Annotated in this window: 50 protein-coding genes and 2 riboswitches (1 of these 52 running past the window's edge); of the genes, 34 read left to right on the plus strand and 16 right to left on the minus strand. The window is 49.0% G+C overall.

The window, feature by feature from the left end; genetic code table 11:
• Nucleotides 1-242 precede the first annotated feature (242 nt).
• From HPY27_RS24695 to HPY27_RS24720, 6 genes are all read left to right on the plus strand, one after another.
• Entirely contained in the window at nt 243-917 is a 675-nt protein-coding gene (locus HPY27_RS24695; protein WP_017247146.1) for a response regulator transcription factor, read from the plus strand.
• Nucleotides 914-2209, plus strand: a complete 1296-nt coding sequence (locus HPY27_RS24700; RefSeq protein WP_174226226.1) for a sensor histidine kinase — start codon at nt 914-916, stop codon at nt 2207-2209. Before HPY27_RS24695 ends, HPY27_RS24700 begins: the two co-directional genes overlap by 4 nt.
• Nucleotides 2210-2348: 139 nt before the next feature.
• Complete coding sequence (locus HPY27_RS24705) at nt 2349-2636, plus strand: HesB/YadR/YfhF family protein (RefSeq protein WP_017247148.1); 288 nt, start codon at nt 2349-2351, stop codon at nt 2634-2636.
• 676 nt (nt 2637-3312) lie between these two features.
• Nucleotides 3313-4278, plus strand: a complete 966-nt coding sequence (locus HPY27_RS24710; RefSeq protein WP_174226227.1) for a peptidyl-prolyl cis-trans isomerase — start codon at nt 3313-3315, stop codon at nt 4276-4278.
• A gap of 40 nt (nt 4279-4318) precedes the next feature.
• Nucleotides 4319-5053 (plus strand): N-acetylmuramoyl-L-alanine amidase family protein, encoded by a 735-nt coding sequence (locus tag HPY27_RS24715; protein ID WP_017247150.1) that lies wholly within the window; start codon nt 4319-4321, stop codon nt 5051-5053.
• Between the two features lie 264 nt (nt 5054-5317).
• Nucleotides 5318-6226 carry a hypothetical protein gene (locus HPY27_RS24720; protein WP_174226228.1) on the plus strand — a complete coding sequence of 303 codons (909 nt, stop codon included), beginning with the start codon at nt 5318-5320 and terminating at the stop codon, nt 6224-6226.
• A gap of 73 nt (nt 6227-6299) precedes the next feature.
• On the opposite strand, the gene menC is transcribed toward HPY27_RS24720, so the two are convergent.
• From menC to HPY27_RS24740, 4 genes are all read right to left on the minus strand, one after another.
• Nucleotides 6300-7448, minus strand: coding sequence for an o-succinylbenzoate synthase (gene menC / locus HPY27_RS24725; RefSeq protein ID WP_017247152.1), 1149 nt, complete (start codon nt 7446-7448; stop codon nt 6300-6302).
• Nucleotides 7449-7468: 20 nt separating this feature from the next.
• A complete protein-coding gene (locus HPY27_RS24730) occupies nt 7469-8608 on the minus strand; it encodes a M20 peptidase aminoacylase family protein (RefSeq protein WP_174226229.1) in 1140 nt (379 codons plus the stop codon).
• A 95-nt stretch (nt 8609-8703) separates the two neighbouring features.
• On the minus strand, nt 8704-10113 hold the full coding sequence (locus tag HPY27_RS24735; protein WP_174226230.1) for a YfcC family protein: 1410 nt from the start codon (nt 10111-10113) through the stop codon (nt 8704-8706).
• A gap of 179 nt (nt 10114-10292) precedes the next feature.
• Nucleotides 10293-12317 carry a sigma 54-interacting transcriptional regulator gene (locus tag HPY27_RS24740; protein WP_174226231.1) on the minus strand — a complete coding sequence of 675 codons (2025 nt, stop codon included), beginning with the start codon at nt 12315-12317 and terminating at the stop codon, nt 10293-10295.
• 182 nt (nt 12318-12499) lie between these two features.
• On the opposite strand from HPY27_RS24740, the gene HPY27_RS24745 reads away from it, so the two are divergent.
• Both HPY27_RS24745 and HPY27_RS24750 read left to right on the plus strand, forming a co-directional pair.
• Complete coding sequence (locus HPY27_RS24745; RefSeq protein WP_174226232.1) at nt 12500-13171, plus strand: LytTR family DNA-binding domain-containing protein; 672 nt, start codon at nt 12500-12502, stop codon at nt 13169-13171.
• A 140-nt stretch (nt 13172-13311) separates the two neighbouring features.
• On the plus strand, nt 13312-14823 hold the full coding sequence (locus tag HPY27_RS24750) for a succinyl-CoA:acetate CoA-transferase ScpC (RefSeq protein ID WP_017247156.1): 1512 nt from the start codon (nt 13312-13314) through the stop codon (nt 14821-14823).
• 96 nt (nt 14824-14919) lie between these two features.
• On the opposite strand, the gene HPY27_RS24755 is transcribed toward HPY27_RS24750, so the two are convergent.
• Nucleotides 14920-16086 carry an MFS transporter gene (locus HPY27_RS24755; protein ID WP_174226233.1) on the minus strand — a complete coding sequence of 389 codons (1167 nt, stop codon included), beginning with the start codon at nt 16084-16086 and terminating at the stop codon, nt 14920-14922.
• Between the two features lie 157 nt (nt 16087-16243).
• Between HPY27_RS24755 and HPY27_RS24760 the strand changes: the two genes are divergently transcribed.
• On the plus strand, nt 16244-16684 hold the full coding sequence (locus HPY27_RS24760; RefSeq protein WP_069851918.1) for an Lrp/AsnC family transcriptional regulator: 441 nt from the start codon (nt 16244-16246) through the stop codon (nt 16682-16684).
• A 78-nt stretch (nt 16685-16762) separates the two neighbouring features.
• Here HPY27_RS24760 and HPY27_RS24765 read toward each other — a convergent pair whose 3' ends face one another.
• From HPY27_RS24765 to HPY27_RS24800, 8 genes are all read right to left on the minus strand, one after another.
• Nucleotides 16763-17794, minus strand: coding sequence for a cytochrome d ubiquinol oxidase subunit II (locus tag HPY27_RS24765; RefSeq protein WP_174226234.1), 1032 nt, complete (start codon nt 17792-17794; stop codon nt 16763-16765).
• Nucleotides 17791-19125, minus strand: a complete 1335-nt coding sequence (locus tag HPY27_RS24770) for a cytochrome ubiquinol oxidase subunit I (RefSeq protein WP_217438093.1) — start codon at nt 19123-19125, stop codon at nt 17791-17793. Before HPY27_RS24770 ends, HPY27_RS24765 begins: the two co-directional genes overlap by 4 nt.
• A gap of 156 nt (nt 19126-19281) precedes the next feature.
• Nucleotides 19282-19908 (minus strand): FMN-dependent NADH-azoreductase, encoded by a 627-nt coding sequence (locus HPY27_RS24775; RefSeq protein ID WP_174226236.1) that lies wholly within the window; start codon nt 19906-19908, stop codon nt 19282-19284.
• Between the two features lie 58 nt (nt 19909-19966).
• Nucleotides 19967-20593, minus strand: a complete 627-nt coding sequence (locus HPY27_RS24780; RefSeq protein ID WP_173624138.1) for an FMN-dependent NADH-azoreductase — start codon at nt 20591-20593, stop codon at nt 19967-19969.
• 205 nt (nt 20594-20798) lie between these two features.
• Nucleotides 20799-21572 (minus strand): pirin family protein, encoded by a 774-nt coding sequence (locus HPY27_RS24785; RefSeq protein ID WP_017247162.1) that lies wholly within the window; start codon nt 21570-21572, stop codon nt 20799-20801.
• A 54-nt stretch (nt 21573-21626) separates the two neighbouring features.
• A complete protein-coding gene (locus tag HPY27_RS24790; protein WP_017247163.1) occupies nt 21627-22013 on the minus strand; it encodes a DoxX family protein in 387 nt (128 codons plus the stop codon).
• 75 nt (nt 22014-22088) lie between these two features.
• Nucleotides 22089-22715 (minus strand): FMN-dependent NADH-azoreductase, encoded by a 627-nt coding sequence (locus tag HPY27_RS24795; RefSeq protein WP_017247164.1) that lies wholly within the window; start codon nt 22713-22715, stop codon nt 22089-22091.
• Between the two features lie 135 nt (nt 22716-22850).
• The gene (locus tag HPY27_RS24800) at nt 22851-23297 is read right to left on the minus strand and encodes a MarR family winged helix-turn-helix transcriptional regulator (RefSeq protein ID WP_017247165.1); all 447 of its coding nucleotides are present in this window, start codon (nt 23295-23297) and stop codon (nt 22851-22853) included.
• A 187-nt stretch (nt 23298-23484) separates the two neighbouring features.
• On the opposite strand from HPY27_RS24800, the gene HPY27_RS24805 reads away from it, so the two are divergent.
• The 8 genes from HPY27_RS24805 to HPY27_RS24840 all read left to right on the plus strand — a co-directional run bounded on the left by HPY27_RS24805 (nt 23485) and on the right by HPY27_RS24840 (nt 33606).
• The gene (locus HPY27_RS24805) at nt 23485-24585 is read left to right on the plus strand and encodes a carbohydrate kinase (RefSeq protein ID WP_017247166.1); all 1101 of its coding nucleotides are present in this window, start codon (nt 23485-23487) and stop codon (nt 24583-24585) included.
• Between the two features lie 3 nt (nt 24586-24588).
• On the plus strand, nt 24589-25515 hold the full coding sequence (locus HPY27_RS24810; RefSeq protein WP_017247167.1) for a pseudouridine-5'-phosphate glycosidase: 927 nt from the start codon (nt 24589-24591) through the stop codon (nt 25513-25515).
• A gap of 698 nt (nt 25516-26213) precedes the next feature.
• Entirely contained in the window at nt 26214-28634 is a 2421-nt protein-coding gene (locus HPY27_RS24815) for a heavy metal translocating P-type ATPase (RefSeq protein WP_174226237.1), read from the plus strand.
• 64 nt (nt 28635-28698) lie between these two features.
• Nucleotides 28699-28899 (plus strand): cation transporter, encoded by a 201-nt coding sequence (locus tag HPY27_RS24820; RefSeq protein ID WP_017247169.1) that lies wholly within the window; start codon nt 28699-28701, stop codon nt 28897-28899.
• A 756-nt stretch (nt 28900-29655) separates the two neighbouring features.
• Nucleotides 29656-29802: riboswitch (cyclic di-AMP (ydaO/yuaA leader) on the plus strand.
• A 394-nt stretch (nt 29803-30196) separates the two neighbouring features.
• On the plus strand, nt 30197-31423 hold the full coding sequence (locus tag HPY27_RS24825; protein WP_017247170.1) for a quaternary amine ABC transporter ATP-binding protein: 1227 nt from the start codon (nt 30197-30199) through the stop codon (nt 31421-31423).
• Nucleotides 31407-32246, plus strand: coding sequence for an ABC transporter permease (locus tag HPY27_RS24830; protein WP_174226238.1), 840 nt, complete (start codon nt 31407-31409; stop codon nt 32244-32246). Before HPY27_RS24825 ends, HPY27_RS24830 begins: the two co-directional genes overlap by 17 nt.
• Complete coding sequence (locus HPY27_RS24835; protein ID WP_174226239.1) at nt 32243-33178, plus strand: glycine betaine ABC transporter substrate-binding protein; 936 nt, start codon at nt 32243-32245, stop codon at nt 33176-33178. The genes HPY27_RS24830 and HPY27_RS24835 overlap by 4 nt, the downstream gene beginning before the upstream one ends.
• 17 nt (nt 33179-33195) lie before the next feature.
• On the plus strand, nt 33196-33606 hold the full coding sequence (locus HPY27_RS24840; RefSeq protein ID WP_069851935.1) for a hypothetical protein: 411 nt from the start codon (nt 33196-33198) through the stop codon (nt 33604-33606).
• Between the two features lie 56 nt (nt 33607-33662).
• Here HPY27_RS24840 and HPY27_RS24845 read toward each other — a convergent pair whose 3' ends face one another.
• Nucleotides 33663-34031: a Na-translocating system protein MpsC family protein gene (locus HPY27_RS24845; RefSeq protein WP_017247174.1), complete on the minus strand. Its 369-nt coding sequence runs from the start codon at nt 34029-34031 to the stop codon at nt 33663-33665.
• A 167-nt stretch (nt 34032-34198) separates the two neighbouring features.
• On the opposite strand from HPY27_RS24845, the gene kdpB (HPY27_RS24850) reads away from it, so the two are divergent.
• The 15 genes from kdpB (HPY27_RS24850) to HPY27_RS24920 all read left to right on the plus strand — a co-directional run bounded on the left by kdpB (HPY27_RS24850) (nt 34199) and on the right by HPY27_RS24920 (nt 55251).
• Entirely contained in the window at nt 34199-36199 is a 2001-nt protein-coding gene (gene kdpB / locus HPY27_RS24850) for a potassium-transporting ATPase subunit KdpB (RefSeq protein WP_174226240.1), read from the plus strand.
• A gap of 37 nt (nt 36200-36236) precedes the next feature.
• Nucleotides 36237-37562: a methyl-accepting chemotaxis protein gene (locus tag HPY27_RS24855; RefSeq protein ID WP_174226241.1), complete on the plus strand. Its 1326-nt coding sequence runs from the start codon at nt 36237-36239 to the stop codon at nt 37560-37562.
• Nucleotides 37563-37571: 9 nt separating this feature from the next.
• A complete protein-coding gene (locus HPY27_RS24860) occupies nt 37572-39509 on the plus strand; it encodes a putative bifunctional diguanylate cyclase/phosphodiesterase (protein WP_174226242.1) in 1938 nt (645 codons plus the stop codon).
• A 161-nt stretch (nt 39510-39670) separates the two neighbouring features.
• Nucleotides 39671-39817, plus strand: a riboswitch (cyclic di-AMP (ydaO/yuaA leader).
• Between the two features lie 559 nt (nt 39818-40376).
• Complete coding sequence (kdpF, locus tag HPY27_RS30680; RefSeq protein WP_111914364.1) at nt 40377-40454, plus strand: K(+)-transporting ATPase subunit F; 78 nt, start codon at nt 40377-40379, stop codon at nt 40452-40454.
• A gap of 58 nt (nt 40455-40512) precedes the next feature.
• Entirely contained in the window at nt 40513-42186 is a 1674-nt protein-coding gene (gene kdpA, locus HPY27_RS24870; RefSeq protein ID WP_174226243.1) for a potassium-transporting ATPase subunit KdpA, read from the plus strand.
• 210 nt (nt 42187-42396) lie between these two features.
• Entirely contained in the window at nt 42397-44436 is a 2040-nt protein-coding gene (gene kdpB / locus HPY27_RS24875) for a potassium-transporting ATPase subunit KdpB (RefSeq protein ID WP_017247181.1), read from the plus strand.
• 35 nt (nt 44437-44471) lie between these two features.
• Complete coding sequence (gene kdpC / locus HPY27_RS24880) at nt 44472-45035, plus strand: potassium-transporting ATPase subunit KdpC (RefSeq protein WP_017247182.1); 564 nt, start codon at nt 44472-44474, stop codon at nt 45033-45035.
• Nucleotides 45036-45056: 21 nt separating this feature from the next.
• Nucleotides 45057-47387, plus strand: coding sequence for a universal stress protein (locus tag HPY27_RS24885; protein WP_069851949.1), 2331 nt, complete (start codon nt 45057-45059; stop codon nt 47385-47387).
• A 12-nt stretch (nt 47388-47399) separates the two neighbouring features.
• Entirely contained in the window at nt 47400-48125 is a 726-nt protein-coding gene (locus tag HPY27_RS24890; RefSeq protein ID WP_174226296.1) for a hypothetical protein, read from the plus strand.
• A gap of 50 nt (nt 48126-48175) precedes the next feature.
• Nucleotides 48176-49030: an arginase family protein gene (locus tag HPY27_RS24895; RefSeq protein WP_173624145.1), complete on the plus strand. Its 855-nt coding sequence runs from the start codon at nt 48176-48178 to the stop codon at nt 49028-49030.
• Between the two features lie 157 nt (nt 49031-49187).
• On the plus strand, nt 49188-50519 hold the full coding sequence (locus HPY27_RS24900; protein WP_174226244.1) for a DUF4179 domain-containing protein: 1332 nt from the start codon (nt 49188-49190) through the stop codon (nt 50517-50519).
• Nucleotides 50520-50642: 123 nt separating this feature from the next.
• Nucleotides 50643-51209 carry an RNA polymerase sigma factor gene (locus HPY27_RS24905; RefSeq protein ID WP_174226245.1) on the plus strand — a complete coding sequence of 189 codons (567 nt, stop codon included), beginning with the start codon at nt 50643-50645 and terminating at the stop codon, nt 51207-51209.
• Nucleotides 51190-52848 carry a DUF4179 domain-containing protein gene (locus HPY27_RS24910; protein WP_174226246.1) on the plus strand — a complete coding sequence of 553 codons (1659 nt, stop codon included), beginning with the start codon at nt 51190-51192 and terminating at the stop codon, nt 52846-52848. The genes HPY27_RS24905 and HPY27_RS24910 overlap by 20 nt, the downstream gene beginning before the upstream one ends.
• A 191-nt stretch (nt 52849-53039) precedes the next feature.
• Nucleotides 53040-53606, plus strand: coding sequence for an RNA polymerase sigma factor (locus HPY27_RS24915; RefSeq protein ID WP_174226247.1), 567 nt, complete (start codon nt 53040-53042; stop codon nt 53604-53606).
• Nucleotides 53587-55251 carry a DUF4179 domain-containing protein gene (locus tag HPY27_RS24920; RefSeq protein ID WP_174226248.1) on the plus strand — a complete coding sequence of 555 codons (1665 nt, stop codon included), beginning with the start codon at nt 53587-53589 and terminating at the stop codon, nt 55249-55251. Before HPY27_RS24915 ends, HPY27_RS24920 begins: the two co-directional genes overlap by 20 nt.
• Before the next feature lie 59 nt (nt 55252-55310).
• Here HPY27_RS24920 and HPY27_RS24925 read toward each other — a convergent pair whose 3' ends face one another.
• A complete protein-coding gene (locus HPY27_RS24925; protein ID WP_174226249.1) occupies nt 55311-55940 on the minus strand; it encodes an HXXEE domain-containing protein in 630 nt (209 codons plus the stop codon).
• Nucleotides 55941-55959: 19 nt separating this feature from the next.
• On the minus strand, nt 55960-56550 hold the full coding sequence (locus tag HPY27_RS24930) for a TetR/AcrR family transcriptional regulator (RefSeq protein WP_017247192.1): 591 nt from the start codon (nt 56548-56550) through the stop codon (nt 55960-55962).
• A gap of 166 nt (nt 56551-56716) precedes the next feature.
• Between HPY27_RS24930 and ytaF the strand changes: the two genes are divergently transcribed.
• Entirely contained in the window at nt 56717-57409 is a 693-nt protein-coding gene (ytaF, locus tag HPY27_RS24935; protein ID WP_017247193.1) for a sporulation membrane protein YtaF, read from the plus strand.
• A 108-nt stretch (nt 57410-57517) separates the two neighbouring features.
• Nucleotides 57518-57671, plus strand: the 5' portion of a protein-coding gene (locus tag HPY27_RS24940) for a calcium-translocating P-type ATPase, SERCA-type (RefSeq protein WP_017247194.1). The gene runs 2651 nt beyond the window's last position; only the first 154 of its 2805 coding nucleotides appear in the window; it begins with the start codon at nt 57518-57520; its stop codon lies off the right edge, out of view.

Here is a 57671-nt window from a genome sequence, read left to right on the forward strand (position 1 = left end):
GTATTCAGTTTTGAAGGAATGAGACGAAAAGCTGTATTCCCGATTACTTGTAAAAAGTAATGGAGAATGCAGCTTTTTTTGTATTTCCGCCAACACCTACAAATCTGATTCAAAAAAATACGTGCTCTAATAAAAGGAGCGTGTGCACAGCCGAGAGTGACGAGTGTGGTCATTATTGTGATTCCAGTCGATTATGCTATGCTGAATGACATACAGCTTTTTCAAATGAAAGAGGGATCAATATGCTTATTCTTGCAGTGGAGGATGAAAAAGCGCTGCTTCAGACAATTGCAGGAGTCCTGACCGATGAGGGTTATCAGGTGGATACGGCAGAGCGCGGAGATGACGGCTTGTTATTGGCGGAACGCGGCATCTACGATTTGTTGGTCCTGGACATTATGATGCCAGGAATGGATGGCCTTTCACTGGTAAGAACGTTGCGTACAAAAGGGATAATGACGCCGGTTTTATTTTTAACGGCAAAAGATAGCGTAGAGTCGAGAGTCGAGGGATTAGATGCCGGAGCCGACGATTATTTGGTCAAGCCTTTTGCGGCCGAAGAACTGACGGCGAGAGTGAGAGCCCTCTTGCGCCGACAAGGGAAACAGAACACAGAAGGCGATCTGGCATACGGTCCTCTATCTCTGAAGATAAATGAATATGACGGTTTTGTTGATGATGAGCCGATGAAGCTAACAACGAAGGAGTACGAGCTGCTTAAGTACTTTCTGCAAAATCGGGAGCAAATATTGACGCGCCAACAAATTTTTGACCGCGTATGGGGAATTGATTCAGAAGCGAATTACGGAGTGGTCGATTTGTATGTCCACTACCTGCGCAAGAAGCTGGGTGCTTACGAAGGCTTCATCCGAACAATCCGCAATGTGGGCTACATTTTGAAAAAGGAAGACAAATGATGTTTCGAAAAACGAGGATTCGGCTCGTAACGTTGAACGTAGTAGTGGTGCTGCTCTTGTTGAATGGGCTGGGGAGTGCGGTCTACTACACGATGAAGTATCGTCTCTATTCGCAGGTGGACCGAGAAATGACCAAAGTTAGTCAAAGGCTGGCAGTTGATTCTTTGCCTCGTCTCCATCGGATTGAAGACGACCCTTTCCCATTCAACCGTCAGGAGAGGAAAAAGTTTAACGATCTGGATCGCCGGTATGTTTTACTCGTCTGGGATAGCTTTGGTCGTGTCATTGGGACCGCATTTGGTGACAGGCTGGAGCCAGAGGAATACGCAGAATTCCAGCATAACGGAAAAGCAGACGGGATCGAAACGAAAACTGTGAATGGACAAGTCTATCGCGTGCAGACAGTTACCGTGCCGAAAAAGGTCATTGTAGGCAATCGGATACAGACCGCGTACCAGTTTCAACTGATTTACAATCTGGCACCTGAGCAAAACATGCTGGACAGCTTGTTGTACGTTGTCATCATCGGCGACATTATCAGTATTGTCATTGCGATCGTGGCTGGGTGGTTTTTGGCGAGAAGGGCACTCATCCCGATCCAAGTTTCGTGGGAAAAACAACAGCAGTTTATTGCCGATGCTTCTCATGAGCTGAGGACGCCCCTCACGGCCATCATGGTCAATTTGGAGAGGCTTTTCAGACATCCGGATCATACGATCGAGCAGGAAAGCGAAAAAATTATGATTGGGATGCAAGAGGCCAAGCGCTTGAGCAAGCTCGTCTCTGATTTGCTTACACTAGCTCGCAGTGATTCTAACGAGCTGCAGATCATGAATCAATCGCTGCGCTTAGACGAAGTCGCGATGAAATGCACCCAGGTTTTTGCACAACTTGCCATCGCACGGGAAATTCGTCTCGAAACAGACATTCAGCAACCCATTGAGATGGTGGGGGACCAAGAGCGTCTTCATCAGCTCATGGTCATCTTGCTGGACAATGCCTTGAAGTACACGAACGAAGACGGCCGGATTTATGTCTCTTGCAAAAAGGAAGGCGGTCGCGTTTCGATTCTCGTAAAAGACAGTGGGATCGGGATCGCCAAAGAGGATATTCCGTATTTGTTTGATCGCTTCTATCGGGTGGATAAAATGCGCTCTCGAGCGACAGAAGGAACAGGCTTGGGACTATCCATTGCCAAATGGATCGTGGATGCGCACCACGGAAAGATTCAGGTCAGCAGTGAGGTAGGTATCGGAACGAGTTTTTTGGTTACACTTCCAATAAAGCCTTAAACAGATGGATAGAACCGTTTTCCCGTCGAAGGGAATCGGTTCTTTTTTCAAATAGTGGAGCAATTCCATTTAACATACATTTATGTTTCAAATATATCTAAATTGAGGTAAACTAGAGGTAGAGAGGAGTGGCGTACTAATGAACATGACGATCACTAAAGCAGCGGTAGCATGGTTTCGGGAAGAATGGGGATGCATAGAAGGAGACAGCATTCGTTTTTTTGTCCGGTATGGAGGCGTTAGTACGGTTCAGGATTCATTCTCGATGGGGATTGCCAAAGAGTTGCCGAATGAAATCGGCATTTCGACAGTAGAGGATGGCATCACATTTTATATGGAAAAAGATGAGCTGTGGTATATGAATGGAAGAGGGTTGATTGTCGATTATCGGCCAGAGACAGACGAAGTAGATTTTAAGCTGGATTGAGCAAAGAAAATGGTAGAACATACTCCGTAGGCCAGCCAGTAGCGGAGATGGGGCATATAAAAGACATGGAGAGGAGAACATGAAACGACCAACAGACTCGCATGAAAGGTAAGGTAACAGAGATCGCCTTAATGCTTAGCTGATTAAAAGCCTCTATGGAGTAGATAACTGGACGCCTGGAGAAGCTCAACAGCCTGTAGTTTCAAGGCTTTACAAAAAACGCTATTAGGAATCAGGTTACTGCTTCGAAAATTTAGAATGGCTCACAAAAAGGGGCTGTCTCATAAGGCGATTTTTCGGCTTAGAGACGCCCCTTTTGCATTTCAAAAACGTTGATATATCCATGTTTTCTGATTTTTAAATTTCAGCCGATGTGCCCTTTTGGGACAACCCCTTCTTATTTGGCTGGCCAACCATTGTTCACTCCGCCAAAGTATCGTTGTCCTCTTGGATGACGGGCTTGTGGTGTGAAAGGACTATCGGTGTTGAAAACAATCGACGAAATCATTTCCTAAGACCTATGAAAAAAATCGGAAAAATAGCACTAATACATGTAGATATATTCTTCTATTGGAAATATATTCAATAAAATAGAATTATATTCCAAAGTATCTAGTAAATTCTGGATGAATATCTACTTTGCCTCATCTGTTTTACGAGAGGATGGCTTGAACACATGAAAAGACGAAGAACATGGCTTTATTTATTTGTACCGATTGGTTTCCTGGGAGTCATTTCTCTGTATGCGGCTTTGATGTACCAGCCCCTTCTTTTTGTTTTCGGCGATCAAATTTTCCGCAGAGACGATTGGGAAAGAATAAAGCCCAAGTATTTCCAAGGGGTAGCGTACTCAGCGGACGAGGAGGTAAGACTGCTGGAACAACTGAGCTTGGAAGAATTGATCCTTGATATTGGAAAACAGATGGGGGTGAAGACGGATGAGCGTCTGATTGAAGAACAATTAAAACAATTGGGTAGCACGAAAGCGGAGCGTGAAGAAACGTTGCGCCAGATGAACATGAAGGAAGAGGACAGCATTCAAAACATAAGACGGGCGATGATTGGTTTTGAAGTAAAAAAGATCGTGACTCGGGATGTAGTGGTGACACAAGAAGAAGTAGAAAGATTTTACCGGGAACAAATCGAGTCTTTTCGCATTCCCGAACTGCGCACCATTTATTATGTACGGGCTAAAAATGGCGACAAGCTCTTGTTGGACAAGCTGAAAGCCGCATCAGCGGAACGTTTTCAGTCCCTGCTGAAGCAATATGGCGAAGATCCCGAGGGGCGTGCCGGATTGCATGAACTGGTCGCTCAGTCCCAAATGTCCGAGAATTATAACGAGATGATTGCGAAGGCCGTGTTTCACTCTCCCGTAATGCGGATTGTTGGCCCTTTTGAGAGCCAGCAGTGGACCTATTGGTTTTTCCCTGCTGAAGTCATGCCGCCAAGAACACAGACCCTCCCGGAAGTAAGCCAAAAGATACAGCAAATCATTTATCTAGAGAAAGAATCCGTGGTGTACCGCAAGTGGCTCGAGTCACAGAAGAAATCTAACAATTACCTGTTTTTGCCTGAGAATTTGCAAAGGAATAAATTTTTGGCGTTTTGGAGTGACTTACGCCTTCTTTTCAATTCGTAAGTCGTTTCGAATAAATAAAAATGATAAAGGAGAAATTACCATGAAAGTAGGAAAACTGTTGTTGACTGCACTCATTTGCTGTAGCTTGACGGGGATGACCGCTCCCGCATTTGCGGAGAATGAAATTGCCGACGAGCCTATGTGGGACAGCGCGCCCGCACCAAAAAATTACAGCCCGGAAAAGAAGAAAGCAGCCGAAGAGATGGTTATTAACCAAAAATCTTTCACTCTTGCCGCAAATCCAATCATCGTGATCGACCCTGGACACGGTGGAAATGATCCAGGAGCATTGGGCAACGGTTTGAAAGAAAAAGACCTGACTTTGGACATAGGCCTTCGATCCAAAAATTACATCGTTGCCAACTATCCGGCTACGGTTTACATGACGCGAAGCTCTGATACAACGGTTGCTCTGTCTACCCGAGCCTCTTATGCCAATTCCAAGAATGCCAATTTTTTTGTCTCCATGCATATCAATGCCGCATCCCTTTCCTCGGCCAATGGAGTAGAAACTTACAATTACCCCGGATCAACAACCAGCTTGCGATTGGCAACGGAAACGTACAACCAATTAAAAAATTCGTTTTCAAATGACAGGGGAGTCAAAGCAGCAGAGTTTTACGTATTAAAATACACAAACATGCCGGCATCTTTAGGAGAGACCGGATTTATTACGAATGCGAGTGACGCATCCCAGCTTGCGCAAAGTTCCTTCCGTCAAACGCTTGCCACCCAATACGCTACCGGGATGCACCGTTACTGGTGGGGATTCTAAACAAATGATTGCAGCCAACCATGCCTTGAAACGGGATCCAGCCGTTTAAGGCACAAACTATTTGAATTACGAAGAGGGGCTGTCTCATAAGTCGATTTTTCGGCTTAGAGACGCCCCTTTTGCATTTCTCTCATCTGGAACAGCCATTTGGATCGGCCGCATTCGATAAAAAGAAGTTATGGGATATTTTTCAATTTATACTTAACAAACAAAAATGTTTGTTATATTATGAATACATACCAAATCGAAAAAGGAGGAAGTTATATGCGTTTACTTGATTCTTACTTGGAGCTTGGCATTACGGGAATGGCACGTGCAGCTGTAGCGGGATGGTTCGATGGTCATTATGGGGCAGCCTTATTGGCAGGGTACTTCATGGATCGTGAGCACGATCTCCCTGAACATGTAAAAGAGGGCATTGAGCGGACATGTGAGTCCTTCCGCAAGCAAAAACCTGAATGGTTTGTTCCACTAGATCAAGACGAGCAAGCTGATCCCTCCTTGTTACAGCACGTCATCGATGGCCTCCAGCAAAATGTGAAGCAGCTGCGGACCTCAGGTCATGGACTAGCACTAGGTGTGTTGGCATTAAAAGCATTGCGCGAACGCCCTGATATGATCACTCCGACTGTGGTGAACGGCCTGGTCAAGATTCTCCAAGCGACGACAGCAGACAGGATAGACCGTTATTGGGGCATCGAGAATTACCATGGCATGACGATTGATGATGTCAGAGACGAAGTTACGCCTTACCATACAACGGCAGAGATGGCAGAGCGGGCGTTTGAGGAGCTACATTTGGTTATACCGCCGCGTGATATTAACGGGGTACGCTATCATTTGGCGAGCGAGGTCGTCCATAACATCACACATGCTCATGCGTTAACAGATCTGGAGCGATTCGGTTATGAGGATATTGTGAAGCCTGGTATCGTAAACCATCGTCTTCAAATCTATTTGAATCGCCATGTTCCTCCGTTTGTTTTGGAGGAAGAGGTGAAGGAGCCAGCGTTCGAGGAAATTTTTTCACCGCTATACTGGGATAGACTATACAGCGATCCTCATGCATTGAAGCTTCCGTATGCTGCGTTGGATCTGCTAAAGCGGTTTCCGCCAGAGAAGAGAGCTCTTGCCGAACGAAATTTGTGCAAGCTTTTGACGATTACGGATTAATACAATCACCTAAATAAAAAGAACAGGGAGGCCAATAGGCACTCTCTGTTCTTTTTCATCTCGAATGAGTCGTCTACCAGGTAGGAATGACAGTCGTAGTAGACTCCCGATTTGCATAGTAGCTTTTATGCTCGATCAGGGCATTGCGAATGGAAGACTCATTGATGTCGAAACCGATTCCTGGAGTTTTCGGTACAGCCAGCATACCAGGTGCTGCAAAATCGATGACAGGTGTCACGATATCTTCAGCAAAGTAGCGATGGGAAGGGGAGGTGTCGCCAGCAATCGTGAAGTTGCTAAGCGAAGCCATCGCGATGTTATGGGCGCGGCCAATCCCTGCCTCCAACATTCCTCCGCACCATACTGGTACGCCGCGTGTCTCACACAGGTCATGAATCTTTTTGGCATCGGTTAGACCGCCCACGCGACCGATCTTGATGTTGATAATCCGGCAACTGCCGAGCTCGAGTGCTTTGCGGGCATCTTCCACTGTATGGATACTTTCGTCGAGGCAGATCGGCGTTTTTAGTTCCCTTTGCAAGGTCGCATGGTCAATGATGTCGTCATGAGCCAATGGCTGTTCAATCATGATCAAACCGAAGCCATCCAAAGCCTTCAGCATCTCCATGTCTGCCAGCGTATATGCAGAGTTTGCGTCCGCCATCAGTGGAACATCTGGTCCAAATGTGTTGCGGATGGCACGCATTGGCTCGACATCAAAGCCCGGTTTGATTTTCACTTTGATCTTTTTGTAGCCGTCACGGATGAAGCCTTCTACGCGTTGCAGCAGTTTTTCGATGGTTGGCTCGATTCCGATACTCACACCGACGTCAATCGTCGTACGAGTTCCGCCCAATGCTTGGGAGAGGGAGAGGCCGTTCATTTTGGCGTACAAATCCCAGACGGCACCTTCCAAAGCGGCTTTGGCCATGTGGTTACGGCGCATCCAGGAGAAGAGGCGGGATACGTCATCAGGATGCTCGATACCCCGTGAAAATAGCTGCGGGATCAAATACTTTTCGAGCATGTACCAGACCGTATCGACATCTTCCTCGTTGTAGACAGGGACGTCCATCGCGACGCTTTCGCCTAACCCGACATGGGCACCGCTGTATGCACGCACCAGAATGCATTCCTTGTGGGTTTCGACCCCCATGCTCGTCTCAAAAGGGGAATTCAACGGAATTTTGATTCGTTGCAGGTCCACGCGTTCGATTTTCATGTTCATCTCTCCTTAACCGTTCATTTGGATTGTCGCTCAAACGTATTCAGTACCGTTCTTGCCAAAATCTCGATGCCGTCTAGCAGTGCTTCTTTTTCAAAAGTCATCTGCGGATGATGAAGTCCTGGTGTCAGGCCACAGCCCAATCCAAGCATGGTCGCCCGAAGCTGTGGCCGTTCTTTCGTGTAGTAGTGGAAGTCTTCCGCGCCCGGTGTCTGAATTGGCGGTTCGAGCTTCTCTGCTCCCAAGGTTTGGGTAATGGCATCCGCCATGATCAGTCTCGCTTCTTCGTTCACTTCCGCTGCATAGACGCGTTCGGTGATCTCATAAGACAGCTCAACTTCATAGAGACGGGAAACGTGTTGCAAAATGTGCTCGACACGTGCAAATAGGGCGTGAATGACTTCATTCGTCTGTGCCCGCAGGTCCAAGTGGAACTGCGCCGAGCCTGGAATGATATTGCTGCTTTTGCTGCCAGCGGAAAGCTGCGTCATTTTGACGGAATAAGGAACGAGCGGATCGAGGTGAATGCCTTTTAACTGCTCAACAATCGCTGCGGCTACCTCGATAGCGTTGACTCCGAGATGAGGCCGTGCGCCATGAGCATCGGCACCCTTGATTTGCCCGAATATCGTACCAGCCGCCCCGTGCAAGATGGCAGAAGCAGCTGTGCCTCGAGGGATTTCCTGAATGGGACGAAGGTGGACACCGTACAGAAAATCAATATCATCCACTACTTGCTTGTTCACCATCGCTAGTGCGCCATTTCCGCTTTCTTCTGCTGGTTGGAAAATGAGCTTCAGGCGCCCTGGGAGCTGGACGTCCATTTCTTGCAATACCATCAGGACGCCTAATGCCATGGTCATATGCGCATCGTGTCCGCAGGAATGGTTCGCGGTAAAGACGCCGATTACTTCTTGCCAGAGTGCGTCCATGTCTGCTCGCACGCCTACAGTGAATTTTCCCGGCGTCAGATCGCCCCATTCGCCAACAACTCCCGTCACGTCGTCAAAGGTAGTGACGCGGCAATGGTGTTTTTTCAAGAAGTCAGCGATAAACGAGGTGGTCTGTACTTCCTCCCAGCTTATCTCTGGATGCTGGTGTAAATGCTCGTATAGAGAAAAAATGGCGGGCTGCAATTGTTTGATCGTTGTGCGCATGGTTCCTCCATCGGTTTTTTCGTGTGTAGTCGATAAGTGAAGCGAAGGCTACGCCAATCTACTTGACGCAGCCAGTTTTGTGAAAAGCTCATTGGTTACGAAACGCCGATTGTCACTGCTACAATGAGCGCGATCGAGGCGATTACGGCCCAGCCGAGAAGAAGCTTCCAAATGAATTTGACCCATTTCTCATACGGAATGCCTGCAACAGCCAGATAGCCCATCAACGCAGAAGAAGTCGGGATAATGGAGTTGGTTACCGCATCACCATATTGGAAGGCAAGAACCGCTATCTGACGTTGGATGCCGAGCAGATCCGCAATCGGCACCATGATCGGCATGGTTGTCGCTGCCTGTCCACTACCAGAAGAGATAAAGAGATTGAGAAAGGCTTGAATCACAAACATAGCCAGGACGTTAACGGCATCTGGCAAATGACCAATTGCCGAAGTCAGACTGTTAATCATCGTATCGATAATTTTTCCGTCTTCCAAGACGACAGTGATCGCGCGAGCAAAACCGACGATCAGTGCGCCAAACGTAACGGCTCTCGCACCAGCGACGAAGGAATCAAACAGCGTATTGACCGACAATCCTCCGACGAGACCAGCAACCAGGCCCATGATCAGGAAGGAAGCAGTAAGCTCTGTCAGAAACCATTCGTACTTGAATACACCGTATACGTTGAATGCGAGACCACAGACCATTACGAGGAACACGAGCTTGTGGCGTGCATTCAGATCTGGGATGTCTACTGTTGCCTGTTCTTGACTAGCGTGATTCTCTACGCCATAAAGCACACTCTTGGTCGGGTCTGCTTTGACACGATACGCATAGCGCATGACGTACCAGATGGCAAAAGCGAGAACGAAGACATACACAACAGCACGGAAGGTAAGACCAGAGAAGAGCGGCAATTGTGCGAGCGACTGTGCCACCCCAACCGTAAATGGATTGATCATCCCGCCCATGAAGCCGGCAGCAGCCCCCATGGTGATCATGGCTGTACCTGTTACGGCATCGAAGCCCATTGCACGAGCCAGCGCGATACCGATTGGAACGAAGATGATGCTTTCTTCTGCCATTCCCATGGTGAAGCCACCGATGGAGAAGAGGAACATGGAAGCGGGAATGAGCAGCTTTTCCCGACCCTCCAAGTGTCGGACACCTTTATTGATCCCGGCTTCAATCGCACCCGTTTGGCGGATGATTCCGAATACACCGCTTACAATAAAGATGTAGAAAATGATTTGCGCGCCTTTTTGCATCCCTTCTGGAATCGCTTTGAACATGTCAAAGAACGAGACCGGATTACTTTCTACAGGATGGTAGCTGCCGTTGACGACGACGGTTTTGCCTGAGGCAACGTCTTTGACGCGTTCGAACTCACCAGCCGGGAGTACGTAAGATGCTAGGGCTGCCAAAATGATAATGATAAAGAGGATGGCATACGTATGCGGCACAGAAAAACGTTTCTTTGCAGGTTTCAATGGATGTGTAGACATGAGGTCACCTCGCTTTTTTTTGCTTATGACAAGCAAGGGTCGTGCCAAGTGTCGAAATTTCCCGAATATAAGCGTTTTCAGTGGATTTTCATAGGCAAGGGAAGGGAATATAATGCGCTTTAGGAATGTTTATTAGGTTTTATTCAGCCTAATACATCCTATTATTCATTGGGCGGAAGCTAAATCCGCCCGTGTTTTCGCAACAATTCGATACCCGCGGGGGTGATGGAGGTTCCTTGTCGGGTTGTTCCTGAACGTACCAAACCTTGTTGCTCCAGCAGTTTCAACTTGTGACGCAGTGCGCTCTCTGTCCAGCCTACGGATTGTAGCTCAGGGGAGTGCGCCAATTGATAACGCCCGACTGGTTTGTTGGATACGTAATAATGATGCAAGCAATACAAAATATCCAAGTCGCGGTTGTCGTCCAATTTAGGGATAGAAGCCGTCTGGTGCTTTTGAAATAGGCTATCCGTCAATCGTTTAGGGAGGTCCTGAATGCCGATGACAGGATGCTCGCTTACCGTAATGGCATAGTCGACGACATTTTTCAGTTCGCGAATGTTCCCCCGCCAGTCATGGCGATAGAATAGCTCCATTACTTCTGGCGACCAGGTTTTACGAATGCCTTGCTGCTCCAGATGCTCATCGATGAGAAGGGGAATATCGCTGATTCGCTCGCGCAAAGCGGGAATCTGGATCGGCAGGACAGCCAAACGATAGAACAAATCCTCGCGAAAGCTTCCCTGGGAAACAGCGTCTTCCAAATCACGATTGGTAGCAGCGATGATGCGGCAATCCACAGAAAGAATTCCCGTGCCGCCTACACGGATGACCTGCTTTTCTTGCAGCACGCGAAGTAGCTTGACCTGAATGGCCCCAGAGATGTCCCCCACCTCATCGAGAAAAATCGTCCCACCGTCCGCTTGCTCAAACAGGCCGGGCTTTCCGCCTTTTCGTGCTCCTGTAAAGGCACCGTCTTCGTAGCCGAACAGCTCGCTCTCCAGCAGGTTTTCCGGCAAGGAGGCACAGTTGATTGCGACAAAGGGGCCGTTTTTGCGGAGGGAGTGCTGATGAATGGCATGGGCGAACAGCTCTTTTCCCGTCCCGTTTTCGCCTGTTAGCAGGATGGTTTGATTGTTTTTTGCCATCTTTTTGCCGAGCTCGATGACTTGGAGCAGCGGTTGGCTTTGTCCTTTGATATCGGAAAAGGAGTAGGTCGCTGTATGACCGCGCAACGTAAGCGTGGTGCGCAAGCGTTGGATTTCGGTCACGTCTTTTAATGTACAAACGAAGCCTAAATGCTCATGCCTGCGGCGGATGCTTTGACTGCTGACGATAAATTGTTTGTGTTCAATGGTTACGAGGGCATCCTCCTGATCTTCCTGCTCAAAAAAGGGCTGTAGCAAGCTGTGCTCCTTCAACACCGTGTACGGTTGTCCAACAATAGAGGATGCATGTGGACAAAACAACTCAACGGCGACGTCGTTAATAAACGTGATCAAACCTTGTTCGTTGCAAGCGATCACGGGATCTTTGACTGCCTGAAAGGTAGATTGCAGCTGGCTGTTGAGCTTCTGTACTTCTGCGTAGGAGGTGCCGAGCATTTTCGCGAGCTCAGACATTTCTACGATGAAGGCAGACAAGTACTCGCGCTCCCATTCACTGGGTACGCCTACCTTGCGACCGGTATCTATCAGGTCGTGAATGCTGATTTTGCGAAACCCGAGATCGATCACCTCTACATGAGGTGGAAGAGGTACGTCAGGAACGCTCATAATGATGGCGTATTGAAATTCGAGTTCATCAAATGTACAGCCTGGGTGAAAGGGAACGTAATTCAAATGATCGACGTTCGCCTCTAATAAGTTTTGGATGACCTCTTGTGCGGAAACTGGTGAATTGTTCATGACAGGGACGGTCGTCCCCGGAGGAATCTGCATCAGCGCTTTCATTTTGCGCAACTCGAAAAAACGGTTTAAAACCGTGATGGGTACGGAGTCAGCAACAGCTTGACGGGCAACTGTGTACAGCTCTGGGGATTTGGTTGTGATAAAGACATGATCGACTCCGCTTAAATCGGGAATGTGCTCATGGCTGGCATAGCCGATGACTTTGCAATACGGCTCGAAATAAGCCCGCAGTTCGTTTAACAAAAATTCGAGAGTGTCCGTTCCTTTTGCAATCAAGACAATGGTGTGGTCCATGCTGCACCGCCTTTGCTCAAACAATCGTGAATGTTTTGTAATCTCATGATAGCACAATGCCTGGCTGTAATCGGATGGATTCGCTTGTATAGAGAGGAAAGACAAGGATTGATTTGCGGGCAGGGAAATGTGTTTTAATAGAAGGTAGAGAAGATCAAAAAGCAATAACAGGAGGAATCAGCATGGGGGACAGAGTGGTTCCAGAGGTGCTGCAAATGATTGGGGAAGTCGTGCCAGACGGGGTATCGATTGCGATCTCGGACGGCTCACAATACTTGTACTATCAACCGAGTTCCAATATTGACTTGAAAATTACGCCGGGGGATCTCGTTCCCATAGGCTCGGCTACACATCAAGCACTCATGGAAATGGGAAAAGTAGGGCATCAGGTGGAGAGTCGTATTTTTGGCGTACCGTACTACGGACTCTCGCTTCCATTAGTACGAAATGGTCAGGTCATGGGCTGTATTACCGCCATCTATCCACCTCAAAACGTTCCGCTAACAAATCCGGAGCCGCGTCTATCGTTTTTGGTCGGAAAAGGGGAGGACGGCTGGCTGCCCATTCCGTTAACGGAGATCGTCTATATCAGCTCTCATGAAGGAAAAACGCTTTTGCATACGGCTAGTGGAACATATACGAACAAATACAACATGGCTGAACTGGAGTATATGCTCCCGCAAGAGCGATTTGTGCGCTGTCATCGGTCGTATTTCGTCAATATGGAATCGATCGGCTTTATTCACCCGCATTTTCATTCGACGTTTTTATTAGAGATGAAGGACAAGCAAAAGACGAGAGTTCCTGTAAGTCAGTCGTACGCCAGCTCGTTTCGGCAATTGCTCGGCTTCTGAAATATCTGATAAATGAGAACGGTTCGCTGTCGTTTTTTCTTGATAGGCCGTAAATATTCTGTTTTGTTGAAAATCGAGTGCCCGCTCAGAATCCCTGTGCTAGTGTAAAGGCAATAAAGATGGCATAGGGGGTCACAATGATGTGGGAGCGCTTACGCGATAAACGACTGGCAGATAAAATCGTGACGGCTGAGGTAGCAGCAGGATGGATTGAGGATGGCATGACGATCGGGTTAAGTGGTTTCACGCGTGCTGGTGATGCCAAGGTCGTGCCGCTCGCATTGGCTGAGCTGGCGAAAAAAGAGAACAAGCCTTTTGGCGTAAACGTATATACGGGAGCTTCACTCGGCTCCGATGTAGATGCAGTGATGGCGGAAGCGGGGATCATCAACAAGCGATTGCCTTTTCAAGCAGATCCGGTCATGCGGAAAAAAATCAACGATGGCAGCATGATGTTCGTTGATCAGCATCTGTCGCATACAGCAGAAGCGATTCGCCAGGGAGCGATAGACGCAATCGATTACGCAATTGTGGAAGCGGTTGCAATTACAGAAGAGGGCATGATCATCCCGGCTACGTCCGTGGGGAACTCCAATATTTTCGTGGAAAATGCCAAGCATGTCATCATTGAGCTGAATATGGCTCAATCGGTGGAGTTGGAAGGCATCCATGATATTTATACACCAGCGAAACAAGGAGAGCGTGAACCGATTCCACTCACGTCCGTGGATCAGCGAATGGGTACAGCAGGGATTCCCGTCGACCCGGATAAAGTAAAAGGGATTGTCCTGACGAATCAGTTGGATTCCCCCTCGACGATTGTGGAACCGGACGAAGAAACGGCGCAGATTGCGGCACATCTGATCGAGTTTTTGCGTCAAGAGGTAAAAGAGGGACGCTTGCCAAACAATCTCGCGCCATTGCAATCGGGAATCGGATCGGTAGCGAATGCGGTTTTCAACGGATTTTTGGATTCGGAATTCACGGATCTGACTGTCTTCTCGGAAGTGTTGCAGGATGCGGTGTTTGATTTGCTTGATGCAGGTAAAATTTCGTTTGCCTCAGGCTGTTCGATCACGCTGACGGCTGAAAAGATGAAGCATGTCACCGAAAATTTCGCCCAATACCGTGACAAGCTGCTTTTGCGTCCGCAAGAAATCACGAACCATCCGGAGCTGATTCGCCGCCTCGGTCTGATTGCGATCAATACCGCGATTGAAGCGGACATCTACGGAAACGTCAACTCGACCAATGTATCGGGTACGCGAATGATGAACGGCATCGGCGGCTCTGGTGACTTTGCTCGCAACGCACGTCTGGGTATCTTCGTAACCAAGTCGATTGCCAAAGGCGGAAACATTTCGAGCATCGTTCCGTTTGCCTCCCATGTGGATCATACCGAACACGATGTAGATATTATCGTGACCGAGCAAGGCTTGGCTGACTTGAGAGGCTTGGCTCCGCGTCAAAGAGCCATCAAAATGATCGAGAACTGTGCGCATCCGATGTACCGCGATCAATTGATGGCGTACTACGAGGAAGCACTCACACGCGGCGGGCACACCCCGCATGTATTGGAAAAGGCATTCTCCTGGCACGTACGTTACGCGCAAGAAGGCACGATGCTTGCGAAAAAGCCAGCGTTGGTTTAAAACGATTGAATGATAAAGAAACAAACCCGTTCGGGCATGAAAGCCTTGGCGGGTTTTTCTTGTCTCCATAGCAATGGATGAAGGATCTTTACGTTTTTACGCTTGTAAGCTTTCCTGCCTTTTTTCCTGAGCAAACGAAGCCCACGCAAAGCCAAAGCCGACGAGAACGAGTAGGCCGCCGACCCAGCTGATGTGGACAATACCTGCATGGTCTACGATCACTCCACCAAGTCCTGCACCCAGCGCCAGCCCTAGCTGAAAAACCGAGGTGTTCATACTAAGGGCCACCTGCGAAGAGTGAGGGGACAGCGTGATCAAATAATACTGCTGGGCGGGAACGGTGGTTTGCACGGCAGCTACCCAGAACATAACAGTGATGATTGCCCACGTGAACAGTTGCGAAGACAGCGGCAGAATGAGCAAGATGGCAGCATGGAGAAGCAAGCTGACATACAGCGTGGGGCGAATCCCCCATTTGTCGGTGGAGACGCCTCCGATCCGCGAGCCAGCCACACTAGCGAGTCCTGCCAAGAAAAGCGTGGTGCTTACCCAAGCAGTCGTCATGGCGGAGGTGCTCTGTAGAAGCGGAGTAATGTAGGTATAGACAGTGGAATACCCTGTGACAAAAAACAAAGAGATAAATAGCGCATGGATCACCCGTTTGTTGCGGAGTGCTGCCAACTGTTTGCGTAGCGGGACGGCCTCTTCTCCTTGCTGCTTTGGCAAATAGACCAAGATGGCGAAGAAGGGAATGAGTGTCAGGACGGCAATGAGCGCGAAAACAGGGCGCCATCCCCAGATGTCTCCCAGCATGGTGCCAAGTGGAACCCCAAGCACGAGCGAGAGGCTGAAGCCCATAAGGATGATCGCGATGAAGCTGCCTTTTTTCTCTGGGGAGGCCATGTTAGCCGCTTGCGCGAGAGCTACCACGGTGTAGATGCCTCCGCAAAGCCCCAGCAGAATGCGGGATACCATCAATAGGGAGAAGCTTGGGCTTATGGATGCGAGCAGGTTTGCCACTATGAAAGAAAACAGCGTCCAAAGGATGAGTTTTTTGCGTTCTACTCCCGCGGTGAGCGCAATCAAGACCGGAGCACCAAAGGCAAAGGCCAGGGAAAAGACGGTCACTAACTGACCAGCGAGGGAGAGGGGGACATGGGTGTCATCTGCGATCATGCCGATGATTCCAGTCACGATTGACTCAGCCGTGCCAATCATGAATTCTCCCAAGGCCAGCAATAGGATTAAATATTTTTTGGACAAGGTGGTTCACTCCTTGAGCTAACAAAATGGATGTAGTGACATTTTACGAAACGATTTCTATAATTTACATACATGAACCAAGGTGTTTACGATAAATGGCTTTCTATATACAAGTTATTTGGCAGGAGACACTTATGGATTTGAAAGGGTGATCTGCGTGGACCAAATCGATTACAAAATCATTAGCTTGTTGCACGAAAATTCGCGGATTCCATTCGCGGAGCTGGGGAGAATCATCGGGATGACGCAGCCCGCTGTGAAGGAGCGGGTCCGCCGTCTGGAGGAGCAGGGAATCATTACGGGCTACCACGCGTCGATCTCTCAGGAAAAGCTGGGCAAGCACACGACTGCTTTTGTCATGTTCCGCACCAAGCAATGTGCGGCGTTCATCGATTTCTGCAAGCAATCGCCGGAAGTGACGGACATGTACCGGATCAGTGGGGAGTACAACTACATGCTGAAAGTGGTAACAAGGTCGACGGAGGAATTGGTTGCCTTCTCGGAACGCACCGGGGATTTCGGCTTCTCCTATACGTTGATCGTGCTAACTGCGCCGTTTGAGCAAAAAATGATGCTCGAGGAAGAGAAAATCTTCTGATTGTGCTTCTGGCCGAACAAAAAAGAGGCTCCGCCGTATCAGGGCGAAGCCTCTTTACTTTTGCGTATAGCGAAAATGTTATTTTTGCCGTACGTACTGCTCGTCCTTCATGAACAGACGCCAGAAATAAATAAAACCGGGTACGAGAATCGCAAAGCCGACCATATAACAAATGAACAGAGCGTGGAACGTATCCGGATGTGTAAAGCTGGACTCAATCGTCACTTGGGGATAGACGATGTAGGGGAGTCGCGCTGCACCGTACGCATAGCTGGCGAGCAGGTATTGCGTTGTGGCGACAATAACCGCAATCCGCGGAAGATGGATGCCGAAGTATCGACGGTCTTGGGGCAGCAAGAGAGTGATATAACTAATGAAAAAACAGACCGCCGATGCAATAAGCCACGGTAAATAGTCGAGCATGCGGTCATATAGCCATTTTGCCTCCAGTTGCATCGTGAGCACGGTAACCAATGCTGCAAGCAACGTAATGGGCCCCAGAAACACCGCATCCCGGCGGTAGACGGTGAAGGCTTGCTTTTCACCTGCGACAAAGGAGTAGTCCGCGAGAAGCAGCGACGAGAGGAAGAGTGTGCTGCTGACGGCAAGACCAATGAAAGAATAGACGTGCGGGCTGGTCAAAAACAGTCCCCAATCGAGATACTCCACACCATTGATCGTTCGAGACAACCCGCCTTGTGTCACAGGAAGTACGCTGATTAATAGAGCCGGCACCAATATCCCGGTAACGCCAGAGACGATGCTGAGCATCTTGTCATACTTGTAAATCAGATGAGAAAACACCATAAACGTACTGCGAATCAGCATCAATAACACCACGAGACATCCGGGAACCAGCAGCAGGCTCCCCAATGTGTAGGTCGCGCCAGGGAAAAAGGTGACGAGCGCGACAACTATTAACACGATAAAGACATTCACGACCTCCCAAGAGGGCGAGAGGTAGCGATTGGCGATTTGGGTGGCTTTGGTTTTTTCCCGATTCAAATAGATCATCGACCAAAATCCTGCACCGAAGTCGAAGGAGGCAGCGACGGAATAGATGACGACGAAAATCCAGAGCAGCGTAATGGCAATAATCGTGTCGGTCATGCCGTTCCTCCGTCCACTTTCGGCTGTTCTGGCGGATCGAGCTCCAAGGGGTGGCGGCCAAAATAGCTACGGAATACGAGCAGGGTGACGATCGCAAAAAATACGTACACCGAGAGGAAAATCCAGAACAGGGTAGAGATGCCTGCTGCTTGGGTAGCGGCATCTACTGTTTTCATTACACGATAAACCACCCACGGCTGGCGTCCTGTGCAGGCAAAAATCCAGCCGAATTCGATGCCTAACAAGGCGAGCGGTCCACTCGCGACAAATACCCAGAGAACCCACCGCGGAAACTGAGATCGTTTCAGGAGCTTCTTCCAAGCGAAGCCGATGAAACCAACAAAGATCAACAGGCTGCCGATGATGACCATCCCGTTAAACAGCGTATGGACGTAAAGTGGAGGCCACAGCTCCTGTGGAAAATCGTCCAGACCGACCACGACCTCGTCAAAGCGATTGGCTGCAAGGAAGCTGAGCGCCCATGGAATCTCGATGGCGTATTTGACTTCTTTTGTCTCGGGATCGGTAAAGCCACCAATCGCGAGTGGGGCGTATGCTTGTGTTTCAAACAGTCCTTCCGCAGCCGCCAGCTTTTCCGGCTGGTATTTATGCAAAAGCTGTGCGGATTCATGACCGTTCAAGGCGGTTAAAAGGGAAAAGGTGCCACCCACAATCAAGCCGGCCAAGAGTGCTTTTTGATGATACAAGTAAACCCGACTGCCTTTTTGGGCGCGTAGCATTTTCCACGCTGCTACTCCAGCGACGATGAATGCCCCCGTCATATAAGCAGAGACAGTTACATGACCTGCCGTCACGATAAAGCTGGGATTGAAAAAAGCTTTCCACGGGTCCACGTCGACGATCTGCCCATCGACCATCCGGAACCCAGTTGGCGTGCCTTCAAAGGCGTGGACATTCGTAATCAGGATTGCGGAGGCCGTTGCACCAAGCAAAACCATGAACAAACTCAACAAACGCATGTTACGAGATAGGCGGTGAGCCGCGTAGACGTAGATGGACATAAATAAGGCTTCCACGAAGAAAGCGAATATTTCGATCTGAAAAGGCAGCGAGATCACCCTGCCGACAATCTCCATGAACCCAGGCCATAACAGGGAAAGCTGGACCCCAGCAATCGTTCCAGACGGGATCGCGACACCTAGCAAGATCGCCTGGGCTTTTGTCCAGCGTTTGACCATCATCTCGTAATCGCGGTCACGCGTCCGCCAAAAGAGGAGCTCTACCAGCAAGATCATGAGCGGGAGACCAACGCCCAAGGTCGCAAAAATAATGTGAAAGGCCATAGTCGTCCCGAATATGGCTCTGGTCATCACGATATCTTCCACGTTCAACGTCCTTTCTGATCAGCACCAAAAATTGTTAACGATTTCCTCGTTAATGTCCCATGAGGAGGCGGAGTTTATACGAAAAAGACCGTCACAAAAATGTGACGGTCGAGGATGACCAGTATCCAAGGCTGGCGGGCTTTAGAAGGTTTCCGCGAGTTTCGCTGCTTTTTCTACACCAGCTGTAGCGAGCTCAGCTGCTTTGTCCGGGAATTGGTGGTGGCCTTCTACGATTACTTCCGTTATATTGCTGACACCCCACATGCCTAACATGGCGCGAACGTATTTGTTTGCCATTTCCATGTCAGCCAAAGGGCCTTCGGAATAAACGCCACCGCGTGCGCTCAAGAGAGCCACTTTTTTGTCACCCAGTAGACCAACTGATCCTTCTGGAGTGTACTTGAACATTTTACCTGGTTGGGAAAGGTAAGCAATGTAAGTTTGCAGAACAGCAGGAATTGTGAGGTTCCACAATGGGAAAGCGATAACAATTTTGTCTGCTTCTATAAACTGGTTCAAGTATTTGCTAATGAAGTCGGCATCTTTTTGCTCCTCAGCAGTCATTTCGATAGCTTTGCCTACATTCAACATAGCAGTGATCAAGTTATTTCCATAGTAAGGAAGGTTTTCCGCGAACAGATCTAACTCAGTAATTGTGTCATTTGGATGCGTTTGTCTATAGGTTTTCATAAAAGCTTCGTAAAGCTGAACACTTATAGCGTGCTCAACAGGACGATCATTTGCTTTGATAAAAAGTACGTTACTCATGAAAATTTCATCCTCTCTATTTTTGTCTATCAGCTTTGTATCAATGACGCGACGGTCCTTAGAAGGATTCCGCCAGTTTTGCTGCTTTTTCTACTCCAGCTGCAACAAGCTCAGTTGCTTTGTCTGAGAATTGGTGATGGCCTTCTACGATCACTTCCGTTATATCGCTAATACCCCAGTAGTTCAAAAGGGTCCGAACATATTTGTTTGCCATTTCCATGTCAGCCAAAGGGCCTTTGGAATAAACGCCACCGCGTGCGCTCAGCAGAGCCACTTTTTTGTCACCCATCAGACCAACTGAGCCTTCCGAAGTGTACTTGAACGCTCTGCCTGCTTGCGTGAGGTAAGCAAAGTAAGTTTGCAGAACAGCAGGAATTGTGAGGTTCCACAACGGAAATGCCATAACCACTTTGTCTGCTTTTTCAAACTGGTTCAAGTATTTGTTCACGAAGTCAGCATCTTTTTGCTCTTCAGCAGTCATTTCGATACCTTTGCCTGCTTTTCCCATAGCTGTGATCAATTCATTTCCATAGTAGGGAAGATTTTCAGCAAACAGATCCAACTCAGCGATTTCGTCATTCGGATGAGTTTCTTTGTACGTTTTCGCAAAAGCTTCGTACAACTGCAAACTTATAGCTTGCTCAACCGGGCGATTATTCGCCTTAATAAAAAGTACGGTACTCATAAAAATACTCATCTCCTATATTGTTTTGTTAGTTACTAACTTTTATTAATAAAATATTTGTTTTAAAGGTTATTACGTATCAGATCATTTGTCAATATTTTTTAACTAGCCGGAGTAGTGCATACCACTTTTTATACGAAAAAGACCGTCACAAAAATGTGACGGTCGGGCTTGATAATAAAATAAGGACGTTTGGAAGAATGGATTATTTACGATAGAGTGGATAATCAACCTCAGTTGGTACTTGAATCAACACCAGGCGGAGCGGAGCATCCGTTACTGCTTGGTAGATGGCTGTGTTGCCTTCCTCGGAGGAGAGAACGACAAAGTCACCTTTGGTTGCAACGGTTTGGTTCTCGCTGACAGTTGCTTTCTCTGCAACGCTCCCGTTTCCTTCCACTATGACGACTGCGTGAGCATAACCAGCCGGGAGTTCTTTTGCATACGATTTTCCAGCGGGAATCGTGATGTCGCTCATCAAGGAATCTGTGACCAACTGAATGGGCGCAGACGATCCGATGATGTGTTTCACTTTCACACCATCAACATCCTCAGACGGAAACTCCTCATGATCATACTGATGGTAAGTCGGAGGTTGCTTCGTCGTTTGTGCGAGATGCGGTTCAAACCAGATTTGAAACATTTCCGTATCCTTGCCAAGTTCTTCTGCATGGTACGCGCCAGACCCGGTTTGCATGATCTGCGCGCCGCCTGTCGACACCTCTTGAAGATTTCCGAGCGTGTCCCGATGTCCGACTGTCCCTGTGAGGACATACGACAAAATTTCAAAGCCGGAGTGAGGGTGCAGCGGAATTTCAAATGTCTTCAGTGATTTTGCCCATGCCCAGTAAAAAAGTGGTCCTACCCGTTTGACAACGGAGCCTTCATGAGGGAAGCCAATTGGTTTATTTTCTACGATTTCACCGTCGCCAAAATGTCCTTTTGCTTGCTCGTTCTGTGTGTAGACGCGGATTTCCATCTGATGTTCCTCCCTTAGTACGATTGCTGGCTTACGGGTTGTGAGGAGTCACCATTAAAACAAAACGTATGCGCCTGGACCGATCAACGCCACACCAATCACAACTGCGATTAACGTCAGGTTGTATTCGAATCCGTTTTGTGTGACCCAATATCCATTTTGACCGTGTACCTTCAGAATGGCAACCAGCATTGTGAAAGCAAGCAAAATAGAACTTGCCCAGATACCTACGCCTGCCGCAAACATCAGACCGCCAATGAGTTCAGAAAATCCAGCGACAAAGGCCATCGCTACGCCAGGTTTCACTCCAATAGACTCCAGCCAGCCGCCTGTTCCTTTCAAACCATAACCGCCAAACCAGCCAAACAGCTTCTGCGCACCATGACCTGCAAACGTCAAACCGATGACCAAACGAATCAATAACAATCCAGTATCCAACACTTTTCATCTCTCCTTAATTATTTTAAATTAGTATATCTTTAGTTTAAGATATTTGTCCAAAAAGGCTGGCGGGCCTTAGAAGGATTCCGCCAGTTTTGCTGCTTTTTCTACACCAGCTGCAACGATCTCAGCTGCTTTGTCTTGGAATTGGTTGTGACCTTCTACGATCACTTCCGTTACATTGCTGATGCCCCAGAAGCCCAGAACAGTGCGCATGTATTTGTTAGCCATTTCGATTTCAGCCATAGGGCCTTCGGAATAAACGCCACCGCGTGCGCTCAACAGAGCTACTTTTTTGTCGCCCATTAGACCAACTGGACCTTCAGCAGTGTATTTGAATGTTTTGCCTGCTTGGGAGAGGTAGTCTACATACGTGTGCAGAACTGCTGGAACCGCGAAGTTCCACATAGGGAATGCGATTACTACTTTGTCAGCATCAGCAAATTGGTTCAGGTATTTGTTTACCAGGTCAGCACCTTTTTGCTCTTCAGCAGTCAGTTCGATACCGTTTCCTGCTTTCCACATAGCAGTGAGCAAGTCATTGCCATAGTAAGGGAGGTTAGCAGCGAACAGATCCAATTCTGCGATTTCATCATTTGGATGTGTTTCTCTGTATGTTTTGGTGAAAGCTTCGTACAACTTTACACTTGTAGCCTGCTCAACTGGGCGATCGTTTGCTTTAATAAAAAGTACTTTACTCATGAAAATTTTATTCCCCTTCCATTTAGTAAGTCACTAACTTTTAATGTGTAAATCTTGATTTTAAGATTATTACGTTTAAGATCTTTTGTCAACACTTTTTTGAAACGATTGTGGTGGAGCGAGGGGACTGCTCATCTAATATGTAGCCTGAGCAGTGCGTCCCAACTTTTTTAGCAGTTCGATTGCTTGACGCTGTTCTTCTGGTGTGAGACCTTCCATCGCTTTCTCAATGGCGAGTTGATGAGGAGGGAAGATTTCGGACAAAAACTGGTGCCCTTTTTCCGTGAGCTCCGCATAAATGACGCGGCGGTCTGCCGAACAGGGTTTGCGAATGAGCAGTTGTTTCTTTTCTAGCTTATCTACAACGTAGGTGATGTTTCCGCTGGAGATTAATATTTTTTCGCCAATTTGCTGCAATGGTTGAGGACCTTTATGAAATAATACCTCTAGAACCCCGAATTCGGTTGGATTAAGTCCATGCTCGCGAATGTGACGATTGGAGTGAGCGGTAACCCAGTTGTATGACCTCGATAAAACTACAAAAAGATCGAGGGGATCATTTCGCAGTGGTTTGTCAGACATATGGACCCTCCTATTCATCGAAACTTCGATATCTTTAATTTAAGATAATCCTACCTCTCGTATTTACATTTGTCAAATTGAGATAAAAAATAAAATGAAAAACACGCCTGTACAAACAGTTGTCTTCGTGATAAACTTTTGTTTGTAAACAAGCTGTGAAAGTGAAACAGAAGAAAGGAGGATGACCGTGGAAAAAGACATGCAGATCCTTCATCATATCCGGCAAAATCCTTTTATCACGCAACAGGAGCTGGCTGATCTGATTGGCATCTCACGTTCAGCGGTAGCTGGCTACATTGCACAGTTGACCAAACGCGGGGAAATCAAAGGACGGGCTTATGTACTTCGTGATGAAGGAATGATTGCTTGTATCGGTGGGGCCAACCTGGACCGCAAAGCACGCGGCAAGCAACAGGTGCGTCTACAGTCATCCAATCCAGTAACGATTATGGAATCGTGTGGAGGGGTGGCACGGAATATCGCGGAGAACCTCGGTCGTCTTGGCTGCAATACGTCACTCATCACCAGCATTGGTGAGGACAAGGAAGGCGAATGGCTCTTGCAGGAGACGAAAAAGCACGGGGTACACATCAGCCAAGTGTGGAGACTGCCTACACAGCGGACAGGAACGTATACCGCTCTTCTCGATATTGATGGCGAGATGGTTGTTTCCTTGGCAAACATGGATATTTACGATGCTCTTACACCAGAGATGTTCGCGGAGAAATGGTCGCACATTGCAGCAGCCCATGTGGTTTTCATCGATACAAACATTCCGGCGGACTGCTTGGCCTACATCATCGAACGTTGCCGGGAGGAAAACATCCTGCTCTTCGTTGACCCGGTCTCTTCCATTAAAGCTAAGAAGCTCCCACAGCAATTGGACGGAGTAGAAGCGATTTTGCCAAATCGCGAAGAAGCCGAGCTGATGGCTGGCATGAAGATCACGACGATCGAAGAATGCGCCGAGGCTTGCCGCAAGATCAGGGAACGAGGCGTCAAGCACGTCATCGTGACCTTGGGCGAAGAAGGAATTTACTATCAATCCGAGGACGTGGAGGAGCATATGTCTCCATACCCAACGGAAGTGGTAGATGTAACAGGTGCGGGAGATGCGTTCGCGTCGGGACTCTTGTATGGCATTGTAAACGGAGAGTCTTTCCAGAGAGCGTGCCGCCTTGGATTGGCAGCATCCGCTCTGACATTGCAAACAGAGCAGTCCGTATCTCCTCTATTAAAAGCAGAACAATTGGAACTGGCCGTAGAACAATTCGAAAAGGAGCGATAAGAGATGAAACAATATTTGACCTTTACTGAGGAAGTACGCCACGCACTGGAGAACAACCTGCCGGTAGTTGCGCTGGAGACGACGATTATTTCGCACGGTATGCCATATCCGCAAAACATTGAAATGGCAAAAGAAGTAGAGCAAATCATTCGCGACAACGGTGCCGTACCAGCTACGATCGGGATCATGGACGGCAAAATCAAAATCGGTTTGACTGACAGCGAGCTGGAAGAGTTTGCGACGAACAAAAATGTAGCAAAAGTAAGCCGTCGCGACTTCGCTTACATTTTGGCTAGTGGTAAAATCGGTGCGACTACAGTAGCCGCTACCATGATCGCAGCTGAGATGGCTGGCATCCACATGTTTGCAACTGGCGGTATCGGCGGGGTACACCGTGAAGGTGAAATCACTTGGGACGTATCTGCTGACCTGACTGAGCTGGCGCAAACAGATGTAGCTGTAGTATGCGCAGGGGCGAAATCGATCCTCGATATTGGCCGCACACTCGAATATTTGGAAACGCAAGGTGTACCAGTTGTGGGCTACCGTACAGATGAATTCCCATCCTTCTTCGCTCGTGAAAGCGGATTTGGCGTAGACATGCGCATCGATACACCGGAAGAAGTTGGTAAGATGATGAACACCAAATGGGATCTGGGACTCAAAGGCGGTATGATTATCGCGAACCCAGTACCAGAATCCGATGCACTGAATCACCAGGAAATCGAGGCAGTGATCCAAAAAGCACTCGCAGAAGCAAAAGAAAACAACATTGCAGGTAAACAGGTAACGCCATTCATGCTCGATAAAGTGAAAAAGCTGACAGAAGGCAAGAGCTTGGCAACGAACATCGCGCTGGTGAAGCACAATGCAGAAGTAGCTGCGAAAATCGCGGTAGCTTATCAGAAAGAAGCGAATCAAGGTAAATAAGAAAGAGCGAAGATCGAACAATTGCTCCCGGTTAATCCGGGGGCTTTTTTTGTTTTTTAGCGGCTGTAGTGGGGGAAGAAGCGCATTTCCGTCTACGCTTCGGCCTACGCCCCACAAGGGGTTGGACTGTCCGCTTCGGAATAAATGTCGGGAGCGCTTCAAAAGTAGAGTTTCGATGATGTATTCGCAGAGGTTGAAGCTGAAAACCCCCGCCATTTATTCCGAAGCTGGGTCGGGCTCCAGAGGCGCTAGGACTGGAAATGCGCTTCTTCCTGCGCAGCTGTGGTTAACATCTTGAAAGCTGTCTTAAGAGGGTTACTTAGAAGACTCCCTCCAATTCAAAAAATTATCTTGGTTGTAACTCCTCCGTACAAACTCGCATTATGGTTTAAAAGCGCGGCAAAAATCTTCGCTGTTAAGAAGTACTGCCATATGTTTGGAAGGAGACCGCCCGAACGCAGTGAGGAAAAAGGCGACTGGAAAACATGTGGCAGGGCTTCGTCCGGCACCAAGGATAGAGGACCAACCCCATCATTTTTCCCTGTGTTTTCAGCACGTAAAGCCCATTTAGAAAAAAATTGAAAAAAGTGCTTGATATACCCTGAGGGGGTATTGTATAGTAAGGGTGTGAACAGGAAACAACGTAAGGGAAACGATACGATAAAATATACCCCTTTAGGGTATTTGGAGGGATTAATATGAGTGCCAAAACAGCAGAGGCAACAGTCGCAATCTCAGGGATGACTTGCGCAGCTTGTGCACTGCGCATCGAAAAGGGCCTGGGAAAAATGGAGGGAGTGGAGACTGCCAACGTCAATCTGGCCTTGGAAAAATCCACAGTCGTGTTCGATCCATCGAAAACGAACATCGACGACATCCGCTCCAAAATTGAATCTCTCGGCTATGGTGTCGTCACTGACAAGGTGGAGCTAAACATCTCGGGAATGACATGTGCGGCTTGCTCCACCCGGATCGAAAAAGGCTTGAACAAAACAGCTGGGGTTCTGAAGGCAAACGTGAACCTGGCGATGGAAACAGCCACTGTCGAGTACGATTCATCACAGGTAAGTGTGACGGACCTTATTCAAAAGGTAGAAAAGCTAGGGTATCAGGCGACTCGCAAGGAAGAAGGCAAAGAAGAAGAAAAAGTAGATCGTCGCCAGGAAGAAATCAAACGGCAGACCCGCAAGTTCTGGATTTCCGCGATTCTGTCGCTCCCGCTGCTCTGGTCGATGGTGAGCCACTTTTCCTTCACCTCGTTTATCTGGCTGCCTGAAATCTTGATGAATCCGTGGGTACAGCTCGCATTGGCAACACCGGTACAATTCATCATCGGAGCACAGTTTTACGTGGGAGCTTTCAAAGCCCTTCGCAACAAGAGTGCTAACATGGATGTGCTGGTTGCTCTCGGTACCTCAGCTGCTTATTTCTACAGTTTATGGGTCGCGATCAACTCCATCGGTGCTCATGGCGGCCATATGCTGGAGCTGTATTTTGAGACGAGTGCGGTACTGATCACGTTGATCGTCTTGGGTAAACTGTTTGAGATGAAAGCAAAGGGACGCTCTTCGGAAGCGATCCGCAAGCTGATGGGCTTGCAAGCAAAAATAGCAGTAGTCGTACGGGATGGCGTCGAAATGACCATTCCTGTAGAAGAAGTAAGACTGGGCGACGTCGTTCACGTGAAGCCGGGCGACAAAGTACCTGTCGATGGCATCGTCATGGAAGGACAGTCCGCAGTGGATGAGTCCATGCTGACTGGTGAAAGTATTCCGGTGGATAAAGCCGCAGGCGATACCGTCATCGGCGCCACCTTGAACAAAAACGGCTTTTTGAAGGTCCAGGCAACCAAAGTCGGAAAAGAAACGGCTCTGGCGCAAATCATTAAAGTAGTGGAAGAAGCACAAGGAACAAAAGCACCGATTCAGCGCGTAGCTGACAGCATCTCGGGGATTTTTGTCCCAATCGTCGTAGGGATTGCCATTCTTACCTTCTTGATCTGGTACTTCTTCGTTATACCTGGCAATTTCGGTGAGGCTTTGGAAAAAGCAATTGCTGTACTCGTAATCGCTTGCCCGTGCGCCCTCGGTCTGGCAACACCGACCTCGATCATGGCGGGCTCTGGACGCGCAGCTGAGTTGGGTATCCTGTTCAAAGGCGGGGAGCATCTGGAGACTGCTCACCACCTGGATACGATCGTCCTCGATAAAACAGGGACTGTAACCAAAGGCGAGCCAGAACTGACAGACGTCATTACCATTGATATCGAAGAACAAGAGCTACTCTCTTTGGTCGGCGCCGCTGAGAAAAATTCCGAGCACCCATTGGCTCAAGCCATCGTTCGCGGAATTGCAGATAAAGGAATCACCTTGACGAATACAGATTCTTTTGAAGCCATTCCTGGTTTCGGTATCCAGGCAACCGTCGCTGGCAAAGAAGTACTCGTCGGTACCCGCCGCTTGCTGGAAAAACATCAAATTTCGTATCAAGCAGTGTCTGATACCATGCTGGCACTGGAGCGCTCCGGTAAAACGGCGATGCTCGCAGTCGTCGAAGGCAAGCTCGCTGGCTTGATTGCCGTAGCGGATACGATTAAACCGACCTCCAAGCAAGCTGTTCAACGCATGAAAGCAATGGGATTGACTGTGATCATGATGACCGGTGACAACCGTCAAACTGCTGAGGCCATTGCCCGTGAAGCAGGAATCGATCACGTCATCGCAGAAGTCCTGCCTGAAGGCAAGGCCGCAGAAGTGAAAAAACTGCAAGAACAAGGCAAAAAAGTTGCGATGGTCGGCGATGGTATCAACGATGCTCCTGCACTCGCTACCGCTGACGTCGGTATGGCAATCGGTACAGGTACAGATGTGGCTATGGAAGCAGCCGATATTACCTTGATGCGCGGCGAACTGACCAGTGTCGCAGACGCCATCGAGATGAGCAAACTCACCATCCGCAACATCAAGCAAAACCTGTTCTGGGCACTGGCCTACAACACCTTGGGCATCCCGATTGCCGCAATTGGCTTCCTCGCTCCATGGCTTGCCGGTGCTGCAATGGCCTTCAGCTCCGTATCCGTTGTACTCAACGCACTGAGACTGCAACGAGTGAAGCTGTAACAACAGTAACAAGCGGCTTTGTCCGCCTTACCTATACAACATAAAATGTAAGGAGAGATTGATCATGACAAATATCACATTGAACGTAGAAGGTATGTCTTGCAACAAATGCGTAGCGCGCATCGAGAATACATTGAAAGAATTGGGTGCAGAAGGCAAAGTGCACTTGGCTGATAAAAAGGTTGATGTTTCCTACAATGAGAGCACATTGACACTCGAAGCAGTAAAAGAAGCAATCGAAGACCAAGGCTACGACGTCGTTTAAGCATCGTGCTATTACTATCGAAAAAAGCTCCTGCCTGATTCCATGAGGCGGGAGCTTTTTGGCTGTTTTGCTTGGAGTAGCTGTAGGGGATGGGAAGAAGCCCATTTCCAGTCTACGCTTCGGCCTACGCCCCGCAAGGGGTTAGACTGTCCGCTCCGAAATGAATGTCGGGAGCGCTTCAAAAGTAGAGTTTCGAAGATGTATTCGCAGAGGTTGAAGCTGACAACCCCCGCCATTCATTTCTACGCTGAGTTGGGCTCCAGAGGCGCTAGGACTGGAAATGTTCTTCTTCCCAAGCGACTATTGTTTACATCTTGAAAGCAGCATTCAAGGGGGTGCTTCATTAAATGCATGTAGACTCCCAACAGCTCGTAGAGGAAACAGGAGAAATAAGCGAAGATCTTTGGACACACCTACCGAGGCGCAGTGAAAAAAAGAGAAACTGCCTTTAGCGTCCACCTCTGAGACACATCTTGAATGGACTACTTTGGACGCGGTTTCGCTTTTTTTCACGAAGCCGGGCACCGATGCTCCCTCGCAGGTGTTCCAAGAAGCTGAGCGTTTTCTCCTGTTTCCTCCCCACCCCACATGCGAGAGAGAATAACGCACGATTCCTTTAATCGAATGAGTAACCGAGAGCTAATCCAATCCGATTCATAAAGAAAGACAAAGTCCGGTTAAAACCGTGCTAAACGAACGTTCACAATAACTGGAAGCGAGCGTATAATCAAATCACAATCAAGCTTAATCAAGAAACAACACATACGGCCTAGTTCCGAAATTTTCGGAAGCGGGGGAACCAATCTTTTGGGGTTAATCCTGAGTGATCAGGAGGGATGAGGAAAAGTCTTCTCTGCCATCCTACCCGTCAGCTAACCTCGTCGGCCAAAGCAGGGAAGGTCATGGATGGATAAAGTCTAGGCATATAATACGCAACAAGGGGATTCCTTGCGGGCGTGTGATAGGCCGATGCAGGCTTTTTCTTTGGGACCTTTGTTCTGGAGAAAAAGGATGGATCGGCCTATTTTTTATGGAAATACCGATGAGCAGCTTACGCCATACAGACGTTATCGAAAAACGTGTGGATCGCTGGGAGGCAGTCGGTACGAGATAAACCGCTGACAATCGAAATCAGGAAGACAGAGTACAGGGAGTCCTGAAAAGGGATGCCAGGTATTACGTAAGCCTGCGGATTTTTTACACGAGTATAAATCAAGCGTGCCTGCTTGGTTTTGCTGGAGTGTGGAAACTTCGCAGGCTTTTTGCATTTACGAAAAAACGAAGGATGAGGGATACCATGCCCAAAATGAAGGTCCATCAACTGACAAAAGTGTTCGGCAAGCAGCCCGAGCTGGCCTTGAAGCTACTGGCAGAAGGACGTACGAAAGAACAAATTTACAAGCAAACGGGCCAGTCTATCGGGGTGAATCAGGTCAGCTTTGAAGTCGAGGAAGGTGAAATCTTCGTGATCATGGGCCTGTCCGGCAGCGGCAAGTCAACCTTAATCCGACTGTGTAATCGACTGATTGATCCAACGAGTGGAAGCATCGAGATCGACGGGGAAGAGATCGTGGACATGAAGGCATCGGCTTTGCGCGAGGTGAGGAGGAAGAAGCTCGGGATGGTTTTCCAAAACTTCGCCCTGTTTCCGCAGCGGACGGTACGAGAAAACGTCGAGTTCGGTTTGGAGATTCAACAAGTACCACCAGGACTCCGGCAAGAAAAAGCACGGGAAGCGCTTGCGCTCGTTGGATTAACCGAGTGGGAAAATGCGTACCCGGATCAATTGAGCGGAGGGATGCGCCAGCGAGTCGGCTTGGCGCGGGCGTTGGCTAATAATCCAGATATTCTCTTGATGGACGAAGCGTTCAGTGCACTGGACCCGCTCATTCGAAAAGACATGCAGGATGAGCTACTGGAGCTTCAGATGACGATGAAAAAGACGATCCTGTTCATTACACATGACTTGCACGAGGCGTTGAGGCTGGGTGATCGGATTGCCTTTATGAAAGACGGACAGATCATTCAGATCGGCCGCCCGGAAGAAATCATGGCAGACCCAGCGGATGAATTCGTGCGGAAGTTCGTCGAGGATGCCGACCTGTCCAGAGTGCTCGTTGCTGAAAATGTGATGAAACGGGCAGAAGCAATCACGCCTGACAAAGGGGCGCGAGTGGCGCTGCAACTCATGATGGATAACGGTGTGTCCAGCTTGTACGTCGTGGACAAAAAGCGCACACTGCTCGGCTTGATTACGGCGTATGACGTATCACTCGCGATCGGTACGGGGGATTCACTGGAGACGATTATGAAAACCGACCTCCCTACTGTTTCACCTGACGCACGTCTGCACAGCTTGTTCCCGATGATGGCAGACCTGCACGTCCCGATTGCGGTAGTGGGCGAGCAGCAGCGTTTGTTGGGTGTCATCGTAAAAGGAGCGGTGCTAGGCGGGCTGGTAGGCAAAGTCAATGTCCAAGAACACCAGAGAGCAGAGGTGATGAGTGATGGACGTCGTGCCTAAGCTGCCGATTGGCGAATGGATGGAAGGGTTCGTGGAGGTGCTGGGCCAGTACAAAGGGGTATTGTTTGATCCAGTGTCTATCGTCATTTCTACGATGGTGACTTACTGTTCCACGGTTTTGGCAGAGATACCTTCGCTGATTCTCATCTTGCTGCTGGGGGCCGCTGCGTGGGTTTTTGCAGGGAGAGCGTCTATGGTCTTTACGGTTATCGGACTTTCTCTCATTCACAACCTGGGGTACTGGGATGAAACGATGGAGACATTGGGACTCGTCCTCACTGCCACCATGATTTCGATCGCCATCGGGATTCCGGTGGGCATTCTTTGCGCGAGATACGATACGTTTCGCAATCTGGTCACGCCAATACTGGATTTGATGCAGACGATGCCAGCGTTTGTTTACTTGATTCCCGCAATCTTTTTCTTTGGCTTGGGTGAAGTGCCGGGAGTCATTGCCTCCGTTATTTTTGCTTTGCCGCCAATTGTGCGTCTCACGAACTTAGGCATACGTCAGGTGCCAGCGGAAATGGAGGAAGCAGCGGATGCCTTTGGCGCAACTGGGTGGCAAAAGCTCGTGAAAGTGCAACTGCCGTATGCGAAATCGACGATCTTGGCGGGAGTCAATCAGTGTATCATGCTCGCCCTGTCGATGGTGGTCATAGCGGCTATGATCGGGGCGAAAGGCTTGGGTGCAGACGTATATCGTGCCGTTTCGCAAGTGGATATAGGAAGAGGATTCGAGGCGGGGCTATCCATCGTGATCATCGCTATCGTCTTGGATCGGCTTACTCAACATGCAGGAAAAAAGGAGAGAAACATATGATGAACAAAGCGGTTCCAGCTTTACTGGCAGTGATGATGGGAGCGACAGCTTGGCTCGCAGGCTGCTCCAGTCAAAACACAAACACACAAATACCGACAGCAACGGTAGTCGGTCCTATTCCTTCTGAGATGTCGGACAACGCGCTAGGAGAAAAGCTCGACTACAAAATCATCGGAATCGACGCAGGAGCAGGCTCGATGGTGAAGACAGAGGAAGTCATGAACTTGTATGGCTTGGATAAATGGCAGCTTGTTGAAGGCTCCGATGCAGCGATGACAGCAGCTTTGATCAAGGCGTACGAAGCGAAGGAACCGATTATCATTACGGGCTGGACGCCGCATTGGATGTTTAAAAAGATGGATTTGAAATATTTGGAGGACCCGAAGAACGGCTTTGGCGGAGCGGAACAAATCCATACCATCGTGCGCAAAGGGCTGAAAGAGGATCAGCCTGCTGCCTATCAGTTTCTGGATAAGTTCTGGTGGGAGCCAGCCGATATGGAGTCAGTCATGGTCCAAATGATTGACGGAAAAGATCCGGAAGTGGCCGCTGCGGAATGGGTAAAAAACAACGAAGCCAAAGTAGCGAAATGGGTGGAGGGCATCCAGCCTGTCCAAAGAGAGAAGCTGACTCTCGCTTATGTAGCATGGGATTCCGAGATTGCCAGCTCGCACGTTGTAGAGCATGTGCTGGAGCAGAAGCTGGGGTATGAAGTCGAATTGAGTCAGGTGCAGACTGGACCGATGTGGGCAGGAGTGGCCATTGGGGATGTAGATGGGATGGTTGCGGCTTGGCTGCCGTCTACAGATACGAGCTATTTGAAAAAGTTTGGTGGGCAAATCGAGGATTTGGGTCCGAATCTCGACGGAACCAAAATCGGACTCGTGGTTCCTTCGTACATGAACATCTCGTCCATTGAGGATCTCCAATAAGGAAGGGAGGCGCTGCTATGAAGCATTATCTCGTAATGGGCAAGGGGGAAGCTTTCACTTCTTTTGTCCAGACACTATGCTGTGACAGTTTGCCTGCTTTTTGGGGAAGGAATCCCGGTGCCTTTTCATTGACAGCGGGGCCTTGCGACAAGACGATTCAGCGTTTTTTGCCCATCTCATTTGACGAGTGCTACCGCGATCAGGAATCCTTGCTGCTCTACCATTCCGTCTACATCTTTCCCGATGAGTGGGCGGAGGGACGCGACTTCATTACACTGTTCAAGCAGCTTGGCACCTGCCGGATTTTTGTGATGACGCAGGAACATCGGAACGCGATGTTATACAAGGCGCTCGGGGCGAATCACGTCATTGTGAGCCAGCCCGGGTATAAAGGCTACGGCTGGTTGGCCGAACAGATGAGTGGGTAAGAGAGGAATAGAAAAGGCTCCGCCTGCAAATGAAGGCGGAGCCGCGCTTTGTAAAATTAGCCTAATATTTTTTCGAGGTCCTTGTCCAATACATAAACCTCGATCCGTTCACCCATTTTCGTGCTGATATCACTATGGCTGGATAGTACCTTGCAGCTTGTCAGCTTTTCTACGATTTCTTCCGATTCTTCGCTATACATCTCACGGAGAACCTCGCGCATTTCTTTGACGATGCGGCGACCTTTATCGTGACTGGACAGATGCTTTTCTTCGACGGTGAGAACACCTTTAAATCTGACGATGACCATATCACCGACGATGTAGGTCTTCGCTTCCTGTGGACCTCGTCCAATCAGATCGCGCTGAAATTTTATGAATGCTTCGCTGATTTCGGCTTCCAGCTTTTTTTTGTTAGAGATGGCCAAACGCCATACCTCCCATAATTTATCATTGTGCCTAATATTACTCAGCCGTCTTGGGGCTGTCAACCTACGAAAAAAGAGGGGGGAAACATTCCTGTGGTGATCGTCTCCATTTTTGCTGTTGGTATTTTTCTCTATTTGATCTATGCGTTATTGCATGTGGAGGAGCTATGAAACAATTGATAGGAAAGGCTCTACTTGATAGTTTTCGCAAGCTGAACCCGTTGGTCATGAAATCGAATCCCGTGCTGTTTGTCGTAGAGCTCGGGACGGTTCTGATTTTGCTGATGCTGTTGTTTCCGAAGTATTTTGGTACGGAGGATCAGGTAGGGTGGAATACAGTCGTTTTTTCCGTTTTATTATTCACGGTGTTGTTCGCGAATTTTGCTGAGGCATTGGCAGAAGGACGTGGGAAAGCACAAGCAGATACATTGCGAAGGGCCAAGCGGGATACGGAAGCCAAGCGACTCAAAGCCGATGGCAGTGTGCAGGTGATTTCATCTGGCGAACTGCGTAAAGGTGATCAGGTCTTGGTCGAAACAGGAGATATCATCCCAGGAGATGGTGACATTATCGATGGCTTGGCCTCCATTGATGAATCTGCGATCACGGGTGAGTCGGCTCCGGTCATCAAAAGGGCGGGCAGCGACCAGACGTCTGTAACGGGCGGGACACGTGTCATTAGTGACTCTATTATCGTGAAAATTACGACGAACCCCGGGGACTCTTTTTTGGATCGGATGATTATGCTCATTGAAGGGGCCAAGCGTCAAAAAGCACCGAATGAAATTGCCTTGAATACAGTTCTTATCGTCTTTACGCTTATTTTTTTGATTGTCGTCGTCACGCTGGTTCCGATTGCTTCGTATGTGGGTATCGAGCTGGATATCTCCGTCTTGGTCGTTTTGCTCGTTTGTCTCATTCCGACCACGATTGGCGGCTTGTTATCGGCCATTGGCATTGCGGGGATGGATCGTGTCACCCGCTTTGGTGTCATCGCGATGTCGGGTAAGGCAGTAGAAGCGGCTGGTGATGTCAACACGATCATTTTGGACAAGACAGGCACGATCACGTATGGTAACCGACTGGCGGCAGAATTCGTTCCTGTAGCAGGAGTCGACCAGAGGGAGCTGATGGAAGTCGCAGTGCTCACTTCGCTGTTCGATGATACGCCAGAGGGAAGCTCCGTCATGATGCTCGCCCAAGCAAATCAGGTTGTCTGCGATGTCAAAGCGTACGAAGGAGAGATTATCCCGTTTACTGCTGAGGAGCGCATGAGCGGTTTGAATTACAAAGGCGTCTACTATCGAAAAGGAGCAGTTAGCGCCATTAGTGCCTATGTCAGGGAGCGGGGGGGCATGGTGCCACCAGATCTTGAAGAAAAAAGCGCGCGAATCTCGCTGCAAGGTGGTACTCCACTCGCTGTATGCAAGGACAGTCAGGTTCTTGGCCTGATTTACTTGAAGGATACGGTGAAGCCCGGGATTCGTGAGCGTTTTGAAGAATTGCGGAAAATGGGCATTAGGACCGTCATGTGCACAGGCGACAATCCACTGACAGCGGCCACCATCGCCAAAGAAGCTGGGGTCGACGATTTTATCGCCGAGAGCAAGCCCGAGGACAAAATCAGAATCGTCCGGGAAGAGCAGGCACAAGGGAAAATGGTTGCGATGACCGGAGATGGCACGAATGATGCGCCAGCGCTGGCCCAAGCCGATGTAGGCATCGCGATGAACAGCGGGACAACGGCTGCGAAGGAAGCGGCCAACATGGTCGATCTCGATTCAGACCCGACGAAGATTTTGCAGGTCATTTCCATCGGGAAGCAGCTTCTCATGACCCGCGGCGCATTGACGACCTTTAGTATCGCGAACGACTTTTCCAAGTATTTTGCGATCATCCCTGCGATGCTGGTCGAGCAAGTACCCGAGATGCAGCTTTTGAACATCATGAACCTGCAGTCTCCGTCCAGTGCTGTTCTATCCGCACTTTTATTCAATGCGATTATTATCCCACTCTTAATCCCGCTGGCATTGCGGGGAGTGCGCTATGTGCCCATGAATGCGAACCAGCTTCTCGTCCGGAACTTGTTGATTTACGGCGTAGGAGGAATCATTTTTCCGTTCATCGGAATCAAGCTGATTGATATGGGACTGCAACTGTTCTGGTAACCAAACAGCTATGAATGACATACGGAGGTGTACTCACGTGAACGTATCGTTGCGTTCCAAAATCATGTGCGGCTTTGTCGCTACGGCCCTGCTAATCGGAGTGCTGGGGCAGCTCTATTACACAAAGCTGGTTGAAATCAATGCGCGCTATGATGCCAGTTTGGGACTTGGAGAAGAAGCAATCAGGCAAGTAGAAAAGAGTGTGCTTGAGGAGCTTTCCTACATTTATGTGACGAGTGTTGGGATGTTTGTTTTGATCATCGGATTGGGCTGGATCATCTCTGGAAAAATTAGCCGATCCATTCGTGTCATTGCCGATGCGACAGAAACAATGGCAGCAGGAGATTTGACAGGAGCAGAGATTCAGATCGCCACGCAGGATGAGGTGGGGCAGGTAGCGCAAGCGATTAACCAGATGGCGCGGAATTTACGCAATTTGATCGGGCAAATCAGTACGGGAGCGGATCATGTTGCGAATGCTTCTGAGGAGCTGGCGACGAATGCCTTGCAAGCAACGGAAAACAGCCGATCGGTTGTCGCAGCGATGCAAGAGCTGGTGGATGGCGCTGGGGAGCAAATGAAAGGCTCCGATCAAACCGTCGATTCGATGGAACACGTAGAAGAAGCTGTGAAACAAATGGAGGAGTACGCGCAGCATGTCTTCGGATCAGCCAAAAGTGCCTCTGCGGCGGCCGAAACAGGAATGGAAGTCATCTCAAACACCGTGCAGCAGATGGCAGACATTGCGGCTGCTTTTACCACAACAGAGAAAGCTGTGATGCAGCTGGGCACGCGATCAAGGGAGATTGAAGCGTGTGTGGCTATCATTAAGGCGATGGCGAATCAGACAAATCTTTTGGCGATCAATGCTGCGATTGAAGCGGCACGAGCGGGAGCGTCAGGCAAAGGCTTCGCCGTCGTAGCCGGTGAGGTGAGAAAGCTCGCAGATCAATCCAGGCAAGCGGCGGAGCAGATCGCTGACATGCTCGAACAGATGCGACAGGACGTTGCCCGGGCAGTAGGGTCTATCGAAGGAGGAAATACAGAGGTCGCTTCTGGCGTGACGGTCGTAAAGGAAGCAGGGGATGCGTTTGCAAAAATTAGTCTGGCGGTCCAGCAAGTATCCATGCACATGAACCAAGTCGCGACAGGTTTGGATCATACCGCGGGCAAAACGGTGACAGTGACAGCCCAAATGGGTCAGCTTGCACATATCGCGAAGGCGGCGTCTGAGCGGGCTGATCAAGTGGCACAAGCGGCCTATCAGCAAAACAGTGCGGTGGAGGCGTTTCGTGAGTGCCTTGATTCACTCAGCAAGCTGGCTCACCAGCAAAAAAGTTTGATTCGCAGATTCAAGACATAGGTGATGGGTATGGGACTATGGCTAGAGCAGCAACGGATCGAGAGGCAAAAACAAACGGCGCTAAAGCTGGCTGCTGCGGTTGCCGCGCTCATGCTTGTCATCGTCTTGTTGCTGCTCTTCTTGACGGAGGAAACGCGAGGAGGTGTATGGCTGGCTGGGTTAGTGCCTATCTTGATCATCACGGCTATCTGCTATCGCATGGCTCTGAGGTACGCCTGTGATACGCATCAGCTGGAACAAACGTATTGGGAGAACGAGGAAAGGAAGATTCACTCGATATTGGAGAGCATCAAAGACGGTTATTACGAATTGGACGAGCGAGGTCGGTTTCTCGCTGTGAATCCTGCACTCTCTGAAATACTTGGAGCACCTGCGCATGAGTTGCTGGGAGCAAGCTATCAGGAGTATGTGGGCAAGCAAGATGCTTTGAAGCTAAAGCACGCGTTTCGGTGGGTGTCGCATACCGGGACGCCTGTCCAGCAAATTGACTGGGCGTTTGTCCAGCGTGACGGTCAGAGGCGCTTAGTGGAGGGCTCCATTGTGAAAATTAGCGAAAAATCGGGCGGTGTCACCGGGCTGCGCGGGATTATCCGCGACGTGACGGATCGCAGGCAGGCAGAGCAGACAATCAATCACATGGCGTACCACGATGCGCTGACTGATCTCCCGAACCGTCGACTTTTCGAGGCGGAGCTGACGATTGCGCTATCCCAGGCGAAGCAGCAAGGACAGATGATGGCAATCCTGTTTTTTGATTTGGATCGTTTTAAATACATCAACGACTCCTTGGGGCATTATTTCGGGGACTGCTTGCTCCAGTCGCTCTCTCATCGATTAAAGGAAAATGTCGGATCGGCAGGCATATTGGCTCGCATGGGCGGAGATGAGTTTACGATGATCTTCCCTGCGATTTCTGACGAGACAGAGGTGATTGCGTTGGCAGATCGGATCATTGCGTCCTTGCAATCGCCGCTTCAGGTAGAGGATCGGGAATGCATTGTCACGACAAGTATCGGGATCAGTATTTTCCCGAGAGATGGAGAGGATACGCAAACCCTCATGAAGCATGCAGATGCCGCCATGTACAGTGCCAAAGAAAAGGGCAGGAATCGGTACAACCTGTACTCGTCTACGATGAGCCTTCATGCGGCGGAACGGCTGGCAGTCGAGCAGGAGCTGCGCAAGGCGTTGGAGCGCAATGAGTTTAGCCTGCATTATCAGCCGCAGCTCGATTGCAAAACAAATCAGGTGGTCGGGGTGGAGGCACTGCTCAGGTGGCGGCATCCTGAATGGGGAATGGTCTCGCCAGCCGAATTTATCCCCTTGGCGGAAGAGACTGGCTTGATTGTGCCCATTGGGGAATGGGTGCTTCGAACGGCTTGTCAGCAAAACAAAGCATGGGCAGAAGCAGGCTATCCTTCCCTGCGCATAGCGGTGAATCTATCAGCCCGCCAATTTCAGCAGGAGAATTTGGTTGGCATGATCAAACAGGTGCTCCAAGAAACGCAGATGCAACCGCAATTTCTGGAGCTAGAGATTACAGAAAGTGCCGTCATGCAAAACGCCACGCGGTTCATTGGAATCCTGCATGAGCTGAAAAATCTGGGGATATGGCTGTCCATCGACGATTTTGGGACAGGCTACTCCTCGCTAAGCTACTTGCGTGATTTTCCCATTAACCGCTTAAAGATTGATCGGTCGTTTGTGAATGATATTACAGAAAACGAAGATGCCGTCATCGCCAAGTCGATCATTGCCATGGCGCACAGCTTGCAAATGAACGTGCTGGCGGAGGGGGTGGAAAACGAAGTTCAGCTGACCTTTTTGCGTGAGCAGCAGTGTGATGAAATGCAGGGCTACTACTGTAGTAAGCCATTACCTGCGGAGCAATTGGAAGAATGGATGCAACAATCAGGCACGACTGCTCTTGCAGTATGGGGAAAATAAATGAAAAAAGGAGAGAAACGATGAAATATCATGATCGGATGAGGCCTGATAGGTTTAAATCGCTTACACGGATAAAGAACGCAAAAATCGTGTGAAAAAGACTGAAATAGGACATTAACATCCGATTATGCCGGACGTATAATGAGACTCGTAACCAACAATTGCAAATATGGCCAAATCCCGAGGCACTCGGGAACGGAGGACCCAATCAGTAGGGGTTAATCCCACGCATGAATCGTGGGAGGGATGAGAAACTCTTTCGCCATCCTACCCGTCAGCTAACTTCGTCGGCTAAAGCGAGGGAGGTCTAAAGACCGCCTGTTTGAGGAGGCCTTTTTGTTATCCATTGAGGGACGACAAGGGTTGACTCGAAACGTAATGCAGGTCTTTTCGTTTTGCTCAAAAACGGTCAATGACCGTTGTTACTTACAAGTAAATAACTGTTTTCGGAAAAAGGAAACGGGAGACAAAACGCAAAGAAGGCAACTTCAAGTCGGCTGGGCGTTAGGTAGACCAATGAGTACTTTTTCTCCGATACAAAGGATCGTATTATTTGCCGCGGGATGCGGGCGACTTCGTTCGTCTGTCCATCTTCAGTTCGGTCAAATGCGGCGGTCTTTCGGGGAAATCGTAAGCATTGGTCTATTTTTTTCCCAAATGGCAGGTTTTTTCAAAAAAGGAAGCCTGTGCAGGGGGAAGCGAGAGAGACGAGTCGGCCAGACTTCACGGAATAGTTAGTACGGCAAAAAAGGAGGGACATTGCATGGACGTGGTTTCCATACTGCTCTTGGCGCTTTCATTCGGTGTATTTTTTGCACTCATCAAGTTTTGTGACGCCGTGGTAAGAGAACAGGGAGGGAAAGAGAAATGATCTGGTTGCTGCTGATTGTGGCAGGGCTTGCGATGTACCTGTGCCACGCATTGATTTACCCGGAAAAATACTAGGGGTTAGAATCATTCGTTTATTGGGAACCATTTTTTAGAGGGAGTAGGAGGAACTGTCGTGGACTTTTTACAAATAGCGTTGGTTTTGGTGGTGCTTTTCGTGCTCGCCATACCGATGGGAAAATATTTGGTACGCTCCTTTTCGCTGGAGACGACCCGATTGGACCGTGTTTTTGGCGGGGTGGAAAAAGCGATATACAAGCTGTCTGGCATTCGTGTAGCAGATATGACCTGGAAGCAGTACGCAATGGCTGTTCTGGTCAGCAACATTTCGATGGTAGCCATTGCCTATCTCTTGCTTCGTTTGCAAGGGATGCTGCCGGGAAACCCAAGTGGAATTACGGCGATGGAGCCGTTGCTTTCCTTTAACACGGCCATTAGCTTTTTGACGAATACGAATCTTCAGCATTACAGCGGGGAGAGCGGATTGTCGTACCTGTCGCAAATGCTGGTCATTATTTACCTGATGTTTACAACGCCAGCAACAGGGATCGCGGTCGTGATGGCCTTCATGCGCGGGCTGACAGGGCAGCGCAGCATCGGTAACTACTACGTAGACCTAGTACGTGCTCATACACGTGTGTTGATTCCGCTGGCGATTGTCGTGACATTGCTCTTGGTGTCCCAAGGCGTGCCGCAGACAATGGAGCCGACGGCAACAGCGACAACTATTAGCGGAACGGAGCAACAAATCGCTCGCGGTCCGGTCGCTTCACTCGTATCCATTAAGCATTTGGGAACAAACGGAGGCGGATTCTTCGGGGTAAACTCCGCGCATCCATTTGAAAACCCGACACCGCTAACAAACGTGATCGAAATTATGTCGATGTTTTTGATCCCGGCGTCACTGCCATTCACATTCGGCTTCATGGCGAAGAGCCGCAAGCAAGGCTGGGTTATTTTTGGAGCGATGTTCGCGATGTTCCTGGCGTTCCTGGTCACGGCGTATGCCAATGAAGTAAACGGCAACCCGGCGCTGGAACGGGCTGGCCTGTCACAAGTAATGGGCAGCATGGAAGGAAAAGAAGTCCGTTTTGGTATCGCACAAAGCGCCTTGTTCACTGCCGTGACAACAGCGGCAACGACAGGAACTGTGAACAACATGCACGATACATTGACGCCACTTGGCGGTTTGGTTCCGCTCGGTGAAATGATGCTCAACTGCGTATTTGGCGGAGATGGCGTCGGAACGATTAACATTTTGATGTATGCGATTTTGGCTGTATTCTTGGCGGGCTTGATGGTAGGGCGTACGCCTGAATTCCTCGGCCGCAAGATCGAAGGTAAAGAGATGAAGCTGATCGCCATCGCGATTCTCGTTCATCCCCTGATCATTTTGGCGCCAACCGCTATTGCATTGGCGACAGAAATGGGATCATCCGCAGTGTCGAACCCAGGCTTCCACGGCATTTCACAAGTGCTGTACGAGTACACTTCTTCGGCAGCCAACAACGGTTCCGGTTTTGAAGGATTGGGCGACAACACACCTTTCTGGAACATTTCTACGGGACTCGTCATGCTGTTCGGTCGATATGTTTCGATCATTACGATGCTGGCGGTAGCAGGCTCCTTGCTCGCAAAAACGCCGGTACCAGAAACGATGGGTACACTGCGCACAGACAATAGTGTATTCACGGTGATTTTGATTGCGACTGTGGTAATCGTAGGCGCACTGACATTCCTGCCTGTGCTTGCTCTTGGCCCAATCGCCGAGTGGCTCACGATCCGTTAATTAGAGGAAGTTCAAAAAGTCGACTTTTGATCACGATGTAATCGTGGAAGCAAATTCGGCATGGAAAGTAGCGTTCACCTTCGAAGTCCGGTGCTCATGTAGGTCCCCTACACTCCGCTCCTCCTTCTTCAGGTTCTCGCCACTTTCTCGGTGCTGAAAAGCCGACTTTTTGAACAAATATCCATACTAGAGGCAAAGGAGTAATTTTCCATGAGTAGAACGCGCACGGTTGCGCTTCCTAAAGATTTGTACCAGCGGGCCTTTGTCGAGTCTTTCAAAAAATTGGACCCGCGTGTGATGATGAAAAATCCTGTCATGTTCGTGGTAGAGATCGGATTCTTCATTACGCTCCTCCTGACGTTTGCACCCAATTTGTTTGGGGGGGCTTCGGACCCGTTTTTCAACGGCGTTGTCAGCTTTATCCTGTTCGTGACGATTTTGTTCGCCAACTTCGCAGAAGCCTTGGCAGAAGGGCGCGGCAAAGCACAGGCAGAGAGCTTGAAAAAAACGAAGCAGGACACGCAAGCAAAAAAAGTGGGGAAAGATGGACGCATTCAAGTCGTCAGTTCCACAGAACTTCGAAAAGGCGATCTGGTCATAGTGGAAGCAGGCGAGCTGATTCCATCCGACGGGGAAATCGTCGAGGGTGTCGCCTCTGTGGACGAATCTGCGATTACGGGTGAATCTGCTCCGGTCATTAAAGAAGCAGGTGGCGATTTCAGCTCCGTCACGGGAGGTACACGTGTCGTCAGTGACCGCATCCGCGTCCGCGTGACGACGGATCCCGGCGAATCGTTTTTGGATCGCATGATTTCGTTGGTAGAGGGCGCGAAGAGACAGAAGACCCCGAATGAAATCGCGTTGAATACGCTGTTGGTTAGCTTGACGTTGATTTTCCTGATCGTCTGCACGACCTTGCAGCCTATTGCGAACTATGTGAATGCAGCCATTCCAGTTGCAACACTGATTGCTTTGCTCGTTTGCTTGATTCCGACCACGATTGGCGGACTCTTGTCAGCGATTGGGATTGCGGGTATGGACCGGGTCACACAGTTTAACGTCATCGCCATGTCTGGTAAAGCCGTAGAGGCATCCGGTGACATCAACACGATTATTTTAGATAAAACGGGAACGATCACGCATGGTAACCGGATGGCTGCTGAGTTTGTCACTGTAGGCGACAGCAAAAGCACAGAATTGAACCGTGTAGCTGCACAAAGCTCCATCCATGACGAAACACCGGAAGGACGCTCTGTTGTAGAGCTGGCGAAAAAACAAGGTCTGGCACCTGCTGAACTGGTATTGCCTGGTTCCGAGGGTGTGGAGTTCCGCGCAGAAACAAGAATGAGCGGGACGAATCTAGCAAGCGGCGTCCTCATTCGCAAAGGGGCAGTCGATGCCATCAAAAAATATGTAACAGAGCAAGGGGGCAACATCCCTGCTGACTTGGATGAAAAAGCAAACCGGATTGCGACGGCGGGCGGCACGCCATTGGCTGTAGCAGAAGGCAATACGATTCTCGGATTGATTTACTTGAAAGATACCGTAAAGCCAGGCATGCGCGAACGCTTTGAAGAGCTGCGCCGCATGGGAATTCGTACAGTCATGTGCACGGGGGATAACCCGCTGACAGCAGCGACGATTGCCCGCGAAGCAGGTGTGGACGATTTCGTAGCCGAAGCCAAGCCGGAAGATAAGATTGCACTGATCCGCAAAGAACAAGCGGCAGGCAAACTGGTCGCCATGACAGGTGACGGTACGAATGACGCGCCAGCTCTCGCACAAGCCGATGTCGGTTTGGCGATGAACACGGGTACGGTAGCAGCGAAGGAAGCAGCGAACATGGTCGATCTGGATTCTGACCCGACTAAGATCATCGAGGTTGTGGCGATTGGCAAGCAGCTTTTGATGACACGCGGTGCATTGACGACGTTCAGTATCGCCAATGACGTAGCGAAATACTTCGCGATCATTCCTGCGATGTTCATGCTGGCGATCCCACAAATGAGTGCGCTCAACATCATGGGTCTGGCTACACCGCAAAGTGCGATTCTGTCCGCGTTGATCTTCAATGCGATCATCATCCCGATCCTGATTCCGTTGGCGATGAAAGGCGTGAAATACACGCCAATGAGCGCGACAAAGCTGCTTAGCCGCAACCTGGTGATCTATGGCTTGGGAGGAATTATCGTTCCGTTCGTGGGCATCAAGCTGATTGACTTGATTTTGGTCGGATTGAATCTGGTGTAACTCATATTGAAAAAAGAAAGCTCAGGTGAACTGATATGATATTGAAAAATTTGCGTCTCAGCCTCGTTTTGCTGTTGATTTGCGGCGTTGCCTACCCGCTGGCGATGACAGGGGTTGCACAGGTTGTCATGCCTGCCCAAGCAAGTGGTAGTCTCATCACCGATGCGAGCGGCAAGGTGGTCGGCTCCGAGCTGATTGGGCAGACCTTCACCGATCCGAAGTACTTCTGGGGACGCATTTCTTCTATTGATAACAATGCGTCAGGCTCTGGCTCGAACAACTACGCGCCATCCAACCCGGCCCTGATCGAACGTACGCAAAAGGATATCGCCGCATTTCTAGCAGCGAATCCTGGCGTGAAGCAGGAAGACATCCCGGCTGATTTGCTGACCAATTCCGCTTCCGGTTTGGACCCGCATATCTCGCCAAAAGCTGCCCAGATACAAGTAGCGCGTGTAGCCAAGGCGCGCAATCTCGAACCGGTACAACTACAGGCACTGATTGAAGCCAATACAGACGGAAGAAGCTTGGGTGTTTTTGGGGAGCCGCGTGTCAATGTGGTGAAGCTAAATTTGGCCTTGGACGAATTGAAGAAGTAAAGATAGAAGGAGGGCTGCGAGATGGTAGAGCAGTTTCGGCGAAAGTCCCCGGAGGAAATCTTGCAGTCCATCTCCAGAATGCACCGGGGCAGGCTGAAAATCATTCTGGGGGCAGTCAGTGGTTCAGGGAAAACCTATCATCTGCTAATGGAAGGGCAGACGCTTAAGAAAAAAGGGATTGATGTGGTTGTAGCTGGCTCAGGTGAGGCCACTCATCCCAAGCTGGCGCAAAAGCGGGAGGGCTTGGAACAAATCCAGCCAATCATCTGGTATTCTCTCGGGGAAGCGAGACATGATCTGGACGTTGCAGCCATTATCGAACGAGATCCGGAAGTCGTGCTCGTAGACGGTTTGGCTCATCGCAATCGTCCAGATGCCCCGCGACCAACCAGCTTGGACGATGTTCAGTATTTGCTGAACCACAATATTAGTGTGATAGCGACGGTCAACATTTACGAATTGGCCGGGATGAAAGAGATGGCAGAGCGACTGACGAAGGCAGAGGTACGGATCGACCAGTGTGTCCCGGAAGATACGCTTGCCATGGCAGACGAGGTGAAGCTGCTCGATGTTACGCCAGAAGCCATCCTGAAACGGCTGCAAGAAGACGATCGCAACCCGACTCGAACCAAGCATCCGTTGTTTCGCAGAGACAATCTGCATATGCTGCGGGAACTCGCGCTGCGTTTTGTTGCTACGGGCGTAAACGAGGATTTGGAGGACTATCGGGAGAAGCACGGCATGGTGGGGGCTTCAGGAGCCACAGAGAAGGTGCTGGTTTCTGCCCAGTATCATTGGAATGGCTCGATATTAGTTCGGCGCGGACAACAGGTTGCCAAGAGACTCGGCGGAGAGCTCTTGGTCGTCTGTTTTCTCCCTTTATCTAAGAAGTTGACGAAGGAAGAAGCGACTTTTAAGAGATCCATCGGAAAGCTCGTGGACAAAGTCGGAGGTACCTTTGAAGAGCAGATGCTTGCACGTGAAAAAGACGTAGCAAACGAGCTCGTCGCTTATGCGATGGAGAATAATGTGACCCGAATCGTCATGGGGCAGTCCAAGCGTACGCGCTGGGAAGAGATATGGTATGGCTCCATCGTTCATAAGATTCTTCGGCAAACGAAAAATATCGATATCTTGATCGTGGCAGATCGTTCTGAGCGGGACGGTGAGCGCGTCATGCCGACCAAGCGAGAACAAGCGGTAACGGCCAATCCGTACCGACGCCTCTCCGATGAGGAGATGCAGGAGGAAATCGGGAAAATCAAGCGTGGGACGCTAAAAGTATATGTAGGAGCCGCACCTGGTGTCGGCAAGACGTACACAATGCTGAGAGAAGGAAACGAGCTCGCCGAAATTGGCATTGACGTGGTGATTGGGCTTTTGGAAACGCATGGACGAAAAGAAACCATTGAGCAGGTAGGGGGACTTCCTCTTATCCCGCGCAAGCGCATTCCATACAAAAACGTGACGCTCGAAGAAATGGACACGGACGAAATTATTCGGCGAAATCCGGAGGTCGTATTGGTAGATGAGCTGGCACATACGAATGTGCCGGGGAGTGCCTATGAGAAGCGATATCACGATGTCGAGAAGATTTTGGCTGCGGGTATTTCCGTCATATCCACGATGAATATTCAGCACCTCGAGAGCTTGAACGACAGCGTCGAGCAAATCACGGGAATCCGCGTGCGAGAGACGGTGCCGGACCATATTCTGCATCAGGCAGATGAGGTAGAGCTGATTGATATTTCACCGAAAGCACTACGTCAGCGGATGCGAGAGGGCAATATTTACGCGATGGAAAAGGTGGAGCAGTCGCTGACCAACTTTTTCAAAACAGGGAATTTGATCGCATTAAGAGAGCTGGCCTTGCGTGAAGTGGCTGACGATGTCGATGAACGCTTGGAGGCGTGGGAGCGACGAACGTTGCGCGGGCCTTGGCGGCAGCAGGAAGTCATTTTTGTCTGTGTGAATTTGCGCGCAGACAGTGAACGATTGATTCGCCGAGGGTTCCGCATTGCCTATCGGCTGAAGGCGTCCTGGCATGTCGCTTACGTGCAGGATCATCCGTCGCTGACAGAAGAGGAAGAGACACAGCTGGCGAAGCTGAAAGCACTAACAGAGCGGCTCGGAGGTCGTTTCGAACGATACGAAGCCCCTTCCCGACGTAAGGTTTTCACCAAGCTGGTCTTGCATATGAACGAAAAAGGAACGACACAGGTCGTCATCGGGCAGTCGGCGCGGACTCGCTGGAAAGAAATTCTCGAGGGTTCGGTCATCCAGCGATTATTGCGGGAGGTTCGACACATGGATGTGCTGGTCGTGGCCGATCACGCACCCGATATGATGTGAGGGAGGTTAATGATGGGCACAGAAAAAGAAGGGCAATGGGACCAAAGCGTGGCAGACGCCTATAGCCGTTTGGAGTGCCTGATACTAGAGTCAACTAGGGAGGCAGATTTGTTTTCCAGGCTGATACGGGTCTACCTGGAGGAAGAAGAGGTGCGCATACGGCAAAAATTAAAGCGCAAATCCTCACAGCGAATCTCTCGCGTCATGCATGAGCGGGTGGGTGAGTTTTTGTCTGGGCAATTAGCCGGGCTTTCGTTTCAAGTGATTGACGGTCTGTTGTTTATGAAAAAAGACGAACAACTGGTAGGAGCACTCAAATGCATCCCTGATCTCGGCAGCTACGATACGCCGTCTTGGAATGCGACACTTGCCCGTTTTGCCAAACAGTATCAGAAGCGATTCAAGCTGGCGCCAGAGAAGCTGTTGTTCGTTGTCTGCTCGCTCGCAAAAAGCTTGGATGCAGCCCATGCCAAGGCGTTGACCGGAATTGACGTGTGGTGTGGCGCGGCACTAACCACTCCAGCCTATCGGGATGCGTTGCAAGTGTATGTCAACAAATATGTAGAAGTCATGGACGCACTCCCGCAACCTGTAAACCAAGTGTATTTCTTAAGTGCAGATGTCCATCCGAATGCGCTTGCTTGCCAATTGCTACGCGGGGAAAAAGCATCCATGCCAGATCGTTGGTTACAGCCGTCTGTCAGTGATCTCATCCAATTATTGCAAACGAAGCTGTGATATACTTTTAGGGATGTTCATACGATGAATTTCCTTGGGAGGGACTGTTTATAAACGTAAAAGTAGCTGGTATCCCGCATTTCACAGGAGCATATGTCTCTGGTACAGAATTAGCTCCGGACGCGCTTCGTACAGCAGGATTGATCGAGCAGTTGCAGCAGCGTGGCTTGGATGTGCAGGATGTAGGTAATCTGCATCTTCCCGATGATTTGCCGCGCCATAATATTCCACCGGTTCGTAATTGGCCGGCTCCTCGTATGCTTTGGGATGTGCTACAAAAGGACGCGCAAGAGTGGCTCGATACAGACGACTTTGTCTTGATGCTCGGCGGCGATTGCAGTTTGGTCGTTGCAACGGCGCAGGCTCATCGGGCTATTCATCAAGAGAATGCGTATCTGCTGGTGCTTGACGGTCATCTGGATGCAGTAGTGCCATCGGCTTCCCGCTGTATTGGGGCGGCAGGGATGGGATTATGGTTTTTGCTTCAGGATCACGGACAATGGATCGAACCAAGCGGCTGGGATGCAGAGCGAATCCGCCTTGTCGGCTGTCAGCAGATGCCTGGAGAGACATTTGGCGTAGAGGTCATGACCTTGGCCCAGCTCACAGAAGGAAGCATCGTGGAACGAGTTTCTCATCTGCTCCAATCGATCCCGCCTGATGCGAAAATCCTCGTTCATTTCGACGTAGATATCATGCACAAAGACGCGATGGCGGCTGCCTATTCGCCAAGTGAGATTGGATTGTCCCTGTCGGAAGTGGAGGCATTGCTGGCAACTGTCTTACGAGATTCACGCGTGACAAGTATGGAAGTAACGGAATTCTCAGGGGCAAGGGATACCACAGGCGAGTATGCGCGGAGACTGGTAGAGTTGCTCGCCCGGGTACTAGCTGCACGTGTTTAAAGTACTCCCATCCATGAAATAAATTTGATAGCAAGTGAGCTCGGTAATCCTGATTCGTTCAGGCTGTCGGGCTCTTTTTTTGCGTGCTCCTCGTGAACTGAACGATTGTTTCTCGTGAATATAGAGTGAATCTAGGAAAACAAGGAGTGGAGCAGTTATGAAAAAGATGGCATTAAGTGTGGCAGCATTGGCAGTCGTTGTATCAACGGGAATCCTCGTGTCCCCGGCGCTTTTCACAAATAGTCAGGCAACAGTGGTGAATGCAGCACCGTCTGTGAATACTAGCTTGTTTGTCTCGCAAAAGGCTGGAGATCCTGGAATTTTGCAAGCCGCTCAAAATGGATTTGCCCAGCCGCTTGATCTGAAAGTGACCGATCAAGGCTTTACCTTGGAAGCAAAAGAGGTTCTAGCAGACCCGCTGCGCATCAGTATCATCGCCGGGGTAAAAGACAAAGACGGCAAGACAACAGATGTGTATTGGGATAATTTCCACGCCCCCACCCATGAATATCAAGAAATCACGATCAAGGATAAAGCGGGCAAGGTTTTACATAGCTCATCCCCTAATCAAGTGTCGTGGAAAACAAACCAGATAGGGGATTACATCCTGTTTGAACATGAGCTCAGAAGCTATTTTGACGATGGGAACAAGCTGCCGAACGAGCTGGTCGTAGAGTTCCACATGAAAAAGATGGGCAGTACCAAAGGCAACTGGCAGCTGTCGGTACCCGTGAACTTGAAAAAAGCAAAGGCTGCGACGAAAACAGTGGCTGTCAATCAGTCCTATACCTCTGCCCAAGGATTTCAGTTCGATTTGCGAGAGATTACCTTTGCACCGAGTGGAACAGAAGTGGTGATTGATTCGAATAACAAGGACTTCAGCTATCAGCTTGTCAATGAAAAGGGAGTCGTCCTTGGCGCATGGGACTCTGCAGTTGCTATCCATGATGAGAGCATTCAGAAAAACGTAATCAATACGATGAAATGGCGCGAGTCTGCTCCAGTGGAAAAAGGGCTGCGACAATTTCATTACTTCCACGACCTGAAAGAATCGAATGGTCTAACCTTTAAGCTGCAAGCTGTTTATACAGAGGAAGAGCCAGGATTCAGCGTAAAACTGGACCCTGCCAGTGTGGGAGCAAAACCAGTTACGGCAGAAAAGAATGGGACTCGCTTCACGTTTCACAAGGTATCTAAGGGAAGCAGAGAGGATCGCCACAACATCGAATTTGAGGGGACGCTAGCGGAAGGAGTTGTGGGGATCTTCCCGTTTGATACATGGTACGTGACGGACGAAAAGGGCAAAAAGTACAGTGCGGTATACCATGTCGAGGAATCCGCCAATCAAAATGGAAGGATGAAAGTAAGCGGGAATTTGGAAATCGAGGAGATGAAATCCTTGCCGAAGCAAATGACGATCACCTTTGACAGTATGTTGAAGGAGCATCGCGATGTGAACATTGAAGTACCTCTTTTGACAGGAAAATAAGATTTTTTTAAAAACAGGAGAAAGGATTTTCCAGCAAATTCGTATTAGTGGTGAATCACCCAAAACGGAAGCTGCGCAGCATTCCCCAAAGGCTGATCGGTTATAGATGGAGGAGTAGTAAAAATGCCGGACGATCGGGAATTGATCGAGCAAATCCTGGCTGGCAATCATCAGTTGTACAGTCAGATTATCGACAGGTACAAGGGTAAGATCGTTACTTACTTGTACAAAATCATCGGTAACATGCCGGATGCACAGGATTTGGCTCAAGACGTGTTTACCAAAACCTTTTACCAATTGAAAGACTATCGGCCTGAGCACAAGTTTTCTTCATGGCTGTATCGAATCGCGAGCAATCACTGTCTCGATGAAATGAGAAGACGCAAAAGGACAGAGCAGACGGCAATCGTGGAGGAACAGATCATTGATCCAGAGACACCAGAGACCGCCCTGTTAAAAAAGGAACGGGACGCCCATCTGGAACGAAGTATCATGCAACTGGATGAGGAGTATCGCGAGGTATTTGTCCTGCACTACTTGCAGCGTCTGTCGTATCGGGAAATCAGCAAGCGATTGTCTCTTACGGAGAGCGCTGTTCAAATGCGCTTGTTCCGTGCCCGTAAAGAGCTGAAGAAAAGCCTGACGAAAACAATGGGAGGGGGAGATGTTTATGACATGCTTCATGTTTAATCAATGGAAGCTCTATGAAAATGGCGAGCTCTCCCCTTCCGAAAGCAAAGGATTAGAGCAGCACGCAGAACAATGCCCACAATGCCAAAGAAAGCTGCAAGAGTGGGTAGATCACATGCTGGAAGAGGAATTTTCCACCTATCCGGAAGTTCCTGTACCCGATACGTTTACGAACGAGGTCATGAGTAAACTGTTCGAAGCGATTCCCACACGTACGGCACGGAAGCACTCCTCCCGAACCAGAAGACAAAGGGGCTGGGATATTGTGAAGAAGACAGGATTGGTAGTAGCAGGACTTACGGCGTTAGTAGTGACAGGAACCGTTGTATCACCGACGTTTGCGAATTATGTGAATAGCTTGTTCCAGATTGAAAAGGATGCGGATAGTGGCATGAAAAATGCCGTCCATAAAGGCCTTGTCCAAAAGCTGGAGCAAAAGGTAACGGATCAAGGAATTACTTTCGAAGCAAAAGAGCTGATGGCTGACTCGATGCGGATTGCGGTCATCTATGATGTGTACGACCAGTCCGGCAAACAGATTGATGAAGAAGACCATATTATGGAGGTTCAATTGATTGATTCAACCGGAAAGGATTGGTTGGAAAAGGTCGGAAAGAGGGATCGAGAAAGTAAGCATGGACAGTTTTTCATCACAGAGCTTCTTTTGAACAATATTTTTGAATCTGTTGAGGCTACTCCGGACCAACTGACTTTACAATTAAAACAGGTAGAACTCGCAGAAAAACCAGGAAAATGGGCATTGGAAATTCCCATTGATATGAAGAAAGCCAAGGAAGCGACCAAAACAGTTGCTTTCAAGGATACCGTATTTCGATCACCACTGGGACTCAATATTGAAATGAAAAAAGTCGAATTTTCCCCAAGTGCTACGCGGGTCATGCTAGATACAACCATCCCAGAATCAGCTTATGTAGAGAGTCAACGGACAGTGATTCAATACGATAAGGATCATCCGAAAGGCATTAATACCACGCAAAAAAGACGTGAACCTGCTTTTTCGGGAGAGGGTATTGCGTACGAAGTTACCAACGAAAAAGGTGAGGTTGTAGCAGCTTGGGATATGAACTTATTGGATGAAGGACTTAGGGAAGTAAAAAATATACTTCCGGTATCTGGAACTTTCGGCAAAGAAGAAGGCGATGTTATGAAGTGGTGGCATACATTTGCCCCAATACAGGGTGAACAAAAATTAAAGCTTCAGCTCAAAAAAATATACGAGCAAAAACTGGCTTCGTCTAAATTCGATCTGGTTCCAACAGAACGAAACAAGAAAGCAGCCACATTCAAGGATGAGTCAGGCAGTACCTTTACGTTTTCTTCTTTTGCATGGGAGCCCGGTAAAGACGTGGAACCAGGTAAAGCTGTGGTGACAGTAGAGGGTACGTTAGGAAAAGACGTAGTCGAAACCAACTTTTGGTCTGCAAAGGATGAACATGGGAGCTCCTACCAAGCGGACTTGGATGCAGAATACAATAGAGACAAAGACGGACGCGTACACTTCAAAGGCACGTTGGAGATTCCGCGCATGGAGCAACAACCGAAAAATCTCTCTGTATCTTTTACTGAATATACGGTGGAACACGACGTGAATTGGGAAGTACCGATTGAAATCAAATAGATGAAAGACAGACAGGGGAAGAGGGCTGACAGAGGCCTCTTCTTTTTTTATTTGAATAACTGATTCTAGAATTTTTTAAAAGTAGAGAAAGGTTTTCCTATTTATACCGTATTAGCTTATGATTCAACCAAAACGGAAGCTGCGCAGCATTCCCCGCTGGCTTGATCTGTGATAGATGGAGGAGTAGCAAAATGCCGGACGATCAGGAACTAATCGAGCAAATCCTGGCTGGCGATCATGAGCAGTACAGACAAATTGTCGACAGATACAAGGGCAAGATTGTCGGCTATTTGTACAGGATGATCGGCAACATGCAAGACGCACAGGATTTGGCTCAAGACGTGTTTATCAAAACCTTTTATCGTTTGCACGACTATCGGCCTGAGTATAGGTTTTCTTCATGGCTGTATCGAATTGCGAGCAATCATTGTTTCGATGAAATGAGAAAACGCAAACGAACAGAGCAGGTAGAAATCGATGAGGAGCAGCTAATTGACCCAGACACGCCTGAGTCGACTTTGTTGAAAAAGGAGCGGGACGCCGAACTGGAGCGCAGCATCATGCTGCTGGATGAGGAGTATCGGGAGGTATTCGTCCTGTTTTACCTACAGCGACTGTCGTATAGGGAAATCAGCGAGCGACTGTCCTACTCGGAGAGCTCCGTTCAGATGCGTTTATTCCGCGCCCGCAAAAAGATGAAGGACAGCCTGACGAAAACGATGGGAGGGGGAGCTATTTATGAAATGCTTCATGTTTAATCAATGGAAGCTATACGTAAACGATGAGCTTGCCCCTGCCGAGAGCAAAGGATTGGAGCAACATGTGGAAAATTGTCCACAATGCCAGAAGAACCTGCAAGAATGGGGAGAAGGCATGCAGGATGAGGATTTTTCCACCGTTTTGGAGGCTCCTGTACCCGATACGTTTACAGATGAGGTCATGGATAAGCTGTCTGATGCAGTTCCTGCACGTTCTAGGAGAAAGCGCTCCTCCCGAACCAGAAGACAAAGGGGTTGGGATATTGTGAAGAAGACGGGATTGGTAGTAGCAGGACTTACGGCATTGGTGGTAACAGGAACCGTTGTATCACCGACATTTGCGAATTATGTGAATAGCTTGTTCCAGATTGAGAAGGATGCGGATAGCGGTATGATAAACGCCGTCCATAAAGGTCTTGTTCAAAAGCTGGAGCAAAAGGCAACCGATCAAGGAATTACTGTCGAGTTAAAAGAGCTGTTGGCTGACTCGATGAGGATCGCAGTCATCTATGATGTATATGACCAGAGCGGCAAGAAGATAGAAAACCATATTTTGAATGCGAAGCTGATGGATCAGAACGGGAAGAATTGGTTCGAGGATGATGAAGGAGATAATTGGGGAAGTCATGGAGAGTTTTTCATCACAGAGCGATATTTGAATGAAATCTTCGAATCATCTGAGGCTATTCCCGACAAACTGACCTTACATTTAGAACAGACAGAAATCGCAGGTAAGACAGGAAAATGGTCATTGGAAATTCCGATCGATATGAAGAAAGCCAAGGAAGCGACGAAAACGGTTGCCTTCAAGGATACTGTTTTTAAATCGCCGCAAGGGCTCGGGATTGAGCTGAAAAATATCGAATTTTCCCCGAGTGCGACACGGGTCATGCTGGATACCACTTTCCCAAAATCAGCTTATTTGGACGTTGAACGAACGTCGATCCTGTACGATCAGAAAAATCCGCGAGGCTCCATTATCACAGAAAAAGAGCGTGATCCTGCTTTTTCGGGAGAGAATATGATGTACGAAATCACCAATGAAAAAGGGGAAGTGGTAGCAGCTTGGGATATGAAATCATTGGATGATGGGCTTGATAACAAGGAGAATGTTCTTTTCACACCGAGAACAGAAGAAGAAGCGGAAGAAGGACCAGAAGGCGATGTCTTGAATTGGTGGCATACATTTGGCCCGATACAGGGAGAACAAAAATTAAAGCTTGAGCTTCAGAAGATTTATGAGAAAAAACTGGCATCGCCTAAATTTGATCTGGTTCCAACAGAACTAGACAAGAAAGCTGCGACTTTCAAGGATGAGACAACAGGCAGTACCTTTACATTCTCTTCTTTTGCATGGGAGCCAGGTAACGGCGAAGATCTAGGTGAGGCCGTAATGACCATAGAGGGTACATTAGGAAAAGGCATAGTTGAGAACCACGATTGGTTTGTAAAGGATGAAAATGGGAAGGCTTACTCTGCGGGAGTGAGTACGGAAAGCACCAGAGACAAGGACGGACGGGTACAGATCAAAGGCAAGATCACCATCCCACGCTTGAAGCAAGAACCGAAAAAGCTCACGGTATCCTATGCTACCTATATGGTGGAACATGACGTGAAGTGGGAAGTACCTTTTGAAATCAAATAGTTCAAAGAAAAAGAAGAGGCCGACAGTGGCCTCTTCTTTTTCATCACAGGAGCTGGTTTTTATGATTTGTGTACGTAAGGCCCCAACTGCTGACGAGTAAAGGTATAACGCGAATTTTCGTCCTTCAGCCACATATTCCCCTTCACAATGAGAATGTACACCGCAACGATGAAGTAGCCCGTTCCGATGATCCAGTCTGACGTGGTTACCATGCCAGTGGAGATGATATGCCGGATATACCATACCCCGATCGGGATGTGGAAGAAAATCACGGCGAACAAGCCCGGATTGTAGAGCGTTTTCGCTTTTAGATTCGCAAAAATTCCATGCCAGATAAACTGGAAGAAGCCCATGAGAATCGGTGCCAAGCCGAGCCAGACGACCGTCGGGAAGAAGAGGGGAACTAGATAAAAGATATAGGCAATGACGAGGTTGATGATCATCGCAGACTGTGGATTCAGCGGGTATCGTTCTGGATGGCTGCTTTTGAAAATCAAACCATTAAACAGTCCGGCAAAATATCCCGGCCAACGGTACTCTTCATACTGATGCACAAGGATGGCGATGAAGCTTAGCCACAACAGCCGCTCAATAGCAGGAATGGTGCTCCATTGAATCATCAAATACAGACCAACGCCAATTGCCACTAACAGACCGAGATCAGACCAATATTTTCGCAAAAAGTCCATCTGTCTCTCCCCCTATTTCCTATTTTTCATGAAAATAGCGTGCGAATAACAAATCAATCTGTTGTTCTACGGAAGCGACCTCGATGCCAGCGCCAGTAGACAATATCGACTTGAGCAAGGCTGGCAGAAAAATCGCTCCAAACAGCTGCATGATCATCATCATGAGAACTTCGTGGTTTTCTTCGTGGGTCATTTCCTTCAAAACTCCCTCAATCTTCACAAACCCGATGCTTTTTAGGAATTGGCCGTACTCATATTGCGAGGTAAATACAGCTCCGCCCAGCGAAAAGATTCGGGAAACCAGCTCGGGATATTGCTGGATGATCTGCACGTAGCTCATGAAAAACTGCTTGAGTCGTTCTTGGGGAAGCAGAGATGTGTTTTCCAAGATATCAAATGTGGCTGTAAAGCTTCCTAAAAATGCACTGAGGGCTTCATTAATGAGCTTATCCTTGGAACCGAAATAGTAGTTAACCAAAGCTACGTTAGTACCAGAGTCGGCTGCGATTTTCCGCACCGTCACACTCTCGAAGCCCTCCATCTTGATCAAATCCAGTGTCGACTGCAAAATTTTCGCTTTCGTTTCGCTGTTTTTATCTACCTGTGACATGACCAACCTCCTTTTTATTGGAAGCAAAACGTTTGTGTTAAACGATGTTTTAAACATTGTTTAATTGAATAGTATCACTTTCCAACTGAGAAGACAATGATTTCTTGGCACATCAGCGGAGCTTTTCGCGTATACCTAATAGGCAATGGGAAAGAGGTGACCACATATGAGCGGATGGCTCGCACTCCTGCTCGTTTCCCTGGCCATCAGCATGGACAGTGTCAGTGTAGGATTGACGTATGGTTTACGGAACATGAGAATGCCCTTTTTGTCGCTCGTCGTCGTTTCCGGTTGTTCGTTTGCTGTTGTATATGGTGTCATGCTTGTAGGCTCATCCCTCACCGAATGGTTAACCCCCGAGATCGGCAAGTATATTGGTGCCGCGGTCTTGATCCTCATGGGTTTGTTTACACTGTGGCGGCTCATTGCGACACGTTCGGGGACAGAGGCTCAGGAGTCTACTGCTGCGAGCAGCGGTGCCGTTGTAGCCGCAGAAAAACAGGAAGAGCAGGAACCCATCGTATTATTGTCGCAGTTCCGCATTTTTGGTGTCATGATTCAGATTTTAAAAGACCCCTCCAAAGCCGACGCTGACCGCTCTGGGCATATTATGGGCTGGGAGGCCGTCATGTTGGGGCTTGCCCTGTCTTTGGATGCTTTCGGGGCAGGCATCAGCCTTACGTTTTTGGGATACTCGCCACTGCTCGTCGCTCTCTGTATCGCGGTGATGAGTGCCTTGCTTCTTGTGGTAGGAATTGCCCTCGGCAGGCGCGCAGGAAAAGCCAGCTGGTTGACGCGACTCACCTGGCTGCCGCCGATTTTGTTGATTTGCATTGGTGTAGCCAAAAGCTTGAAATAACCGACAAACCAATCACAAACCCGTCCAGATAAATGGACGGGTTGTTTTATTTTCTAGCTCGTCTGCATACACATGAAAAGGAGTGAGATGTGGATGGAGGAGATGTAGGTGGATACACAGCCAATTCGAAAATGGTACACGCTGGCGGCGGCCGACGTGACCGAAGCCCTTCATAGTGATGCTGCGCAAGGGTTGACTCAGCAGGAGGCGGAGCGGCGACTGGCTAAACAAGGTGCCAACCAGTTGGCTGAACAAAAGCGAA

The sequence above is a fragment of the Brevibacillus sp. HB1.1 genome, from assembly GCF_013332445.1.
Lineage (GTDB): Bacteria > Bacillota > Bacilli > Brevibacillales > Brevibacillaceae > Brevibacillus > Brevibacillus porteri.

Bases quoted from the DNA above. Each gene is read 5' to 3' on its own strand.
- HPY27_RS24695 (WP_017247146.1), top strand. From the start codon at position 243: ATGCTTATTCTTGCAGTGGAGGATGAAAAAGCGCTGCTTCAGACAATT.
- HPY27_RS24700 (WP_174226226.1), top strand. From the start codon at position 914: ATGATGTTTCGAAAAACGAGGATTCGGCTCGTAACGTTGAACGTAGTA.
- HPY27_RS24705 (WP_017247148.1), top strand. From the start codon at position 2,349: ATGAACATGACGATCACTAAAGCAGCGGTAGCATGGTTTCGGGAAGAA.
- HPY27_RS24710 (WP_174226227.1), top strand. From the start codon at position 3,313: ATGAAAAGACGAAGAACATGGCTTTATTTATTTGTACCGATTGGTTTC.
- HPY27_RS24715 (WP_017247150.1), top strand. From the start codon at position 4,319: ATGAAAGTAGGAAAACTGTTGTTGACTGCACTCATTTGCTGTAGCTTG.
- HPY27_RS24720 (WP_174226228.1), top strand. From the start codon at position 5,318: ATGCGTTTACTTGATTCTTACTTGGAGCTTGGCATTACGGGAATGGCA.
- menC (WP_017247152.1), bottom strand. From the start codon at position 7,448: ATGAAAATCGAACGCGTGGACCTGCAACGAATCAAAATTCCGTTGAAT.
- HPY27_RS24730 (WP_174226229.1), bottom strand. From the start codon at position 8,608: ATGCGCACAACGATCAAACAATTGCAGCCCGCCATTTTTTCTCTATAC.
- HPY27_RS24735 (WP_174226230.1), bottom strand. From the start codon at position 10,113: ATGTCTACACATCCATTGAAACCTGCAAAGAAACGTTTTTCTGTGCCG.
- HPY27_RS24740 (WP_174226231.1), bottom strand. From the start codon at position 12,317: ATGGACCACACCATTGTCTTGATTGCAAAAGGAACGGACACTCTCGAA.
- HPY27_RS24745 (WP_174226232.1), top strand. From the start codon at position 12,500: ATGGGGGACAGAGTGGTTCCAGAGGTGCTGCAAATGATTGGGGAAGTC.
- HPY27_RS24750 (WP_017247156.1), top strand. From the start codon at position 13,312: ATGTGGGAGCGCTTACGCGATAAACGACTGGCAGATAAAATCGTGACG.
- HPY27_RS24765 (WP_174226234.1), bottom strand. From the start codon at position 17,794: ATGACCGACACGATTATTGCCATTACGCTGCTCTGGATTTTCGTCGTC.
- HPY27_RS24770 (WP_217438093.1), bottom strand. From the start codon at position 19,125: ATGACCAGAGCCATATTCGGGACGACTATGGCCTTTCACATTATTTTT.
- HPY27_RS24775 (WP_174226236.1), bottom strand. From the start codon at position 19,908: ATGAGTAACGTACTTTTTATCAAAGCAAATGATCGTCCTGTTGAGCAC.
- HPY27_RS24780 (WP_173624138.1), bottom strand. From the start codon at position 20,593: ATGAGTACCGTACTTTTTATTAAGGCGAATAATCGCCCGGTTGAGCAA.
- HPY27_RS24785 (WP_017247162.1), bottom strand. From the start codon at position 21,572: ATGGAAATCCGCGTCTACACACAGAACGAGCAAGCAAAAGGACATTTT.
- HPY27_RS24795 (WP_017247164.1), bottom strand. From the start codon at position 22,715: ATGAGTAAAGTACTTTTTATTAAAGCAAACGATCGCCCAGTTGAGCAG.
- HPY27_RS24800 (WP_017247165.1), bottom strand. From the start codon at position 23,297: ATGTCTGACAAACCACTGCGAAATGATCCCCTCGATCTTTTTGTAGTT.
- HPY27_RS24810 (WP_017247167.1), top strand. From the start codon at position 24,589: ATGAAACAATATTTGACCTTTACTGAGGAAGTACGCCACGCACTGGAG.
- HPY27_RS24815 (WP_174226237.1), top strand. From the start codon at position 26,214: ATGAGTGCCAAAACAGCAGAGGCAACAGTCGCAATCTCAGGGATGACT.
- HPY27_RS24820 (WP_017247169.1), top strand. From the start codon at position 28,699: ATGACAAATATCACATTGAACGTAGAAGGTATGTCTTGCAACAAATGC.
- HPY27_RS24825 (WP_017247170.1), top strand. From the start codon at position 30,197: ATGCCCAAAATGAAGGTCCATCAACTGACAAAAGTGTTCGGCAAGCAG.
- HPY27_RS24830 (WP_174226238.1), top strand. From the start codon at position 31,407: ATGGACGTCGTGCCTAAGCTGCCGATTGGCGAATGGATGGAAGGGTTC.
- HPY27_RS24835 (WP_174226239.1), top strand. From the start codon at position 32,243: ATGATGAACAAAGCGGTTCCAGCTTTACTGGCAGTGATGATGGGAGCG.
- HPY27_RS24840 (WP_069851935.1), top strand. From the start codon at position 33,196: ATGAAGCATTATCTCGTAATGGGCAAGGGGGAAGCTTTCACTTCTTTT.
- kdpB (WP_174226240.1), top strand. From the start codon at position 34,199: ATGAAACAATTGATAGGAAAGGCTCTACTTGATAGTTTTCGCAAGCTG.
- HPY27_RS24860 (WP_174226242.1), top strand. From the start codon at position 37,572: ATGGGACTATGGCTAGAGCAGCAACGGATCGAGAGGCAAAAACAAACG.
- kdpF (WP_111914364.1), top strand. From the start codon at position 40,377: ATGATCTGGTTGCTGCTGATTGTGGCAGGGCTTGCGATGTACCTGTGC.
- kdpB (WP_017247181.1), top strand. From the start codon at position 42,397: ATGAGTAGAACGCGCACGGTTGCGCTTCCTAAAGATTTGTACCAGCGG.
- kdpC (WP_017247182.1), top strand. From the start codon at position 44,472: ATGATATTGAAAAATTTGCGTCTCAGCCTCGTTTTGCTGTTGATTTGC.
- HPY27_RS24885 (WP_069851949.1), top strand. From the start codon at position 45,057: ATGGTAGAGCAGTTTCGGCGAAAGTCCCCGGAGGAAATCTTGCAGTCC.
- HPY27_RS24890 (WP_174226296.1), top strand. From the start codon at position 47,400: ATGGGCACAGAAAAAGAAGGGCAATGGGACCAAAGCGTGGCAGACGCC.
- HPY27_RS24900 (WP_174226244.1), top strand. From the start codon at position 49,188: ATGAAAAAGATGGCATTAAGTGTGGCAGCATTGGCAGTCGTTGTATCA.
- HPY27_RS24905 (WP_174226245.1), top strand. From the start codon at position 50,643: ATGCCGGACGATCGGGAATTGATCGAGCAAATCCTGGCTGGCAATCAT.
- HPY27_RS24910 (WP_174226246.1), top strand. From the start codon at position 51,190: ATGACATGCTTCATGTTTAATCAATGGAAGCTCTATGAAAATGGCGAG.
- HPY27_RS24915 (WP_174226247.1), top strand. From the start codon at position 53,040: ATGCCGGACGATCAGGAACTAATCGAGCAAATCCTGGCTGGCGATCAT.
- HPY27_RS24920 (WP_174226248.1), top strand. From the start codon at position 53,587: ATGAAATGCTTCATGTTTAATCAATGGAAGCTATACGTAAACGATGAG.
- HPY27_RS24925 (WP_174226249.1), bottom strand. From the start codon at position 55,940: ATGGACTTTTTGCGAAAATATTGGTCTGATCTCGGTCTGTTAGTGGCA.
- HPY27_RS24930 (WP_017247192.1), bottom strand. From the start codon at position 56,550: ATGTCACAGGTAGATAAAAACAGCGAAACGAAAGCGAAAATTTTGCAG.
- ytaF (WP_017247193.1), top strand. From the start codon at position 56,717: ATGAGCGGATGGCTCGCACTCCTGCTCGTTTCCCTGGCCATCAGCATG.